A 56531-nucleotide genomic window follows, 5' to 3' on the forward strand; every position below is an offset into this window, starting at 1 on the left:
CCCTGGCGCAGGGGCAGCCGCAGCACCGAGGAGGAACCCGCGTGCACCGGCAGGCTCCCGGTCCCCCGGTTCAGCTCGAAGGGCGCCGGGCCGTCGGGAAACTGTCCGTGGTCGCCGAAGGAGTCGAACCAGGTCTTCAGGGCGCTGTCGGTGACGCCGTCGTCGAGGCGGAAGAAGATGGCCTCCGCCGGCTGTCCCGGCGACATGGCGTTGGTGAAGCGCAGCGGCCGCCCTTCGGTCGGCGTGCCGCGCAGGACGAAGCGGGGCCGGCCGTCGACCTGCCGGGCGGTGAGCGTCGCGGCGGGCTCCGGCTCCTCGCCCGCGGCGGGACCCTCGACGCGCAGGACATGCGGCGTCGCCGTCGGGTCGTCGAGCCGGGCGTAGTCGAAGAACCAGTAGGTGCCGGGCCCGAGTTGAGCGGTGAAGGAGGCGGCGAAGCCGGGATGCACCACCGTGCCGCCGAGCAGCTCCGCGGTGGCGTGCAGCTCGGCGGAGCCCGCGACGATGTCCGGGCCGTGAGTGCTGACCGTACGCCTCAGGGCCGACCGGACCGTCTCCCATGCGGCGTCCTGGCGCGGCCGGGCCAGTCCGATCCAGCCCCCGTCCGGGTCGGTGGTGGCGACGTCGAAGGTGACCCGGCCCGCCGCCGCCCAGGTCGGGGCGGTGAGTGCGCCGCCCGCGCCCGTGGTCACCCGCAGCGTGCGGCCGTCCTGGGCCGCGGGCGCGGCCGGGGACGAGGTGACCGGTGCGCGGTCGGCGGCGTGGACGGCGGGCGCCTGCACCGTGCAGACGAGCAGCACGGTGGCGGTGAGCGCCGACCACACGGCCGGCTGTCGCTTCCGGATCACGCGGGCGCCCCCGTCTCGTTCTCCCGGCCCTCGGGCACGAAGAAGCCCACCAAGGGCTGGGGGAAGATCCCGGCCGCCGCGGCCGAGCGGGTGAAGCCCTCGCAGAGCTCGGTCAGCCGGGCCACGCCCCGCGCGCCCAGGTGCTCGTACGGGGCCCGGTCCCGGCGGTCGGTCTCGTCCTCGATCGCGGCACGCAGCTCCTCGCCGCGGTCGGTGAGGGTGCCGTCCGCCGTCATCAGCCCGCGGCCACGCAGCCGGTCCTCGCTCGCGCTCCAGTCCTTCGGGGTCCAGCCGCGCTTGGTCATCACCATCTCGCGGGGCATGCCGGCGGCGCTCGCGCAGTGCGAGACGAGGGCTTCGAGACCGTCGAGTCCGGCGTCGGCCAGGGCGGCGATGTGGCTGTCGCCCCGGTGTTCGCGCAGCAGGGTGGCCGCGTACCAGAGCGCCAGGTGCGGCTCCTGCGGTACGGGCCGGTCGGCGAGGGCGGCGAACATCGGCCGTGCCTCGTGGCGCCCCGCGGCCGCGGCTGTCAGAGCGAGCCCGGCCGCCTCGCGCACCGGCTCCGCGGCGAAGGCACCGGCCCCCAGGGCCTGCCGCAGGGTGGCGTCGGCGGCGCCCAGGCGTTCCTCCCACGCCTGGGCGGGCGAGATCCGCTCCCAGGCCGCGGGGAGGTGCTGGGCGACCATGGCGTGCTTGAAGCTGTAGAACACCGCGGTGACCAGGCCTGGGCCGACGGCGCCGAGGGCCGCGGCCCGGCCCACCAGGTAGGCGCCCATGTCGTCGGTGATGCCGTACGGGGCGAGCGCCTTGGGGAGGTCAGGGGTGAAGTAGACAGTGGAGTGCAGGCTGTTGAGCGCCTCCTGACAGCGCCTCACGGCCTGCGCGGACGGCGGGTCGGGGGTCAGCATCGTGGGTCGGCTCCTTCGGGGTCGTACGGGTCGGGGTGGGGCTCAGGAGAGTTGGGCCGGCGACACCCCGTCGGTCCACACCACGTGGAAGGTCCAGCGCGAGAACCGCCATCCGTCCGGGGTGCGCACGGTCTCGCCCTCGTAGTAGCCGCCGATCTTGAACAGCGCCCCCGGGTCGACGGGGGCCCGCTCGCGGACCTCCCGCGGGTGGATGTGGACGGCGATCATCTGGAAGCGGACGGCGGCGCGGTCGCCGTCGAGCTCGATGAGGTGGTTCGAGCTGAGGTGATGGGTCGCCGTGAAGTTCTGCTTGGCCCGGTGGTGGAACTCCGCGAGGCCGGCGAGGCCTTGGTGTCCGCCGATGGGAAAGTCGAGCCGGCAGTCCGCGGTGAAGAACGAGCGCGGCCAGGTCTCGTCGAAGCCGTTCCTGTCCTGCTCGTCGAGGATCACGGTGTAGCGGTCGATGAGCTCCGAGATCGCCGCCCGATCGGCCCACCGGGACAGCTGCCGGGCCGTGGGGTCGATGGGGTCGGCCGGTGTCGACGTCATGGTTCGTTCCTGCTCTCCGCCCGGTGGTTCCGCGTACGCCTGGTGCCCTGTCGGCATGCTCCGAAGACAGGGCACCGGATGCTGCGACACAGCTTCTTCGGCGTAAGTCCGCAGTTCAACGGGCTTGTACTCGAATTGACATGGGGTGCACCCGGCTCTGACATACGAGACCGAAAGGCGCCGCCGCGGCAGCCGGAACGCCCTACGGCCGGTGCCAGGTGCGTGGGTCGGGGAACCCCGACCGGCGCTCGGGTCTGCTCCATCCCGCGGTGGTCGGTTCGGGTCCGGCCGGGCCCGTGTCCTCGCCCGGCGAGGCCATGCGGGTGAGCAACAGGGCGGTCAGCACGGCCAGTTCCTCGGGACTGGGGCTGCCCTTCACCACACGCAGCAGGGGGCCGGTCCTGGTCTCTGGCACGGTCTGGTTCTCGGGCATGTCCGCTCCTCCATTCCGACGGGCCGGCGCCGTGGTGGCGGGCCGGTTCACTGCGGCGGGTTGCCGTGCTTGCGGGTGGGCAGGTCGGCGTGTTTGGCGCGGAGCATGTCGAGCGAGCGGATCAGGACCGCGCGGGTGTCGCGCGGGTCGATGACGTCGTCGATCAGGCCGCGCTCAGCCGCGTAGTACGGGTGCATCAGCTCGTCCTTGTACTCGGCGATGCGCTCCCGGCGGACGGCCTCCGGGTCCTCGGCCGCGTTGATCTCGCGCCGGAACACCACGTTCGCCGCACCCTCCGCACCCATCACCGCGATCTCGTTGATGGGCCAGGCCAGGGCGAGGTCGGCGCCGATGGAGCGGGAGTCCATCACGATGTACGCGCCGCCGTACGCCTTGCGCAGCACGAGCGAGATCCGGGGCACGGTCGCGTTGCAGTACGCGTACAGCAGCTTGGCGCCGCGCCGGATGATGCCGTTGTGCTCCTGGTCGACGCCCGGCAGGAAGCCCGGCACGTCGACGAGAGTGACCAGCGGGATGTTGAAGGCGTCGCAGAACTGGACGAAGCGCGCCCCCTTCTCCGAGGCCTCGATGTCGAGCACTCCCGCCATCGAGGCCGGCTGATTGGCGACGATGCCGACGACATGGCCGTCCAGGCGGCTCAGGGCGCACACGATGTTGGTGGCCCAGGCCGGGTGGACCTCGAAGAACTCCCCGTCGTCGACGAGCTCCTCGATCACCTTGCGGATGTCGTACGCCTGCCCCGCACCGGCAGGAACGAGGTCGAGCAGGGAGTCGTTGAGCCGGTCGACCGGGTCGCCGGAGCGCTCCACGGGCGCGAGCTCACGGTTGTTGGCGGGCAGCAGGGAGAGCAGGTAGCGCACGTCCTCGATGCACGCCTCCTCGTCGTCGTAGGCGAAGTGCGCGACGCCGGACGTCGCGGAGTGCACATCGGCGCCGCCGAGGCCGTTCTGAGTGATCTCCTCACCGGTGACGGCCTTGACGACGTCCGGTCCCGTGATGAACATCTGCGAGGTCTCGCGCACCATGAACACGAAGTCGGTGAGCGCCGGTGAGTAGGCCGCGCCGCCGGCGCACGGGCCGAGCATGACCGAGATCTGCGGGATGACGCCCGAGGACCTGGTGTTGCGCTGGAAGATCCCGCCGTAGCCGGCGAGCGCGGTGACGCCTTCCTGGATCCGGGCGCCGGCGCCGTCGTTCAGGGAGACGAGCGGGGCGCCCGCCGCCTCGGCGAGGTCCTGGATCTTGTGGATCTTCTGGGCGTGCGCCTCGCCGAGCGCCCCGCCGAAGATGCGGAAGTCATGGGCGTAGACGAAGACCGTGCGGCCGTGGACGCTCCCCCAGCCGGTGACCACGCCGTCGCTGAACGGCTTCTTGTCCTCCAGGCCGAAGCCGGTCGCGCGGTGCCTGCGCAGCGGCTCCACCTCGTTGAAGGAGCCCTTGTCGAGGAGCAGGGAGATCCGCTCGTGCGCGGTCAACTTCCCTTTGGCGTGCTGGCGTTCGGTGGCCGCCGGGTCGGGGCCGAGCCGCGCCGCGGCCTTGATCTCGGTCAGCTCCGATATGCGGTCGAGGATCGTCTCGTCCGGTGCGGGCATGCGGGGCCCACCCTCTCTGTGATCGGTGGTGGTCGGTCGTCGGTGTGAGGTGTTCAACTGGCGAGCACCGGCGCGGCGCCCAGCCAGTGCTCGGGCAGGCTGCGCACGGTGGCGGTGACGGGTGCGGGGCCCTTGACCGCGGCGGCGGCGGAGTGGGTCGCGTCGCAGGGGATGTCGACCAGCGTCCAGCCCTGGGGGTGGCGCCGGGCGTCCGCGCCGAGGTAGTCCTCGGTCGAGGGGCGGCTGAGACCGGTGCCGATGCCCTTGAGGAAGGCTTCCTTGCGCGTCCAGATCCGGCCGAATCGGGCCGTGCGCTCCGCGCCCTGGACATCGGCCAGTTCGTCGCGTTCGCCGGGGTGCAGCGCCCGGCCGCAGACCTCGACCGTCTCCTGGCGGGGCAGCTTCTCCACGTCCACGCCGACCGGTACGGCGGCCACGCCCACCAGGGCGAGCCCGGCGCTGTGCGACAGCGAGAAGTGCAGCGAACGCGGGGCGACGGCCGGTCTGCCGTGGGCCCCGCCGCATCCGGGGCAGGGTTCGCGGACGAACCGTACGTCCTGCGGCGGGGTGTCGGTGTAGCGCCCGAGCAGCCGGCGCAGGGCGACATGGGCGGCGGCGTACAGCAGACCGTCGGCGGGGCGGATGAACGAGTCGGCCCGGTGGCGCTCCACGGGATCGAGCTCCGAGGTGTCGAGTCCGGCGGCGTCCGGCCCATCGGGGCGGCGGATCAGCCACAGGTCGAGCCGCCCCTCGGCCACGGTGAACTCCGCAGGTCTCACCGCACGGTGAGCTTCCGTCATGCCGGGACCGCCGATGCCTCGCGGTGCGGCGTACGGGCGCCGCCGAGCTGACCGGCGAGGCAGTCGATCAGTTCGGCGGCGCTGTTGGCGAGGAGCAGCATCTGCAGGTTCAGTTCGACGCGCAGGGCGTCCTCGAGCCGGTACTGGAGTTCGAGTCCGGCGATGGACCCGATGCCGAGGCTGTTCATCGGCCGGCCCGTGGTGTCGACGAGGTCCGGGGCGATGCCCAGGATCCGGCCGAGCTCCTGGCGTACGTAGGTGTCGAGCATCCCGGTGCGCTCGTCGGGTGTCGCGGCGGCCAGGGCCGCGAGGTCGGGAACGCTCACCACGGTGTCGGCCGGGCGGGGCCCGGCGTACGAGGTCGCTGTCATGGTCTTTCCCTGGGTGGTCGGTGTCGGTGTCGGCGGGACGGGGTGCCGCGTCCGGGGCCTGAGGGGCCCGTGGGGCTCATCGGGCTCGTCGGGCCCGTCGGGGCAGGAGGCCGTGGAGGGCGACGGCCAGGCCTGCCAGTGCGACGGCCGTGACCAGCGCGAGGGCCGGGCCTTGGCCCGCCGGGTACAGCGCGGCGCAGAGCACGGTCGTCAGGGCCGCGGCCAGTTGGACCGCGGTCTGGTAGAAGCTGCCGGCGACCGCCCGCAGCGGATCCGGCACCGAGCCGGTGGCCTGGACGTGGAAGGCGGTGAAGGCGAGCACGAACGCGATGCCGACGAGCAGCATCGTGGGCAGCACATCGGTGGCGTATCGGACGCCGGCGCCCTCGCGCGGGTAGAGCAGATAGCCGAGCGGTGCGGCGGCCGCGCCCGCCGCGATCAGCCGGGCGGGCCCGAGGCGGGCGACGAACCGCCCCGAGTACAGGGCGGTGAGGGCGAGCGGGGCAGCGGCCGGCAGGAAGGCGAGACCGGTCCGCCAGGGGCCGTAGCCGGCCTGCTGCTGCAGGTGCAGGGTGCTCACCAACAGCAGCCCCAGATACGAGCCGTTGAGGGCGCCGGCGCCGAGCGCGGAGCGCAGCAGAGCGGGCTGCCGGAGCAACTCCCCTGGGAGCAAAGGCTGTTCCGCTGAGCGTTCGACGTGTACGAAGACCAGGGCGAGCAGCGCCGCGAGCAGCAGGGCGCCGAGGGTGAGGGAGTGGGTCCAGCCGAAGGCGGGGCCTGCCGCGATCCCGGCCACCGCGAGCAGCGTCGCCGCCGTGAGGCTGAGGGCGCCCTTGGCGTCGTACCTCCGTGGGGCCTTCGGGTCCGGTGTGTCGCGGGGGATCAGTCGCCGCGCGAAGGCGAAGAGCAGCAGCGCGACCGGGGCCGGGAAGGCGAAGGTCCACCGCCAACTCGCCTCGGTGAGCGCCCCGGAGAGGAGCAGACCCACCGAGAATCCGCTGGCGCCGAAGAGCGAGTAGACCGACAGGGCCCGGCCGCGGGCGGGTCCCTCGGGGAAGACGGACACGATGATGGCGAGACCGGTGGGGGCGGTCAGCGCGGCGCAGAAGCCCTTCACGAACCGGGTGGCGACGAGCAGGGCGGCGTGGTCCGCGAGCGCGCCGACCAGTGAGGCGGCGGCGAAGACCAGCAGCGCCGCCAGGTAGACGGGGCGTCGGCCCAGGATCGCCACGAGCCGGCCGCCGAAAAGCAGCAGCGCCCCGAATCCGGCGGCGAACCCGGAGACCACCCACTGGAGTTGGTGCGGGGCGAGCCCCAGGTCCGCGCCGATGGCGGGAAGCGCCACCAGGGCGACGGACACCTCGAGGGCGTCGATGAGCATGTTGGCGGCGAGGACGAACAGCAGACCCCACAGGGCCGGGCTCCACCGTCCGTCGGCTCCATCGGGAGCGGCGGACGCCTCGGCCCGCGGGGGCGTCGGGCGTTTCATGGTGCGGTCTCCCCCTCGGAGTCGGTGACGGTGGCTGTTCCGGACGGCGGAACGGTGCCGGCCGCGAGCCCAGGGGACTCGCGGCCGGCCGCGCCGACGCACGGGGGACGTGGCGTCGGCGGTCTCGGGGCCCGGCGGATCAGCCGAGCAGGGTGCCGCCGGTGGCGTCGACGAAGGAGCCGGTGATCCAGCGGGCCTCGTCGGAGGCGAGGAAGGCCACCACGTCGGCGACGTCCTCCGGCTCGCCGACCCGGTTGAAGGCGGACAGCTGCGCCATCTGCTCCACCGCCTCGGGGATGCCGAAGACGGGGTTGTCGTTGCGGGTGATCCCGGGCGCCACGGAGTTGACGGTGATACGCCGCGGGCCGAGGTATTTCGCGAAGTGCAGGGCGAGTTGGTCGACGGCGCCCTTGGTCATGGCGTACGCGATCTCGTCCGGGTTCGCGAACCGGGTGAGGCCGGAGGTGATGTTGATGATGCGACCGCCGTCGGGCATGTTCTTCAGCGCGCGCTGGATGAGGAAGAACGGGGCCTTGGCGTTGACCGCGAAGAGCTCGTCGAACTTCTCCGGGGTGGTGTCCTCGGGCTTGAGGCCGCCCATGACACCGGCGTTGTTGACGAGGATGTCCAGGTCGGTGGCGCCGGTGCGCTCGCGCAGGCCGCTCTCCAGACCGAGGAAGAGCTCGTGCACGTCGCCCGGGACACCGAGTTCGGCGCGGACGGTGAAGGCCCGGCCGCCGTCCTTCTCGATCTCCGCGACGACCTCGTCGGCCGCGTCCTTGCGCGCGGTGTAGTGGACCGCGACGAGTGCGCCCTCCTGGGCGAGGCGGAGCGCGGTCGCCCGGCCCATGCCCCGGCTGGAGCCGGTGACCAGCGCGGTCTTGCCCGTGAGCCTGTTCATGTGTGTTCTCCACTTCTTCGCCGTCGCTGTGGCCGACGAGTTGTTGTTCGCCCTCGCTGCGGTGGCCGGCGCCGCGGTCGACGAGGCCCCGGTGGCCGGCGCCGCCGGGGCAGGGCGGGATGCCGGCGCCGGGAACCAGCGGCGCAGCGCCTGCTCCAGGTCCGTTCCGGGGGTGTCGGCCCAGACGACGTGTCCGTCCGGCCGCACCAGGAGCGCTCCGGCCTCCGGGGCCTCGCCCCCGGAGCACGAGCCGGCGGTCACGATCCGCACCCGGTCCGCCCAGGGGGCGGCGGCGGAGCGCAGCGCCGCGTGCCGGGCCTCGTCGCCGGGCAGCAGGAGCAGGACGCCCCGCCCGGGGCGCAGCGTCGCCGTGCTGGTGACCGCGCCCTCGTCCGTGGTGAGCCGCCAGTGCGGCAACCGGCGGCCGAGCAGGGGGTGTTCGCCCGGCCCGACCTCGTAGCGGATGTCGAGGCCCGAGATCGCCCCGGCCAGGTGGGCGCGGACGTTGTCGCTCTCCGTGGCCAGTTCGACGACGACCTGGCGGACCGGCTCGACCTCGGCGGAGCCGAGGAGCAGCAGCGCCTGGGTCCTGATGTTGCTGAGCACCTTCTCGCCGACGGCGTGCCGTTCGGCGTGATAGCTGTCGAGCAGTCCGTCCGGGCCGCGCCCGGTCAGGTGCGCGGCCAGTTTCCAGCCGAGGTTGACGGCGTCCTGCAGGCCGAGGTTGAGGGCCTGGCCGCCGATCGGCATCTGCTGGTGGGCCGCGTCCCCGGCGAGGAGGAACCGGCCGTCGCGGTAGCTCTCCGCCTGCCGGGAGGCGTCTCCGAAGGAGTTCACCCACAGCGGGGTGCCGCCGCCGATGTCCTCCCCCGTGACGCGCTTCCAGGTGTCGACGACGTCCTCGAACCGCGGCTGGGTGGAGCGTGGCCGCGCGCCGAACTCGTGGACCATCACCCGGGTCACTCCGTCGGGACGCCGGGCGGCGATCGCGAGCCCGCCGTCGAGCCGTTCGAAGCGGCGGCCCGGGATGTCGATGCCCGCCACGTCGGCGCGCAGCAGTTCGCGTTCCGCGTCGGCGCCGGGGAAGCCGAAGCCGCCCAGGCGGCGTACGACGCTGTGCTCGCCGTCGCAGCCGACGACGTACCCGGCGCGGAAGCGCGCCGTCGTCCCCTCCGCGGTGCGCGCCTCGGCCTCGACGTGGTCGCGGGTCGCGGTCAGGGCGGTGACCTCGTGGCCGCGTCGGATGTCCGCGCCGAGGTCCTTCGCCCACTGTCCGAGCAGCTCCTCCATGCGGGTCTGCTGGACCTTCCACTGGCCCGGGTAGGGGCTGGGAAGCGTGAGGTCGAGGGGGATGCCCCCGAAGTGGCCCATCGGCTCGTTCGGTATCTCGCCGAGCGGCGCGAGCAGGCCACGGCTGTCGAGGATCTCCATGGTGCGGGCGTGCAGGGTGGAGGCCCGCGACTCGGTGGTCGGCGCGGTGAGCTGTTCGAGGACCACCACGTCCGCGCCGGCGAGCCGGAGCTCGCCCGCGAGGAACAGTCCGACGGGGCCCGCGCCGACCACGACCACCTGAGTCTCGGTGTAGTCCCCGGTCATGGTCAGGCCCGGGCTTCCGCGTAGTCCTTGGCGTGGCCGAGGGTGGCCCGGCTGTTGGTGGAGAGCGCGCTGCGCACGTACTCCTTGGCGTCCTGGACGGTCGCGTCGGCGCCGAGGATCCGCGCGATGTTCGCGGTGTTGAGGGTGACGGTGTGCTGCGAGGAGGCGGCGACGCCCTCGTCGTCCTCGGTGAACGTCCAGTAGCCGGTGTGCAGGGTCATCAGCGCCGGCAGGGTCACCTGCTTGTAGGCGATCTTCTCGTGCGGGAAGGTCACCCGGTACGACTTGGTGGTGTGCACCGAGCCGTCCTTGGCGCGGGTCTCCATCTCCAGCTCCTGGAGGCCCGGAGAGGGCTCCTCGAAGCGGACGGCGGCGACGTGCGGCAGCCGCTCGGGCCAAGCCTGCGCCTCGTTGACGAAGTCGTAGACGTCCTTGGCGGAGCCGTCGACGCGGATCGTGTCCTCGAAGGAGAAGGTGAGGTCCTCGGCGGCGTGCGCGGCCTCCAGGTTCTCCTTCAGCGCGGCGAGCTCCGAGCGGGAGTTGCGGTCGACGGCCTCGTCGATCCACGCCAGGCTCTTCGGGTCGTCGTCGACGGCCCGGTAGTCGTGCAGGAGCCGGACCCGGGACTCGCCCTCGGAGAGCGGCTCGATGATCCACGTACCGCCCATGGCGGCGACCGGGGGTGCGGAGACTTCTTGCCGGAAGGTGATCCGCAGCCGCTCGGGGTCCAGGGTCCGGCGCGAGGTCCAGTTCTTGGCCTCGCCGTTGGCGGTGGCCCAGATGTGGATGCGCTCGGCGCCCTCGCCCTGCGCCTCGCGGGCGACGTGGATGGTCGGCGGGAAGATCCGCGGCCAGTTCTGCACCTCTGCGATCAGCCGGTACACGGCGGCGGCCGGGGCCGCGACCGCTATCTCGTGCTCCACCTCGCGCAGGCCGGGCTGCGACATGCTGTACTCCTCGGTTTCAGGGTCGGATTCGGGTGGTGGGCCGGGCGGAACACGCGTGTCCGGCCCGGCCGTTCGGCTCAGAAGTTGCCGAGCCCACCGCAGACGTTGAGGGCCTGCGAGGTGATGGAGGCGGCGGTGTCGGAGGCGAGATAGCCGACCAGGCCCGCGACCTCCTCGGGGGTCGAGTAGCGGCCCAGCGGGATCTTCGCCTGGAACTTCTCGAGGATCGCCTCCTCGGTGGCGTCGTACGCCGCCGCGTAGCCCTGGCGGACCCGCTGCGCCATCGGCGTCTCGACGTACCCCGGGCAGACCGCGTTGACGGTGATGCCGGTGGGGGCGAGTTCGTTGCCGAGGGCCTTGGTGAAGCCCACGACACCGTGCTTGGAGGCCGAGTAGGGGGCGCCGAGGACGACGCCCTGCTTGCCCGCGGTGGAGGCGATGTTGATGACGCGACCGCGGTCCTTGGCGCGCATGCCCCCGGTGGTGAGCACCTCGCGGGTCAGCCGGAAGACGCTGTTGAGGTTGGTGTCGATGACATCGGCCCACAGCTCGTCGGTGATGTCCGCGGTGACTCCGCCGCCGCTGCGGCCGGCGTTGTTGACCAGCACGTCGACGGTGCCGAAGCGGTCGACCGCGGCCTGTACGAAGGTGCGGGCGTCCTCCGTGGAGCGCACGTCGAGGGTGGTGCCGTCGACGTCGAGGCCCTCCTCCTGGAGCTCCTTCACGGTGGCGGCGACGTTCTCCGCGGTGCGGGCGCCGATGAACACCCGGTGGTTCTGGGCGGCCAGGAGCCGGACGACGGCGAGGCCGATTCCACTGGTGCCGCCCGTGACCAGGGCGACCCTCTTGTCCTGCTGCGACATGTCGTTGTTCTCCATCAACAAAGGGACGTGGTGGTGCACGGCCGCCGCGCCGGGGAGCGGCGCGGCGGCCGTGACGAAGGGGCGGTACGGGGCCCGGTGCGGGCCCTCGACCGTCCGTCAGGAGGCGACGGGCTCCTTGAGGTGGCTGTTGATCGCGTCCACCAGGGACCGCGGGGTGCGGTTGTCGGTGAAGACCTCGTCGTCGAGGGATATGCCGTACTCGCGCTCGATGCGGCCACCGGTCTCCAGGAGCGCCAGGGACTCGTAGCCCAGCTCCTCGAAGTCGGTGTCGAGGATGTCGCCGTCGAGGTCGACACCCTCCTCCGCGCCCGCGGCCTCCAGGAGGATGCGCTTGAGGTCCGCGATGGTGAATTCCTTGGTGGACATAAGGGTCCCTTTCTGGGATTCCGTACCCCCGTTGGGTGCGGAGCGGTGAGGTACCGCCGCCGGTGGGCCGGCGGGCCGGCAGGGGAGGTCAGTCGACCGCGCGGACGACGACGGCGGAGTTGAAGCCGCCGACACCGCGCGCGAGCACGAGGGCGGTGCACACCGACGCGGTGCGCGGCTGACCGGTGACCAGGTCGAGGTCGTACTCGGGCGACAGCTCGACGTTGGTGGTCGGCGGGATCAGGCCCTCGCGCATCGCCAGGACGGCGGAGACCACGTCGACCGGGGCGGCGCCGGAGTAGAGGCGGCCGATCATCGTCTTGGGCGCGGTGACCGGAACCCCGGAAGGACCGAAGACGGCGGTGATCGCGTCGGCCTCCTGGCGGTCCAGGTCCCGGCTGCCCGCGGCGTCGGCGAAGACCACGTCGATGTCACCGGCCGCGACACCGGCGTCGGCGAGGGCCACCTCGATGGCGTGCCGCAGCCCCGGCTCCCGGTCGCTGCCGGGCTTCGGGTCGAAGGTGGCGCCGTAGCCCGCGACCTCGCCGTAGATCTTCTCGGCGCCCCGCTCGCGGGCGGTCCGCTCGTCCTCGAGGATCAGCAGCGCACCGCCCTCGCCCGGCACGTAGCCGTTCGCGTCCGCGTCGAAGGGCAGGTACGCCCGCTCGGGCCGCTCGCTCCGGGAGATCCGGCCGCCGGCGAGCTGCGCGACCCAGCCCCAGGGGCAGATCGAGGCGTCGAAGCCGCCGGAGAAGATCAGTTTGCTGCCCTTGCGGATCTGCCGGCGCGCCTGGGCGATGGCGTCGAGGCCACCGGCGTGGTCGCTGACGACCACGCCGCTGGGGCCCTTCATGCCGTTGCGGATGGAGATCTGGCCGCTGTTGACGGCGTAGAACCAGGCGAAGGACTGGTACGCGCTGACGTACTGGCTGCCCTGGCTCCACAGCTTCTTCAGCTCGTTCTGGCCGAACTCGAAGCCGCCCGACGTGGAGGCGGTGACCACGCCCATGTCGTACTCGGGGATGTTGCCCGGCTCGACGCCCGCGTCCTCGAAGGCGCAGTCGGCCGCGACCAGGGCGAGCTGGGTCATCCGGTCGGTCTGCGGGATCAGCCGGCTCGGCAGATGGTTCGCGACCTCGAACCCGCGGATCTCACCGGCCAGTCGGGACGGGTACGACGACGGGTCGAAGCGGGTGATCGGCCCGATGGCGTTCTTGCCGACCCTGGTGGCGGCCCAGAACTCGTCCACGCCGAGCCCGTTGGGCGTGGCGACGCCGATTCCGGTGATGACCGTCCTGGTGCTCATGCCGCGCTCCTCTCGGGACGGGCCAGCACCATCGCGCTCTGGAACCCACCGAATCCGCTGCCCACGGTCAGCACCGCGTCGGTGCGGTGTTCGCGCGCGGTGAGCGGCACATAGTCGAGATCGCATTCGGGATCGGGTGTGTGCAGGTTCGCGGTGGGCGGCACGACGTGGTTCTCCATGGCGAGCACCGAGGCGGCGATCTCGATCGAGCCGATCGCGCCGAGCGAGTGGCCCACCATCGACTTGATGGAGCTGACCGGTGTGCGGTACGCGTGGTCGCCGAGGCTCAGCTTGAACGCGGCGGTCTCGTGCCGGTCGTTCTGCTTGGTGCCGGAGCCGTGCGCGTTGATGTAGTCGATCTGCTCGGGGTTCATCCGCGCCTCGGCGAGTGCGGTGTCGATGGCCTCGGACATCTCACGCCCGTCGGGGCGCAGTCCGGTCATGTGGAAGGCGTTGCAGCGAGAGGCGTAGCCGGCGATCTCGGCGTAGATGTGCGCGCCGCGCTTCCTGGCGTTCTCGTACTCCTCCAGGACGAAGACCGCGGACCCCTCACCGAGGACGAAGCCGTTGCGGGTGCCGTCGAAGGGCCGCGAGGCGTGCTCGGGGTCGTCGTTGCGCGGTGTGGTGGCCTTGATCGCGTCGAAGCACGCCATGGTGATCGGCGAGATCGGGGCGTCCGTCGCGCCGGCGATCATCACGTCCGCGGTGCCCTCGCGGATCAGCTCGACGGCGTGGCCGACCGAGTCGATGCCGGAGGTGCAGCCGGTGGAGACCACGGTGGCCGGGCCTTCGGCGCCGACCGCCCACGCCACCTCCGCGGAGAAGGAGCTGGGCACGAAGTGGTTGTACAGGTGCTGCGGCGCGTAGGTGTGGTCGACCAGGTCGAGCCTGCCGTTGTCGCTGACCACGCGGTACTCGTTGTCGAGCCCGGTGGTGGCGCCGACGGCGCTGCCGATGGTGACGCCGGTGCGGTACGGGTCGTAGCCGGCGAGGTCGAGCCCGCTGTCGGCGAGCGCCTCGCGGGCGGTGACCACGCCGAACTGGGCGGCGCGGTCCATGCGGCGGATCTCCTGCGGAGTCAGCCCGTGCAGTTCGGGGTCGAAGTCGGCCTCGGCCGCGACCCTGGAGCGGAACGAGGAGGGGTCGAAGAAGGTGATCCCCCGGGTCGCCGTGCGTCCCTCGCTCAGCAGACTCCAGAAGTTCTTGGCGCCGATACCACCCGGCGCGAGCACTCCCACTCCTGTGATGACTACCCGTCGGCCCACTGGTCGTGGCCTCCCATCGTGTCGGCGGAGGACGGCGTCATCGCGCGGCCGTCCAGTCGTAGAAGCGCGTGGCCATCGCGTCGGCCGGCGAACGCCAGGTCGCGGGGTCGTACGCCTCGATGAACGGCTTGAGGTCCTCGCTGATCCGCACGAACCGCGGGTCGGTCTTGGCCTCCTCGATCAGCTCGCCACCGTTCTCGCCGTCGAAGTCCTGCAGGTGGAAGTACAGGCCTCGGTACGAGAACAGCTGACGGCGCCGGGTGCCCATGCGGTGCGGCATCTCGGACCCGTCGAAGTCGGCGAACAGCTTGGCGACTTGGGCGCTGGACTCGACGTCCATCCGCGCCACGATCAGGGTGCTGTGCATCTCTTCTCTCTTTCTGGGGTGAGCGGGCCGGTCCGTGGTCCGGGGCTCAGCCGTTGAGGGGTGCGCCGAACCAGCGCTCCAGCGCCATCGGCAGGTCGTGGTGGCTGCCGGGTGCGGCCCAGGCGACGTGGCCGTCGGGGCGGATCAGGACGGCCGTGGTGCCCCGCAGCCCGCTGGTCGCGGTGACGGGGCCGGGCTCCGCGGTGACGACGTCGACCCGGTCGGACCAGGCCGCGGCGCGGGCCCGCAGGCGGGGGTTGTCGGCGAGGTCGAGCAGGACACCGCGGGCGGAGTGCAGGAGCGCGGTGCTCGTCGTCGGCCTGGTCGCGGTGGTGAGCTCCAGGTTCGGCATCCGCCTGCCGAGCAGGGGGTGGCTGCCGCCGCCGACGTCGTACGTGATCTCCAGACCGCTCACCATGGCCGCGAGGTGCTGGGCGACCTCGTCGTACCGGATGAGTTCGGTCAGCACGTCGCGCAGCGGCTGCACCTCGGGGCCGCTCAGGAAGAGCAGGCCCTGCGCCTGGGTGTTCATCAGCAGCCGTTTGCCGACCGCGTGCCGCTCGCTGTGGTATGTGTCCAGGAGCGCTTCGGGGGCGGTCCCGTTGACGACGGCGCCGAGCTTCCAGCCGAGGTTGACGGCGTCCTGGATGCTGGTGTTCATGCCCTGCCCGCCGGCCGGCAGGTGGATGTGGGCCGAGTCGCCGGCCAGGATCACCCGGCCGCGACGGTACTCGGTGACCTGGCGGGCCGCGTCGCCGAAGGCGCTGACCCAGACCGGTTCGGCGTGCGAGATGTCGTCGCCGGTGAGCCGCTTCCAGGCGTCGGCGACCTCGTGCCAGGTCGGCGGGGTCTCGCGGCGCTGCGGCGGGGTGCCGCGCTCGCAGACGATGATGCGGGTGATGCCGCCGGGCAGCGGGCCGACCATGACCATGCCGCCGGGCAGCGTCTCGCCGATCATGCGGGGCTGCAGTTCTATGCCCTTGATGTCGGCGAGGAACATCTCCATCGTCGCGGAGGTGCCGGGGAAGTCGAAGCCGGCGGCCTTGCGGACCATGCTGCGTCCGCCGTCGCAGCCCACCAGGTAGCGGGCGCGCAGGGTGTGTTCGCCGTCCGGGCCGCGCACCTCGACGGTCACCCCGGCGCCGTCGTCGGTCAGCGAGAGCACTTCGTGGCCGCGCCGGATGTCGGCGCCCAGGCTGGTCGCCCACTGCTCCAGGTGGGTCTCGGTCGCCGACTGGGGCACGCTCTTCGCGGCCTGCCAGGCGCCTTCGAGCACACCGAAGTCGATCGGCAGTCCGCCGAAGTGCCCCTGGTTGCTGGTCTCGACCTCGCCGAACCGGGACAGGATGTCCCGTTGGTCGAAGACCTCCATCGTGCGTGCGGTGAAGCCGAGGCCCCGGGACTCCCTCGTACGCTCCGGGAGACGCTCCAGGACGACGACATCGACGCCCGCGAGCCGCAGTTCGCCCGCCAGCATCATTCCGGCGGGGCCCGCGCCCACGACTATGACGGCAGCGTCCATGTACCTCTCCTTGGCGTTCGGTGGAAATTCCTTCGAGGTGCAGCTCAAGACAGAACTGCGGAAGCTAGTAAGAAGCTTCTTCGGCGGGGAAACGAAAGACAAGAGCCGTATGTTCACGTCTCCGTGAGGTTCCGTCAGGCAGGTGTGCGAATGGAAGGAGGAGTCCAGAGAACCTACAGAGGCATGCAAAGTCGGCCCTCTGCAGGGGGTTTCCGTCAGATTCTCAGCAGCATGCGCGGCCAGCTTCAAATGCATGTCAGAGCTTCAACAGAACATGCCCTGTCCGGTTGCCCTTCCAGGACGCACGCAATTACGTTTCCGGTCCTGGATTCCATGACGAGTTGGGGGCTTCGGTGAACCGGGAATCGATCCGTACGGGCATGGTGACCACGAGGTGCGCGGGCGTGGGATGCCGGCACCGGGAGGCCGCCGGACAGGCACGGCGCCTCGCGGTGTCGGGCACGATGCTGTGCCTGTCGTGCCGGGACCGGCTGGTGCGGGAGCTGCGGCGGTTGCCCGCGCTGTACGAGGAGTGCGCGCGGCGGCTCGACATCAGCGCGGACCGCGAGCGGGACCGGGTCTCCGGAGGTCCGCTGCCCGGCCTTCCGCTCAACACGGCGGCCATGGAGGCGCGTTCCGCGATCGTCTCGGTGCTGTCCTCCTGGTCCGCCGCGGTCTCCCAGGAACGGGGGGTCGCCGCGCCCCGACGCGTGGTCGAGCGGCTCGCCGAGTTCCTGCTGCGGCACTCCGGCTGGCTCGCCGCGCACGCGGCCGCGGGCGAGTTCTCCCAGGAGGTGGCCCGGTTGGCGCGCGGCGCCACGCGGGTGATCGATCTGGGGCCGAGCAGGCGCCTCGCTATCGGCGGCTGTGTGGAGGACGGATGCCCGGGCCGGCTCACGGCGTCGGTCCGTCCGGAGCAGCCCGGCGTCCCGGCCGAGATCACCTGCGACGCCGCGGCCGACCACCGCTGGTTCGGCCACGAGTGGCTGCAGTTGAGCCGCCTGATGAGCGCGCGGAAGGACCTGGCGGTGGCGGCGGACGGCGGAACGGCCGGGGTGTCGACGGACGCGCTCCCTGAAGCGGACTCGGTGGTCAGGACCCGCTGGTTCAGCGCGGCCGACGTCGCCCGGCTGTGGAACATTCCGTCGGGTACGGTCTACCGCCACGCGAGCCAGCAGCAGTGGCGCCGCCGCACCAAGCAGGGCCGTACGTACTACCACGACGCGGACGTCCACAAGACGCTGAGCGCTCTGCGCCGTACCGCCTGAATTCCTTCCGCACACCGCCCGGCCGTGGCCGTCCCAGGTGAAGACACCGGGACGGAAACGGCCGGGCACTCGTATTTTCCGGAGCCCTTCCCATCGGTTTCCGCAGGGTTACGGAATACAGTCGGCCGCCCCGGTTCCTTTCTCCGGGGCGGCCGAACAGGGGAATTGTCGGGCGTCAGTCCTTGATTTCGCAGATCGCGGCGCCGGACGTGAGGGAGGCGCCCACCTCGGCTCCGAGGTCCTTGATGATGCCGGCCTTGTGCGCATTCAGGGGCTGTTCCATCTTCATGGCTTCGAGAACGACGATCAGGTCGCCTTCCTTGACCTCCTGGCCTTCTTCTACGGCCACCTTGACGATGGTGCCCTGCATCGGGGAGGCGAGGGTGTCGCCGGAAGCTGTCGGGCCCGACTTCTTCGCGGCCCGTCGCTTCGGCCGGGCGCCCGGCGCCCCACCGGTGCGGACGGGCATGGCCAGCGATTCCGGCAGAGAGACCTCGACGCGCTTGCCGCCGACCTCGACGACCACCGTGCTGCGCCCGGTGCCGTCGTCCTCGGTGTCGGTGCCGGCGGGGGCGAAGGGCTTGATCTGGTTGTCGAACTCGGTCTCGATCCAGCGGGTGTGGACCGTGAACGGGTCGGCGGTGAAGGCGGGGTCGACCACGACGGCCTGGTGGAACGGGATCGCGGTGGCCATCCCCTCGACCTTGAACTCCGCAAGCGCGCGGGCCGCGCGCTGCAGGGCCTGCTCTCGGGTGGCGCCGGTGACGATCAGCTTGGCGAGCAGCGAGTCCCACGCCGGGCCGATGACCGAGCCGGACTCCACGCCCGCGTCCAGGCGGACACCCGGGCCCGACGGCGGCGCGAAGGTGGTGACGGTGCCGGGGGCGGGCAGGAAGTTGCGGCCCGGGTCCTCGCCGTTGATGCGGAACTCGAAGGAGTGGCCGCGCATCTGCGGGTCGTCGTAGCCGAGTTCCTCGCCGTCGGCGATCCGGAACATCTCCCGCACCAGGTCGATGCCGGTGACCTCTTCGGTGACCGGGTGCTCCACCTGCAGGCGGGTGTTGACCTCGAGGAAGGAGATCGTGCCGTCCATGCCGACGAGGAACTCGACCGTGCCGGCGCCGACGTAGCCGGCCTCCTTCAGGATCGCCTTCGACGCCGCGTACAGCTGCTCGTTCTGCGCCTCGGTCAGGAACGGCGCGGGGGCCTCCTCGACCAGCTTCTGGTGACGGCGCTGCAGCGAGCAGTCACGGGTGGAGACCACGACCACGTTGCCGTGGGAGTCGGCCAGGCACTGGGTCTCGACGTGACGGGGCTTGTCGAGGTAGCGCTCGACGAAGCACTCGCCCCGCCCGAACGCCGCGACGGCCTCGCGGACGGCGGAGTCGTAGAGCTCGGGGACCTCTTCGAGGGTGCGGGCGACCTTCAGGCCGCGACCGCCGCCACCGAAAGCGGCCTTGATCGCGATCGGCAGGCCGTGCTCCTCGGCGAACGCGACGACCTCGTCCGCGCCGGAGACCGGGTCGGGGGTGCCGGCGACCAGCGGGGCGCCGGCGCGCTGGGCGATGTGCCGGGCGGCGACCTTGTCACCGAGGTCCCGGATCGCCTGCGGCGGCGGGCCGATCCAGGTCAGACCGGCGTCCAGGACCGCCTGCGCGAAGTCGGCGTTCTCGGAGAGGAACCCGTAACCCGGGTGGATCGCGTCCGCCCCCGAGTCCTTCGCCGCCGCGAGCACCTTGGCCATGTCCAGATAGCTGGCGGCCGGGGTGTCACCGCCCAGGGCGAACGCCTCGTCGGCCGCGCGGACGTGCAATGCGTCCCGGTCCGGCTCGGCGTAGACGGCCACACTCGCGATCCCCGCGTCCCGGCACGCCCGGGCCACACGGACTGCGATTTCGCCACGGTTGGCGATGAGCACCTTGCGCACGACGTATCAACTCCCCCGTTGGTCCTACTACTTCACTTCAGCCTCGCTGCGGCTCGCCCCACAGGTCCAGGCGTGCCTGTACATGTCTTCGTCAACTCCGTTATCAAAGAAGCAAGTTGACCATCAAGCGCACTCCGCCGGCTCCGCGTACCACGCACGCATCCGCGGAAAGTGCGCGTCCTGCGCCGTACCCGGCGCCGACCGCCCCAGATCGGTCCAGATCGGTGTGCTGTCGAACCAGTGGTCGGTGGTCACCATCGCGAGGGCGCGCGACGCTTCCGGGTCCTCGCGCAGAAGGTCGCGGGCCTGCGCGGGAGAGAGCTCCGGCAGCGTCGGCGCGAGCCCCGCGACGCCGGCCACGGCGCGCAGCAGTTCCGACGCCTGGACCGGAGCGGGCAGCGCCGCGTGGTAGACGGGCGCCGACAGGCGCGCCGCCGGGGCGAGCCCGACGCCCACCATCAATGCGGCCAGTTCGGCCACGGAGATGACGGAGAGCCTGGCGTCCCAGCTCGACGTCCCGCCGGGCAGCGCCCGCAGCAGCCGGGCGAGCCCGGGTACGACCCAGTCGTCGCCGCGGCCGTACACGAGGTAAGGGCGCAGCACGATGCCTCCGGCGGCCAGGACGGCGTCCTCGGCCGCCGCCCGGCTCCGTGACGTCGGCGACCCCGGGCTGCGTTCGAGTTCCTCCGGACGTGCGCCGCGGAAGGTGCCGCGGCCGTACACGGACGCGGTGCTGAGGTGGACGAGGCGGGAGACTCCGGCGCGTTGCGCCTCGGCGACGAGCGCGGCGGTCCCCCGGGCGTTGACGGTGTGATTGTCCTCGGGTGTCCCCCCGATCAGGGAGGCGCAGTGCAGCAGGACGTCGACCCCGTCACACGCTCCGCGCAGCGAGTCCGGTTCGGCGAGGTCGGCCCGTACGAACCGCACCGGGCCCGCTCCCGGCCGGTCCGGCGTACGGCGGTGGCTCATCAGGACCAGGGCGGCGCCCTGCCGGGCGGCTTCGGCAGCGACATGGCGGCCTGCGAACCCCGCCGCGCCGGCGATCATCACGGTCTTCACCGGGCACCTCTCGGCTCTGCGGGCGGGGTCAACGGGCCGGCGTGCTCAGGGTGATGTCGGCGGTGAAGACGGTCGAACCGCCCTGCACGCCGCTCACACGCACGGGTGTCACACCCGCGAAGGGCTCGCCCGGGACCGCCTCCATGCGGCAGGGCGCGTCGAGCTCGGCGTACCGCGTGAAGGTGCTGTCGATTCCGGTGACGAGTTTGTCGGGGCAGCCGGTGGCCGCGTACGCGGCCTGCCTGGCCGCCTCCAGAAGCACCATGCCGGGTATGTGGTCGACGGGGTGGTCGAAGAAGATCGGATGCGAGCTGTCGATGCGCACGGCCCAGGAGCGACGGCCGTCGGCCGCGCCGCCCTGCCCGATGACCGGCCCGCTGTCGACGTCCTCGGTGAGCACCACGTTCTCGGGGCTGAACCGCCCGACCGTCGCCGGGTCGACCGGCGGCCCCGCGACCTGCGTCGTGCTGGTGGGCCGGCCCTTGCGCAGCCTGCGGTAGACGTCCGGGGTGATGCAGGCGAAGGACGCGGAGGCGGTGGCCAGGCTCTTGCCGCCGATCATCACGGTCACGTCGTAGCGCATGCCGGAGAGCTTCCCGCCCCGCCGGACCACATCGCGGCACCGCGTGTACAGCTCGACCTCGGTGGGCTTCGGGCTCGAGAGGAGCAGCTCCGGGCTCGTGGTGACAGCGATGTCGCGCATCATGAACTGGTGCCCCAGCGGCACCGCGAACTCGGCGTGCGCCAGCAGGGAACCGACCTGACGGACCGACTCGACCAGGAGCATCGGGTCCTGGTAGCCGCCGGACCGGGTGAAGAGGGAGTGGCCGCGCGGCCACTGCGCCCGGACCACGAAGGACTCGCCCGCCCCCTCCGGCTCCGCGACCGCCTGCCAGTCGGTCAGCAGGACCTCCGCGACCGCCGCACGGTGCACGAACTCGCGGGGCACGGTGGTGGTCAGGACGCTGTCCGTCATCGCCGGCAGATCGACGACAGCGGTGGTTCCGAACGCTCCCGACCTGTGCGTCCTGACGTTCCGCCGGGGCTCGTGCACTGAGAAGGCATGGGTCTGCGTCGACATGCGTGCCACTCCTGAGCTGCTGTGGGCAGGGGAAAACACCCCAGAAACCGGCGGCGCCCCCGTGCCGATGATCGGACCCCCCAAGTACAGACAGGTCTGTCCGATAAAGCAAGTAAAACTTGACCGCCGCTTTACCGTCACTTGCCACACCCTCCGCCAACCGGCCGTCCGACCCCCCAACCGGAGCCAGAGGCTCCCTTTTGACGCCTCGTCAAGTGTCTTAGGCATCACTTGTATCTCTCTTTACAATCAGACAAGTCTGTTTGGTACCTTGGGCATTGTCACCCTCCGACAGCCCGCGAGCCACGCCTGTCACCCAGGAGAGAACACCATGAACCCGCAGGTCATCGACACATTCGGGCCTCACCGCACAAAACGGGACCGCCCCACGGGCCCGCTGCCAGGGCGTACAACCACGCCTGCTCCTCTGCTCTCGCCCGCGTCCGCGGTCGAGCACAGAGTCCTGCGCATCCTGGTCGTGGAGAACGAGAAGGCCGCCGCCGACGCGTTGGTCCAGGGCCTGATGCGACAGGGCCACCACGCCGAGCACGTGGACACCGGCGGCGCGGCCCTGAACGCCCACCACGAAGCCGACCTGGTCCTGCTCGACCTCGATCTGCCCGACCTGGACGGCCTCGAGGTCTGCCGCGGCATCCGGACGGTCAGCGACACCCCCATCATCACCGTCACCGCGCGCGGCAACGAGCTCGACCGGGTGCTCGGCCTCCAGGCCGGCTCCGACGACTACCTGGTCAAGCCGTACGGCTTCCGCGAACTCCTGGCCCGCATCGAAGCGGTGATGCGGCGCTCCGCCCCCCGCACCCGGACGGCGCACGCCATCTCGCACGGACCGCTGCACATCGACGCGTCGACGCGCGAGGTCACCCTGGACGGCGACGCGGTGGAGCTGACCCGCAAGGAGTTCGACCTGCTGCATCTGCTCGCCATGCGCCCCGGAGCCGTCGTCTCGCGCCGCCAACTGATGGCGCAGATCTGGGACGACACCTGGTCCCGGCGGGGACGTACCATCGACACGCACGTCAGCAGCCTGCGCGGCAAGCTCGGTTCCAGCAGCTGGATCATCACGGTCCGAGGCGTCGGCTTCCGCCTCGGCCACCCCTGAGCCTCCCGCACCCCCACCCGCCCGACCGCCCCCGGACGGCCGCTCGCCCCTGACTTTGGGCACGGACGTCCCACTGGAGAGAGGTCGGGCCATATGATGCAGACAAGTCGGTCTGCCAGCGAGCACAGGGACGAGAGATGGCACTGCAGGAACGCGGGATCAAATCCCGGAATCTGCTTCTGAGGGCTGCCGCGGAGGTCATCGACGAACGCGGCTACGACTCGGCGAGCACCACCGAGATCCTCGAGCGGTCGGGGCTGACCCGCGGCGCCCTCTACCACCACTTCCCTTCCAAGGAAGCCATCGCCGTCGCCCTGCTCGCCCTGCACGGCGAGGCGGTCACCGTGGCCGCGCAGCCGGTGCGGCTCCAGGCCGTCATCGACCACACCTTCGACTTCGCCTTCGGGCTCCAGCGCGACCCCGTGCTGCGCGCGTGTGTGCGCCTCGCGGTGGAGCAGAGCACCTTCCGCAGCCACGCCTTCACGCCCTATCAGCAGTCCGGCGAGGCCATTCAGATCCTGCTGGGTCAGGCGCAGGAGCAGGGCGAGCTGCTCCCCGGCATCGACCTGGCCGAGGCCGCGGACATGATCACCGGGACGTTCACCGGGATACAGGTGATGTCGCAGGTCCAGACGGGCCGGCAGGACCTGCCCGAGCGCGTCGCCATGATGTGGCGGTTCCTGGTGCCGGGCCTCGTCAACCCGGGCATGATCGGCCACTTGCGCCTCACTCCGGCGCCGGCATCGGCTTCGGCTTCGGCCGAACTGTCCGGTGCCGTACGGGAGTAGTCCGAACGGCTCCGAGGCCCCACGCCAAACGGTGCGCGGCGCCCGTCCCACGTCCCCGACGTGGGACGGGCGCCGCGCACCGGCGTTTCCCTTCGCGCACACCGACGCACGCGGATTCGACGCGCGCACCTTCGCCTTCCGTATGCGTTCAGTCCCGCCGCCATACAGACCTGTCTGCTTGGCAGTTCACGACCGCCCGCGAACCGGCGAGAATCCCGACATCATTAAAGAGACACAGAGAAATCAAGCCCATTAACCGCACAAGGGTTGTCAGAAAAAACAGGCAGGGTTGTATGCTTTCGGGGTGGGGTAACCCCCTACCCCATCTTGCCCATGTGCGTCTCTTTGATTCAGCAGCCGTACAGGGGTCGTAGCGGGACTGAAGAGCAGGAAGCTGATGGAGAGACATCCCGAGCACACCCGTCAGGTACTCATCAGCGCCACGGCGGGTCTCATAGCCGACGGCCCGTTCACCGACGTCGGGCTCGTGAACATCTGCCGGGCGGCCGGGGTGAGCAGAGGCGCTCTCTATCACCACTTCGCCTCCATCGCGGAGTTGGTGGCGCGGGTCTACGACCAGGCGCGCGCACGCGTGGACGAACTGTTCGACGAGTCGTACAGGAAATCGAAATCCGCCTCGGAAGCGCCCGCGGAATTCAGTATCGCCCTGTGCGCGGCGCTCCTCGACGAGGACCTGGTGCGCGCGGGCGTCCGGATCGGACCCGACGGTACGAACGCCCCGCCCCGGTTGCGCGAGCAGGCGTTGGCGAAGGTGCGCGAGCAGATCGTCGCGAACTGCCCCGCGGACCACGAAGAGGCCGAGGACATCCACGGCGTGGCCGACCTGGCGATGGTGATCACCGCCGGGCTCGAGTCACTCGGCCACACCGACGCCTACTGGTGGCAGCCGGAGACGACCCGGCGGATCTGGGACATGGTCAGCAGACCGGACGCGGCCTGATCCGTACGAGGGTCTCTAGAGCGCCGGGGCCGGTGTCGGGGACGGCGGGCGGTGGGCGAACCACTTCTGGTCGGCCTCCAGTTGGGCCGCGAGGGAGATCAGGAGTGGCTCGCTGCCCGCAGGGCCGAGGAGTTGGGCGCCGATCGGGAGGCCTTCGGGGGTGAATCCGGCGGGGACGTTCACGCCCGGCCAGCCGAGGACGTTCCAGGGCCAGGCGTAGGGGCAGGCGGAGGCCATCGTCAGGTCCGTGCGCCAGGCCGGCATCGCGTCGAAGGTGCCGATCCGGGGCGGCGGCACGGCCGTCGTCGGGGCGAGCAGCACGTCGTACGTGTCGAAGAGCGTGCCGATCCTGCGGTGCTGCCGGGCCTCGCGGGCGCGGGCCGCGCGCAGGGCCCGCCCGGCGAGGCGGCGGCCGCTGTCGGCCGCGCTGCGGGTGCGCGGGTCGAGCAGCTCGGGCTGGGGGTGGCGGTCGGCGTACTCCGCGATTCCGGCGGTCGCGCGCGGCAGGAAGCTCAGCCCGATGAGGCCGTAGCGCGGGCGGGCCTCCTCGACGGTGTGGCCGAGCCCGGTGAGCGCGTCGGCGAGATCGGCGACGGCGCGGCGGATGGAGCGGTCGAGCGGGTTGTACGTGGCGGTGAACGGCGCCCGCCAGGCGAGCGCGATCCGCAGCCGGCCGGGCTCGCGGCGGGCCGCCGCGGAGGCGTCGACGACGGTCGGCTGGAAGCGGTCGCCGGGATGCGGCCCGGCGACCGCGTCGAGGAGCAGGGCGGCGTCGCCGACGGTCCGGGCGAGCGGTCCGTTGACGGTGAGGCCCTGGAAGCAGTCGTCGTACGGGTGGACGGAGACCCGGCCGCGCTGCGGTTTGATGCCGACGAGGTGGGTCCAGGCGGCGGGTATGCGGATGGAGCCCGCGCCGTCGGAGCCGAGCGCGGCGGGCACGATCCCGGCGGCGACGGCGGCCGCGGAGCCGCCGGAGGACCCGCCGGGGGTGTGCCCGGTGTGCCACGGGTTGCGGGTCGCGCCGAAGGCCGGGCCTTCGGTGAAGGGCCACTGGCCCAGCTCGCAGGAGTTGGTCTTGCCGACGATCACGGCTCCGGCGGCCTTGAGCCGTCGTACCGCCTCGCCGTCCTCGGCCGCGTCGGGGATGTCCCCGGCGCAGCCGAAGCGGGTGGGCAGTCCGGCGACGTCGGTGTCGTCCTTGACGGCCATCGGGACGCCGAGCAGGGGCAGCCGCTCCCCTGCGGCGAGCCTGCGGTCGGCCTCCGCCGCCTCGGCGAGGGCGGCCTCGGGCCGCGTGCAGCGGAAGGCGTTGAGGGTGGGTTGCGTGGCCGCGATGCGGTCGAGGGCCGCCTGCACGAGGGCGGTCGAGGTGACCGTACCCTCGGCCAACTGCCGTGCCTGCTCGGCCAGTCCGCTGTACTCGACCGTGCTCACGCCAGCCCCCTCGTCTCGACGGATGCCGTGACCCTACTGGAGAGTAGCCTCCTTGTCAGCAGGGTCACGGGCGCCCGCTGTCGGACCTCCGTCGTAGGCTGATCCCGCTGGTGGCGAGAGGAGGCCGAGGTGGCTGGGACAGGCGCGAACGGGACGACGGTCGCCGAGGTGATGGCCGAGCTGGCCGCGCTCGAGGACCCGAAGGCGCGCGCGGTCAACGAGAAGCACGGTGACGATCACGGGGTGAACCTCGGAAAGCTGCGGGCGGTCGCGAAGCGGCTGAAGACGCAGCAGGGGCTCTCGCGCGAGCTCTGGGAGACGGACGACACGGCGGCGCGACTGCTGGCGATCCTGATCAGCCGCCCGAAGGCGTTCGAACGGGACGAACTGGACACCATGCTGCGCGAGGCGCGCGCCCCCAAGGTGCACGACTGGCTCGTGAACTACGTGGTGAAGAAGAACCCGCACGCCGAGGAGCTGCGCGTCGCCTGGACCGCCGATCCGGACCCCGCGGTCGCGAGCGCCGGCTGGGCACTGACCTCCGAACGCGTGGTGAAGAAACCGGCGGGCCTCGACCTCGCGGGCCTGCTCGACGTCATCGAGACGGAGATGAAGGCCGCCCCGGACCGCCTCCAGTGGGCGATGAACACGTGCCTGGCCCAGATCGGCATCGAGCACCCCGAGTACCGCGGCCGAGCGATCGGCATCGGCGAGGAGCTGGAGGTGCTCAAGGACTACCCGACGTCTCCCGGCTGCACGTCTCCGTTCGCACCGGTGTGGATCAACGAAATGGTCCGCAGACAGGGCTAGGCCGCCCTCCGGCTCTCCGCCCCTCAGCGGCGCAGTGCGTCGGCCGCTCTGCGTACCGTGCGGGCATCGCCGCGGTGGCCGTGTTTTCTCAGGTACCAGGCGAGCCAGGTGAGGGATTCCGCGAGGCTTGCGACGTCGTTGCTCGGGTGGTGGGGGCCCCGGGTGTCGAAGAGGAGGTCGACGGCCTCCATGGTGGGTGCGAGGACCTCGTCCTCGCGCTCGGCGCGGGCCAGCCGGAGGGCAAGGTTGGAGAGGGCGTGGATCGGCCCGTACACGTACTTCTCGGGGTCGTCCGCGCGCAGCCTGCGGTAGATCCCCACGACCTCGCGCGAGGAGCGCAGGGCGTCGTCGTGGCGGCCGGTGTCGGTGAGGCGGATGCCGAGGTGGTTCATCGCCCGGGCGAGACCGGGCAGGTGGGTGGCGGGGTCGTCCTCGGCCAGCTGCCGGAAGAGGGCGACGGAGTCCTTGGCCGCGACGAGCGCGTCGGCGTGGCGGCCCAGGGCGGCGAGCCGGTTGCCGAGGCTGTCGAGGGCGTCGGCCAAGGCGGGCCGGATGCGACCCGGGTTGGTCTTCAGGTACCGCCGGTAGAGGTGGACGGCCTCGTCGGCGGAGGCGAGGGCCTCGGCGTGGCGGCCGAGCCAGCCGTTGGTCAGGCCCTGGTTCTGCAGGGAGCGGGCGAGGGCCAGGGCCACGTCCGTGGTCATGGTGGGCGAGGTACGGCACAGGACGACGGCGTCGCGCAGGGTCTCGGCGGCCAGGTCGAGGTTGCCGGCGGAGACGAGCCGTAGGGCCTGACCGTTCATGGCGTGCACGCGGTCGAGCCGGGAGGAGGTGGGGGTGGTGGTGGTCGAGTCCGACGACTGAGCGCGCCGGAATCGGCCTTCCGGCGTCACCGTGTACCCATACCTGCGTAACAGCGCCTCCATGAGCCGAAGCCGGGCGGGCTCGCTCGCGGCGATGGACCGGCGCAGGGCCACGAACTCGGCCACGTACGGAGCTGCTTCGGCCTCGCGGTCGAGTTGGTGCAGTTCGTGGATGAGGGCGAGGACCGTCGCGTAGTGCTCCCCCTGCGTCGCGTAGGGCGCGACGGCGCGGAAGAGGTCGACGGCCTCGCGGAGGGTGACGACCGCCTCGTCCTTGCGCCCCATCTCGCCGAGCTTGATGCCCAGCTCCCCGAGCGCGGAGGCGAGGCCGTCCCGGTCGCCCAACCGGCGCCGGATCGCGACGCCTTCGCGGATCGACTCCAGGGCGTCGTGATGGCGCCCCAACTCCGCGAGCTGGTTGCCGAGGTTGGTGAGCGACCAGGCGAGATCGGGCAGATGGGCGTCGGGCTCCCGCCGGGCGAGTTCACGCAGCAGACCGGTGGCCTCGCGGGCGAGGTCGTACGCCTCCGCCCGCCGACCGAGCAGCCCGAGAACGAGCGCGCGCCGACCGAGCGTGGCGGAAAGACCGGCGGTGTGCCCCTGGGGATCGAGCACGACGAGCTTCCGGAAGACCTCAACGGCTTCGCCAAGCACCTCGGCCGACTCCTCGAGCCGCTCGGGCAACTCGGCGAGCACCGAGGCGAGCCCGTGCAGACACACCGCGAGATGCGGCAGATACCGCACCGGCTCGACCCGCGCGAGCCTCCTCAACTCGTCGGCCTCGCGCCGCGCTTCACGCAACGTACCTTCGTCGGGCATCCCGGAACTCTCCCCCGCCGTTCCCCAACTCCCCTACGTTCTCCCCTACCTTCCCTGTCACGCCCGACTGCCACCTCCGGTTCCGCGCGGCTCCGGGCTACGCAGACATCCAGCCAGGTGCCAGGACGGGGTCGTTCATCGCAGGGTTGCGGGGGAAATCTGGAAGAGCTCGTACGTGGCGACCGTCTCGAACCCCAGGCGCTCGTACACCGGGAAGCCGGCCGGGCTGGATTGGAGAGTGCCGACCGTCAGGCCGCGTGCGCGGCCGGCTTCCAGGGCCGCGACCGTGAGTGCCGCGCCGATGCCCTGGCGGCGTTGGTCCTCGGTGGTCGTGACGACGTAGATGCCGGCCACGCCGTGTGCTTCGTAGAGGAGCGACGTGCCCACCGGACGTCCCGCGCGGCGGCCGACGAACCTGACGATGCGGGCGGCGTCGCGGCGGTCCAGTTCGTTGCGCAGCACGTCGTCGAGGAGTTCCGGCGGGACGCCGAAGGACGGGGTGTAGGTCTGCACCCACTCCTTCAGCGCGGGCAGCCCTCGCACTGTCTCGATCTCCAGGTCCGCAGGCCCTTCGGCGGGAACCACGTCCTTCGTGTCGATGGCCATGATGGGCATCGCGCCGAGCCTCACCCCACCGAGCCCGGGAAGCCTTTCCGCCGTACCCGGGGCGCTGTCGGGTCCCACCCAGCACATCCACGGAACTCCGGCCAGCCGTTCGGTGGCGTCCTTGAGCGACTGTTCGAGCCGGTCGATGTCGCCCAGTCGCAGAACTCCGTTGAGCTGGCCGTTCGCCAGCCCGCTTCGGTAGTACGCCAGTTGACCGTCGACGCGCTCGGCCGAGCCCCAGCCGAGCCAGTAGTCACGGCAGTTGGCGAGCAGCTGTTCCAGCATCAGAGAAGACCCGTCCTGACCGCACGCGCGACGGCCTGCGTCCTGTTCTTGCAGTTCAGCTGCTTCACCGTCTCGTGGATGATGCCCTTGATCGTCCGCTCCGAGTAGCTCATCTTCTCCGAGATCTCCAGGGTGTTCATGCCTTCGGCCAGCATGCGGAGCACCTCTATCTCCCGCGCAGCGAGGCCGCCCCTTCTCGACAACTGCGCGAGCGTCTGCTGCCGTTGCTGATGGCCCAGTTCGGCGATCAGATGTCCCACCAGTTCGTTCGGGAAGCGGCTGCGCCCGGAGCTCGCCGCGACGGTCGCGTCGAGCAGGTTCTCAAGGCTCGAGCGGCTCCGGTAGAGGAAGCTGGTGAGGCCGTACTCGACCGCCTGGGTGAGCTGCTGCTCGCTGACGCGATCCGCCATCACCACGACGGGGACCGGCGCGCCGGCGGCGCGGGCGGCATCCTGCCTCAGCACCCTCAACCAGTCGTCGTTCAGGGAGTGGAGCAGCATGACCGACACGTCCGCGTCGGGAAGTCCCTGCTGGGCGACGATGTTCACGCCGGAACGCGACTGCAGGTAGGCGCTGGTCGCATGTTCCAGGAAGGCGTCGCTCGCCCTCAGGACTACTCGGATCGGATCTGCCAGCGTCGCGGATCCCGTTCCACCCGTCTGAGTCACAGTCAGAGTCACTTCAGCAATCCCCAGATAGAACCGACATGCACGCTCGACGCTCCCACCCCGGTGCGAGTGGAGTTCGAGCCGTATCGGCACAGTACGGCGACCGCCGGTGACCCAGCTTCGGTCAAATGACCCAGTAGGATTTCAGGGTGGTTGAATTGGTTTGGGTGGTTTGCGTCAACCACCTGGTCCCCTCCCCGACCCTCATGACGTCAGCTTGCCTTCCCGTCGCGCTGCCCGCATCGGCCGAGTTCACCCGACGGTACGAACAGGAAGCGTCCGTGCCCTTTCGCACGCACGTGTCTCACGCGGGATTGCCGGGCCGCATGGCGTTCCTACAGTCCTCGACAAAGGCACCGAACCACCGCAGCCGCTCCTGCCGACTCCTCCATCCCCCGCGGCCCAGGGAGAAGCGACGCCATGCATCCGACCACGACGGCCGTTCCGTTCGAAACCGCGACCGAACCCTCTGTCCAGGCGCAGCCAACCCCGCGTGCCGCCGCCCGGATCGTCTCCGCCGGCGGGCGCGGAATCGCGCGGGACCGGCTCCGGCTGATGAGTCTGTACGGCGATCGGTTCCGCCGGGCCATGTCGGGCGTCGGAGCGGCACTCCCGAAGGAGTGGGCGGCCTTGGACAGCCGCCGCGCCCTCGACGTCAGCGCCCGCGCCGACCTGGCCGCCGTCCGTCTCTACCTGGACGAGGAGTGGGCCTGGGTGGATCCGATGATGCTCGCCGGGGAACCCGGTGTGCACATGCCGCTCGCGCGTTGCGTCGCGTCGGGGCTGCGCAGGCTGCCCGCCTACCGAGGGCCCGCCATCGTGCGCACCGGTGTGGCCGGCAGCCTGGTGGAGTGGTATCGGCAGAACCCCCTGGCCGTCGACCACGGCTTCTGGCAGGCGGCCTCGTCGCCGGCCGTGCTCGGTGCAGGTGGACCCGGGTATGTGGTGTGGTCGCTCACCGGGCGCCGTACGGACTCCGTCGACCCGTACGCCACCGGGAGGCTGGTGTTCACTCCCGGCACCCGGTTCAAGGTCCTCAAGGTGGTCGACGCGCTCGACGGCCGAGGGGCCCGCGTGATGCTGCGTGAGATGTTCCCGTGGGAGACCGCCGAGACCATCGAGAACGCCGAGACCGTTAAGACCACTAAAGCCGTCGAGTGGTGGGACGCGACTACGGTGGAGGAGCTGACCCGGGCGACGGCGCGGCCCACCGAACTCTCCCTCATCGAGGGCGCGTTCGCGCGGAAGCGTCCTCCGGGGCTGGTCACGACGGAGCAGGGGGCCGCCTGACGCGCGACCTCGGGTCTTGGCTCACGACACGACATCTGGCAGTGTGATGCGGCTCACGTCTCATCGAGCGAACTTCCGGGTGTTCCTTCCGTCATGCCCTTGATCCGGCCCGAGCAGATTGGAAGGTCCTCATGTCGTTCCCCACGTCACCAGCCTCGAACGGCCTCGTCGGGCGTTCGGTGGAGCAGGCGCTCGTCGACGATCTCTTCGATCCCGCCTCCCGGGGCACCGCGCTGATGCTGACGGGAGAGGCGGGCGTGGGGAAAAGCGCCCTGCTGGACATCGCCGCGGAGCGCGCGTCCGAGGCGGGGTTCACCGTCGTACGGATCGTGGGCTCGCAGTTCGGGCAGGACGTCGGCTTCTCGGGCCTCGCCCAACTGCTCCAGCCGCTGGCCGAGGAGATCCCGGCCCTGCCGGCCCGGCAGGCGGAGACCCTCCAGGCGGTGCGGGGCCTCTCCGACGAGCAGCCGGCCGAGCTGCTCAGCATCTCCAACGCCGTACAGGTCCTGTTGACCCGGACCGTGGCGACCCGTGGCCCCCTCACGCTGGTCATCGACGACCCGGCCTGGCTCGACCGCCCCAGCGCCATGGTGCTCGGGACCGTCGCCCGGCACGTCAGAACGGGTTCCCTGGTCCTGCTCGCGGCGTCCAGGACCGGCGACGAGTCCTTCCTGAGCGGCACCGGGATACCTACGCACGAGGTGCAGCCGCTGGACGAAGAGTCCGCTACCGCGCTGGTGGCGGAACGGTTCCCCGCCATGACGCCCCGGGTCCGGCAGCGCCTTGTCACGGAAGCCGCCGGCAACCCGCTGGCCCTGCTCGAACTGCCCGTCCCCCTCAACGAGGCCCAGCAGACGGAACGGGGGCCGCTGCCGGCCGTGCTGCCACTCTCCGAACGCCTCAAGAAGATATTCTCCGTACGGGTCGGTGCCCTGCCGCGCGCGACGCAGGAGCTGCTCCTGCTCGCCGTCCTGGAGGGCTCCGGTGATCTGCACGTACTCGAACGAGCCCTCGCCGGATCGGACGTCCTCACCAGGCTGGGCCCGGCCGAGCGGGCAGGCCTGGTGTGGGTGGACTCCCTGACGGGCCGCCTGGTCTTCCGGCACCCGCTCACCCGTTCCGCGGTCATCGAGCTGTCCACCCGAGCCGAGCGGCAGCGGATGCACCTGGACCTGGCCGAGGAGTTCCCGGAGGGTTCGGAGCGCCGGGTCCGCCATCTGGCCGCCGCGGCCGGCGGCCCGGACGACGAGGTGGCCGCCCTCCTGCACGACGTGGCCTATCGGACGCTGCGCCGCGGCGACGCCGTCGGCGCCCTCACCACCCTGCTCCGGGCCTCCGAGCTGAGCGGCTCGGGGACGACGAAGGGGCGCATGCTGGCCGAGGCGGCCGTCCTCGGCGCCAACATCACCGGTGACCTGCGCAACGTACGGTCCCTCCTCGACAACGCCAGGTCGGCCGATCCCGTGGGGGCGGACTCGCCGGCGGTGGCGGCGGCCGCGGCCAGTCAGCTCCTCAACGGCGAAGGCGACGCGGACACCGCGCACCGGCTGCTCGTCGGCGCGATCCGCAGTAACGCCCAACCCGGTCGGACGGACGACAACATCCTCCGGGAGGCCCTGCACACGCTGCTCATGGTGTGCTTCTTCAGCGGCCGGCCCGACCACTGGCCTGCCTTCGACAGCGCCGTGGCCGATGTGCTGCGGCACGCGCCCGATCCCCTGCTGAGCGTGCTCCGCGCCGCCTTCGGCGATCCCGCCCACAGCGCGGTGGCGGTCCTGGACGAGCTGGACGGCCTCATCCTCGGCCTCACCCGGGAGACCGATCCCCGGAGCATCGTGCGGACCGCGATCGCGGGTGTCTATGTCGACCGGCTGCCCGACTGCCGCAGCGCCCTGCGGCGGGTCGCGGAGGACGGCCGCAACGGAGGAGCCATCGCCACGGCCATCGAGGCCCACTTCCTTCTCGCCAACGACGCCTATGCCGGCGGACAGTGGGACGACGTCCCGGTCCTCACCGACGAAGGTCTGCGCTGGTGCGAGACGCACAACTACCGACTGCTCGGCTGCTCGGGGCAGTTCCTGCGAGGCGTCCTGGCCGCCGCGCGAGGCGACGACCGGACGGCCCTCGACATCGCCGACCGGCTCGATTCGTGGGGGAACCCCAGAGGACTGGGGATGCTGCACGTGTACGCCTCCCACATGCGGGCGCTGTCCGCGCTCGGCGGCGCGGACTTCGAGGGCGCGTACCGCTGTCTGAGATCGCTCGGCACACCGGGGCAGCTCCCCTCGCACACGCCCCATGCCCTCTCGCTCTTCTGGGACTTCGCCGAAGCCGCCGCCCGGACCGGTCACCACACCGAGGCGGTCGAGCACATCGCTGCGGTGAGGGCGTCCGGTGTCCCGGCCATCTCGCCGCGCCTGGCCATGCTGACCGACGCCGCCGAGGCCGTGGCCAAGCCGGACGTCGTCGATCACGAGCTGTTCGAGCGGGCCATCGCCACTCCGGGGGCCGAACGATGGCCCTTCGACTGGGCACGGATCTGCCTCGCCTACGGGGAGAGGCTGCGCAGGGCCAAGGCAGGAGGGGCCGCCGGGATCCACCTGGAGGCCGCGCTCAGCACGTTCCAGCGCCTGGGGGCCCAGCCGTGGAGCGCACGCGCCGCGAACGAACTACGGGCGAGCGGTGTGAACGTCCACGGCCACGTCCCGGCCGCGACTTCGGCCGAGGACGGCCGTTCGCCGCTGACTCCTCAGGAGCAGCAGATCGCGCAGCTGGCCGCCACCGGGCTGACCAACAAGCAGATCGCGGCCCAGCTCTTCCTGTCCCCCCGCACCGTGGCCGCCCATCTGCGCGGAGTCTTCCCGAAGTTGAACGTCACGTCGCGCGCCGGCCTTCGGGACGCGCTCACGCGGCGGCATGCCTGATCAACTCGGCGACGGCGTCGGGGCGGGAGATGTAGACGGCGTGGCTGGCGAGGACCTCGCTGGTGGTGGCTCCCGCCCGTTCCGCCATCGCGCGCTGCGCCGACGGCGGGATCATCCGGTCGGCGGTCGCCACGAGATACCAGCTCGGCTTGAACCGCCAAGCCGCCTCCGCCACCACGCCGTTGAGCGCGTCGACGCCCCAGGCCACCTGCGAGTCCGCCATGAACCGCGCGTACTCCAGCGACAGATCGCCCCCGAAGGAGTCCGGGAACTTGTCGCGGTCGAGCAGGAGGAAGCCGTCCTCGGGCGGCAGGATCGGCGGAACGGGCGCGCTCGGCGGCGGGTCGGCGATCAGCGCGCTGACCGACTCGCCCTTGTCGGGCACGAAGGCGGCGACATAGGCGAGCGCGGCGACCTTGGGATGCCGACCGGCCTCGGTGATCACGACGCCGCCGTAGGAGTGGCCCACGAGCACGGTCGGCCCGTCCTGGGCGTCGATTACCTTGCGTACGACCGCGACGTCGCCGTCGAGGGAGTGGGTCGGGTTCTGCACGACGCTGACGCGGAAGCCATCGCGGGTGAGAAGGCGGTGCACGGCCTGCCAGCCGGAACCGTCGACGAAGCCCCCATGGACGAGGACGACGTTCTTCAGGGGGCTCATGTCATGGCTCCTGTGATCTGTGAAGAACCTCCGTTGCAGGTGAAAGCTAGCCAGCGGCGCGCTCGGGGCGCTTCGGTCGAATGACCTAGTGGCGGCTGAGGGGGCGACGTAGCACCGGCCTCGCTCGGCCGATCTCCCTCAGCCGGTCTCCCTCAGCGATCTCCCTCAGCCGATCCACCTCAGCCCGCGGGCAGCAGGTCCAGGCGTTGTACGGGTCGGGGGTGGGCGAGCCGTAGCTGGCGTACGCGGCCGGCGGCGTCCAGGGTCATGAGCCAGGCGACCGCCGGTGGGCAGTGGTCGGGGTGGTTCGGTGGGTTGATGATGTCCATCTCCCAGACCGTGAGGGACCGGCCGGCAGCCGCGTGGACGAGGCGCTGGCGGACCCCGTCCTCAACGTCGGCGTCCATGGTGCGTACGAGAAGGTCCCAGCCGCCCAGGCGGTCGGCTCCCCGGAGGAGGGCGATGTCGGGGGACCAGCGTTCCGTCATCAGCCGGCCGAAGCGGCCGCTCTCGGCGGCGGCGAGCGTCTCCCGGGCCTCGGTACGGCTGGCCGACACCCGCTGCTCCGTGTCACCGTGCGCGGAGTCGGCCGTGGCGGCGAGAGCGGCGGCCAGTTTGGCCCGGCCCAGGCTGAGCCTGCTGCGCACCGTGCCCACCGGGACGCCGCACACGCGGGCGATCTGCTCGTACGAGGTGACGACGGTGGTGAAGTGCCGCAGCACCAACGGCAGGCGCAGCAGCGGCGAGAGCTGCTCGAGCGCCTCCCAGACCCAGTCCCGTACCGCGCTCCGTTCGAGCCACTGCTCGGGGCCGTCCTCCGGCGACGGCAGCGGGAGCTCGTCCACCGGCTGGGGCGCCGTGACCGCGCCCCGCAGCAGGGACCGGGCGGCGTTGCGCACGATCATCCGCAGCCAAGGGCCGACGGCCCCCGGGTCCCGTACGTCCCCGATCCGCCGCAGCGCCGTCAGGGCCGCGTCCTGCATCACGTCGTCGGCGTCCGCGCCAGGCCCCAGAATGCTCAACGCCACCGCACGCATGCCCGCCCTGTGGCGTTCAAGGAGCAAGCCCAGGGCGGCGATGTCACCGGCCTGCGCCGCGCGCGTGAGCATCGCATCCTCCACACGCGCCGCTTCGACTGCGTCCCGCATCCCACGATCCCTTCCGGCACTGGTCACTCGACCGTAGAGCGCCTGGATCAGGCCGCGCCATACAGGGGGCTGCGCAAGGTGCCGTACCGGTCCGCGCAGGTGAGTGCCTCGACGGAGGCGACGAGCGCGGCGGCCAGGGCGACCGGGAGGTACGGCCCCGTCGGCGGTCGCCGCGTCGGGGCGCGGAGCCACTCGTAGCGGTCGCCGAACACGGGCCGGGGCCCTGGCACGACGACCACCGAGCCACGGCTCAGATAGCGGTGTGCGGGAGGCGTTCCTTCACCGCGCCCGAGTTGGCGGGTGAAGGCCTGCCGACTCCTCGGGGCCAGCAGGAAGCCCATGCGTCGCGCCCGGTGGTCGAGCACGGTCGGGCCGATGGGCAGTCCTCTGTGCAGGAGTTGGCCGAGCGCCTCCAGGCCGAGCCGCTGGTCGACCGAGACCACGTCGAACGTGCGGCCCGTGGGCAGGGGGTACGGTGCTCGGGGGTCGCTCGCCCACGCGGTCAAGCATGCTGACGGATCATCAGCAGCTTCGCAGAGCCAGGAGATGTGCCTCCATGTCGTTCGCTTCACGTCACTCACCTCTTGAGGAGATGTCTCAGACGGCCCGCCGTCCGGGGCTGTCCTCGGGCAGCTGACCGAGACCGGTCAGCGCGTCGCGCAGCCCGCCGCGGGACGTGATGTCCAGCTTGCGGAACGCGCCTCGCAGATGGGCCGCCACGGTGCGGTGGGACAGGAAGAGCTGGGCGGCGATCTGCTTGTTCGTCAGTCCTGTGGCGGCGAGTTGGGCGGTCTGCCACTCCTGCGGGGTCAGCGGCGGCTCGGCACCCGCCACGGGCAGGACGGGGGCGGCCGGGGCCTGGCCGCTCGCGCGCAGCTCGCCCAGCGCGCGGGCGCTCCACGGGGCGGCTCCGAGGCGCTCGAACGTGTCCAGGGCAGCCTCCAGGTGAGGCCGCGCCGCGACGCTCGCCTGGGCTCGGCGGAGTCGTTCGCCGTAGCCGAGGCGGATCCGGGCCAGATCGAAGGGCCACTGCTCCGCGCCGGGTGTCGCGATGGCCTTCTCGAAGAGGTGGCGATCGAGGCGGTTCGGGTCGGCCAGCGCGGTCGCCGCGTCGGTGATCATGGCGAGGCGTGGTGAGAGGGCGGGGACGCCGGCGTCCCGGACGGCAGCCAGGAACGCGGCCGCCTCCTCGTGGTGACCGGTACGGGTCGCCGCCTCGGTGAAGTCCCAGACGAGCCTGAGGGCGTGCGGGACATGCGCCGCGGGCCGGTTCGCGGGGCTGAGAGGCGTCAGGTGCCGGTACGCGCTCTCGAAGTCGGCGCGCCCGAGCGCGGACAGGGCGTTGATGTGGGCCGCGTGGACGCGGGGCCCAACCAGGCCGCGCGGGTTGCCCCAGGAGGCGAGGCCGTCCGCGAGGCTCCGGGCGGTGTCGTCGTCACCGCGTGCGGCGGCCAGCAGGCCCTGCGGCAGGCGGCCCCGCCAGGCGTGGAGCCGGTAGTCGTGGGAGGCGCACCACCGCAGCGCCTCGTCGGTCAGTTCGGCGACCTCGTCCCACCGTCCGCCCGCGTAGGCGTCGTCGGCCAGGAGGAGGAGGGCCGGGATGGCCGAGGCCACGGCTCCTCCGTTGCGGCCGTTGTCGACCACGCGGAGCAGGGCGCTGCGGCAGCCCGGAAGGCGGTCGACGTAGGTCGCGGCGACGGCCGTGCGGACGATGGCCGTGGGGTCGGTCTGCCGGTGGAGCCCGGCGACCAGCTCGTCGAGGCGGGGCAGGACCGGCAGCGCCGCGTGCGCCGGGTCGCCGAGGGCGCCGCGCAGGACCGGCAGCAGGGGGTCGGAGGCGTCCATGCCGTGGCGCGCCAGGATCGCGTCGAAGGACTGCCACAGGTCGGGCCGCCCGCCGGACGCGCACACCAGGAGCAGGGTGTGGAGCGCCTCGCGCAGCATGACGGCGTCGGCCGGGCCCCCGGGGGTGTGGCCGGCGATCGCTCCGACGAGCAGCCGGTGAGCACCGTCCGCGTCACCGTCCCAGTGCAGGAGCTCCCCCGCTGCCGCCGCGGCGGCGGCCGGGGACGAGGCGCTCGACGGGTCGACGGCCGCGGCGTCGTCGAGCAGGGCGCGTACGGCGCGCAGGTCGCCGGTGACGTGGGCGCTCAGGCAGGCGGCCTCGGCGAGCCTGCGCCCCTTGGCCGTACGAGAGCCACTGAGCTCCGAGGCGCGTACGAGAGCGGAGACGGCGCCGACGGAGTCGCCGCGGCGCAGGGTGCTGTAGGCGGCCTCGTGCACCAGAGCGGCCACCTGGTCGTCCGGGCCCACGGTCGCGCCGGCCAGGTGCAGCGCTCGGCGCTCGGACCCTTCCGGGAGCGCGGAGGCGAGCGCCCGGTGCGCCCAGCGGCGCTCGGCGCCGGTCGACAGCTCCATGACGGCCGAGCGGGTCAGCGGGTGCCGGAAGGCCAGGCGCCCGGCGGCGGAGTCGACCCGTACGAGTCCGGCATGCTCGGCGGGGGCGAGTTCGGCCGGCGTCCCCGCCGCCTCGCCCCTCCCCCGCAGCACCTCCAGGTCGCCCGTGTCGTCCAGAACGGCCAGCAGGAGCAGCTTCCGGGTGGCGTCCGGCAGGGCCGCGACCCGCTCCGAGAAGATCGTCCGCAGGCGCTCGGTCAGCGGGAGGACGGCCGGCAGGGACCGTACGCGCGTCTGCTGGACGAGGCTGAGCGAGACGGGCAGTTCCAGCAGCGCGAGGGGGTTGCCCCCGGCCTCCGCGAGGAGCCGTCGGCGTACCGCGGAGGTCATGTCCGGGAACCGCTCGGCCACCAGTTTCGTCGCCGACTTCGCGTCGAGGGGCGGCACTTTGTGGGTCCGGGTCCCCGTACCGGGGATGAATGCCTCGCCCCGCCGGGAGGCGGCCAGCAGCGCGACGCGCCCGATGCCCGCGTGGCGGGCGACTGTCGCGAGGACCACCGCGCTGGGCCGGTCCAGCCATCCGTAGTCGTCGACGATCAGGGCCAGCGGGCTGCGTGCCGTACCGGTGCGGAAGAGCAGCTCCCGTACCGCGTACGCGACGGTCGACAGCTCCTCCGGTTCACCCGCCGCGAGGCCGAGGATCACTTCGAGAGTGCGCGCCTGCCGGGCCGGCAGGGAGGCCAGCTCGCCCGCCAGCGGCAGCAGGATCTGGTTCAGCCCTGCGAAGCCGACGTGCTGGTCGAAGCGGGCGCCGGCGGCCCGCACCACGCGGAATCCGTCCCGCTCCGCCCGCAGCGCGGCTTCGTCGAGCAGCGCGCTCTTGCCCACGCCGGCCGCTCCGGTCAGGAACAGCGAGGCACTCCGGTGCGCCGCCTCGGCCAGGAGCCTGTCGACCAGCGCGAGTTCCGCCGACCGCCCGACAAGGGCGCTCGTGCCGCCCTGGGCCTGTACCTGAGCGGGGGCGTGCTCGGCCAGCGGGACGACGTTGGACGGGGCGGCGGTCGCGGAACCGGCGGTGGCGGAACCGGCGGTGGCGGAACCGGCGGTGGCGTGTGGCGGCGTGAGAAGAGTGGTCATGATTTCCCCTGCGAGCGGCGGTGGAAGACGCGAGAGGCGCGGCTCCTGCGGTCAGGCGGTGGCGGCCTCGCGAACGAGGCCGGCGACCGCGCCGGGCTGCGAGATGTGGACGGCGTGGCTGCCGATGGCCTCGACGACGGTCGCGCCCGTGCGCCGGCCCATGGCCCGCTGGGCAGCGGCCGGGAGCATGCGGTCCTCGGTGGCGACCAGGTACCAGCTGGGTTTGTGCTTCCAGGCCGGTTCGGTGACCGCCCCGCCGAGGGCGGCCACGCCCCAGGGGACCTGGGCGTCGGCCATGAACGAGGTCCGCCGTACGGGCAGATCGGCGGCGAAGGCGTCGTGGAACCTGTCGCGGTCCAGGTGGAGGAGGCCGTCGCCCTGCGACAGGAGCGGCGGCACCGGCGCCCCGGGCGCCGGGTCGGCGAGGAACGTGCCGGCCGACTCCCCCGTGTCCGGGGCGAAGGCGGCGATGTACGTGAGGGCCGCGACGTTGGGGTGCGTACCCGCCTCGGTGACGACGACCCCGCCGTAGGAGTGGCCGACCAGGACGGCCGGCCCGTCGAGGGTGTCGAGGACCTGGCGGGTCGCGGCGACGTCACCCTCGAGCGACAGCGTCGGGTTCTGCACGATCCGGATGCGGAAGCCGTCCCTGGCGAGCTCGTCGTAGACGCCCCGCCAACCGGACCCGTCCACGAAGCCACCGTGCACGAGCACGATGTTCTCGATGGTCGCCATGGGCGCTCCCGGAGTGGGTGGACGGGCCCCCACAGGCCCGTCCGACTCCCTCCAGTCAACGCTCACGGCGGCCGTCTGCCCATGCAGAACAGCACGCAGAACAGCACGCGGAGTTCTGCGTGCCGTCACCCGTTGGACATCTCAGGGACCGGTGGACACCAGGTCACGGCAACGACGGCCGGCCTCGTCGTCGCCGACCTCCTCGAACATCTCGGCCGCCTGCGCGTAGGCCCGGATGCTCTCGTCCCGCCGGCCCTCGTCGCCGAGCAGGGATCCGAGTGTCTCCAGGGAATGGGCCTGTGGGACGGACAACTTGGCCTGCTCCATGAGGCCGATCGCCTCGACGAGCTTGGTGATGGCTTCGGGCCGACGGCCGAGCGATCCGAGGCATTCGCCGGCGCGAGCCAGTGCGATCGGCCGGATGAACGCCGCCACCGTCGGCCTCACCCCCGACTCCGGGTCCTGCAGCAATTCCCCCAGGTCGAGGTACCGCCGCAGCGCCTCGGCGTGGTGCCCTGCGTCCCGCAGACAGGTACCGAGGGCGCCGAGGCACTGGCAGTACGAGTCCATGTCACCGACGGACTTGAAGAGCTCCGCCGCCCGGGTCTCCGACGCGGTGGCCTCGTCGAGCCGTCCGAGTCTGCGCAGCGCTCCGCCCTCGTTGTGGAGGGCGGAGGCGACGTGTTCCGTGGCTCCCGTGCGCTCGGCGAGCTCCATCGCCTCGGTGGTGTACCGCAGCGCGGTCTCCGGGTCGTCGCGCGGCAGCAGATGGACCCAGGCCAGCGAGTTGAGCTGGTGGGCCTGACGGGTCCGATCCCCCAGTGCGGCGGCGGCGTCGACCCCGAGTGTGAACACCTCGTGCCAGTGCGGCGCGTGCATCCAGCGGTCGGAGAACCAGTGCAACGACTCGGCGCAGTCGAGCACTTCGGGGTGCCGGGCGTCGCTCGCCGCCGCCCGCAGCGCCCCCAGCCAGTTGTCCACGTTCACGCGCAGCCACTGGTCGGCCGCCTCCTCCGAGGACAGGTCGGCGAAGTCGGCGGGCCGGCCGGCGCGGCCTTGATCCCGTTCGAACCATCCCCCCGCGACGGAGGCCTTCCGCACCAGCCAGGACGCCGTCGTCCGCTCGACCGCCTCCCGCTCGTCCGCCGGGTCCTCGGCCTTGAGCCGTTCGCGCGCGAACAGCCCGACCAGGTCGTGGAAGCGGTAGCGGCCGGCCCCGCTGTCCTGGAGGAGGCCGAGGTCGATCAGTTCGTCGAGCACGTTCCAGGCGTCCTCGACGGAGATCTCGCCCACCACGGCGGCGAGGGCGGCGTCGAAGTCGTGGCCGGTCACCAGGGCGAGCCGGCGGAAGAGCTTGCGGGCGTCCGGGGCCAGTTGCTCGTACGACATCCCGAAGGCGTTGGCGATCTTCAGGTCGCCCGCCTTGAGCTGGTCGAGACGGCGCTCCTCGTCGGCGAGCCGGGCGATGAGTTCGGCGGCGCTCCATCCGGGGCGGCTGACGAGTCGGTTGCCGATGATCCGTACCGCGAGGGGCAGGCCGCCGCACAGCTGCGCGAGCTCGGTGAGGACCGCTTCGCCGTCCGAGGCGCCTCGGTCCCGGGTGATCCCGCTCAGCAGGTGAGTGGTGTCGAGAAGGGGCAGGGGGCCGAGGTTCAGGCGGCGTACGCCCTCCAGGCCGGCGAGCAGCCGGCGGCTGGTCACCAGGGCCCGGCCGTGGCCTCCACCCGGCAGCAGGGGACGGATCTGCTCTTCCGACGAGGTGTTGTCGAGCACGACCAGCGCCCGTCTCTCTCTCAGCAACGACCGGTACAGCGACGCGCCTTCGGCGAGGTCGGCGGGGATCTGCTGGTCCGGTACGCCCAGGGCGCGGAGCAGCTGTGCCAGGGCCTGGTCGACGGGCAGTGGGCGCGCGGACATGCCGAACAGGTCGAGGAAGTACACCCCGTCGGGGAAGTCCGGGCGCAGGGTGTGGCCTGCGTGGATGGCGAACGCGGTCTTGCCGAGACCGGCGGCGCCGGTGATGAGTCCCACCTGGGCGACGGCCTCGGTGTCCTCGTCGCGGACGAGGCTCCGCGTCCAGGCCAGCTCCGCCGTACGGCCCGTGAAGTCGTCGATGCTACGCGGGAGTTCGCACAGTCCGGTCGGGCGCTTCCAGTGGTCTCGCAGGCGCCCGTCGCGCGCCAGCTCGATGAGCTCCTTGCGGTCGGGCCCTTCCAGGGCCAGCGCGTCCGCGAGGGCGGTGACGGTCCGGTGCTGAGGCCCCTTGCTGCGGCCCCGCTCCATGTCGGACAGGGTGCGGCCGCTGACTCCGGAGAGTGCGGCGAGTTGCTCGAGTGTCAGGCGTGCGGCGTGCCGGTGCCGCCGCAGCAGTTCCGCGAAGCGAGGTAGGGCGTTGATGAGGAGGCCTCCTTCTGCGGGGAATCCCCTCTGGATTCGTCGGACCCAATATCGGGCCAACCTACTTAACAAGCAAGCAGGATTCAGGAGTTACGCGAAGAATGCGCTTTCGCGCGGGGCGCCGGTGCGACGCGTCTACACGCGGATGACCTGAGGCCCGAGCAACGAGTACCGATGTGCCTCGGCCGAGGACAGCGCGGTGTCGGTCACGATCGTCTCGAACTCCCGGACCTCGGCGAACCGGCAGAAGCTGACGGCCCCGAACTTGGTGTGGACCCCGGAGAGGACCCGCCGCCTGGCCGAGCGCAACGCCTGTGCCTTCACCTCGCCCACCGCGGGGTCGGGGGTAGTCAGCCCGTACTCACGAGAGATCCCGTTGGCCCCCACGTACGCGAGGTCGATGACGAAGCCGGCCAGCATCTCCGTGGCCCAGTGGTCCACCGTGGCGAGCGTGCCGCCCCGCACCCGCCCGCCGAGCAGCAGCACCTGGACCCGGTCCCGCGCCGCCATCACGGAGGCGGTCGCGAGCGACGCGGTGATGACGGTGAGCGGACGGTCCTGGGGCAGGGCCTCCGCGATCAGCTGGGGCGTGAAGCCCTCGTCGACGAAGACGGTCTCCGCCTCGCCGAGCAGTTCGGCGGCCGCCCGGGCGATCCGCGCCTTCTCCGCCACGTGCCGCACCGTGCGGGCTTCGAGGGTGGTCTCGTACCCGGCGCTCTCCACCGGGTACGCCCCGCCGTGCGTACGGCGGACGAGCCCGTGGTCCTCCAGAACCCGCAGGTCGCGGCGGACGGTCTCCAGGGAGACCGCCAGCTTCTCCGCCAGGGAGACCACGTGGACCGCCCCCTCACGGCGGGCGGCCCTGAGAATCGCACGGCGACGGTCCTCGGCAGTCACACCCCTCACCACCTCGACGCTAGGAAGGCCCCCGGTCGCGGCCCGACCGCGCACCATCATGTGGCACGGGGAGCCCCGGAGACATCGGCAGGATGACCGAGAACGTACGGCATGCCGGCGAGCCCACCCGGGCCATTCGGGCACGGAATGGGCCCCGCTCACCCCGCCAACGGACAGGGGCGCGGCCCGCTCCCACCGCCGCCGGCCGCCTGATCTGCGGAAACGGTGGCGGGCAATCGGGCATGAACGGGCAGCATCCACACGGCGAACAGCCTGGTCACCTCAGTCGAAGCCCTTGTAAAAACGGACCACGGGCCCGAACGGGCAGCGACAGGCAGGACAGAACCCCGGCGGGAAGGTGTGGCGTGGACACGGACGAGCGCCGGCGCAGGATCCTGAGCATCACGCGCGGCTCGGGATCCGTGGAAGTGTCGGATCTGGCCACGCGGTTCACCGTCGCCAGGGAGACGATCCGCCGCGACCTGGCCGCCCTGGAACGGAAGGGGCTGATCCGCCGCAACCACGGCGGTGCGCGGCCCGTGGAGAGCGCCGGATTCGAGACGACCCTCGTGGAGCGCACCACCCAGCACGTTCCGCAGAAGACCCGGATCGCCGCCGCGGCCGCCCAGCTGCTCGGCGAGGCGGAGACGGTCTTCGTCGACGAGGGCTTCACCCCGCAGCTGATCGCCGCCGCACTCCCCCGCGACCGTCCGCTGACCGTGGTCACCGCCTCCCTCGCGGTGGCCCACACCCTCACCGACGCGGAGCAGACCACGGTCCTGCTGCTCGGCGGCCGGGTGCGACCGGGGACCCTGGCCACGGTCGACCACTGGGCCTCCCGGATGCTCGCCGGCCTCGTCATCGACCTGTGCTTCATCGGTGCCAACGGCATCTCACGCGAGTACGGGCTCACCACGCCCGATCCGGCCGTCGGCGAGGTCAAGAAGCAGGCGGTCCGCGCCTCCCGGCGCCGGGTGCTCGTGGGCGCGCACACCAAGTTCGGTGTCGTCAGCTTCTGCCGTTTCGCCGAGATCCGGGACGTCGAGGCGATCGTCACCGACACCGGCCTGCCGTCGGCCGAGGCCCAGCGCTACTCCTTGCTCGGCCCCCAGGTCATCCGGGTGTGAACACACCAGCCGTGTGAACACCCCCGCCCCTCACTTCACCCCACCACATCACATCACCTCACCACCTCGAAGCTTCACCTCAACCCGCAGCAGTCACCCGCAGGAGGCAGCCATGTCTGTCCAGAACCGTTCCCTTGCCGTCCCCCTGAACCGCCGACGCCGTGCCCTCGGGGCGCGTGTCGTGGCGGCCGGTGCCGCCGGCGCGCTCCTCGCCGCCTGCGCCGGCGCGGGCGGCTCCGCCTCCTCCGGCGGCGAAACCCTCAACGTCCTGATGGTGAACAACCCGCAGATGGTGGAGTTGCAGAAGCTCACCGCGGCGCACTTCACCAAGGAGACCGGGATCCAGGTCAACTTCACGGTGCTCCCGGAGAACGACGTCCGCGACAAGATCAGTCAGGACTTCTCCAATCAGGCGGGCCAGTACGACGTGGCGACCATCAGCAACTTCGAGGTCCCCATCTACGCCAAGAACAACTGGCTGCACGCCCTGGACGACTACGTGGCCAAGGACACCGCCTTCGACCAGAAGGACGTCCTCGCACCCCTCACGAAGTCCCTCACCGCCGCCGACGGCAAGCTGTACGCCGAACCCTTCTACGGCGAGTCGTCCTTCCTGATGTACCGCAAGGACGTCTTCGCGGAGAAGGGGCTGACCATGCCGGAGCGGCCCACCTGGCAGCAGGTCGCCGACCTCGCGGCCAAGGCCGACGGCGCGAAGCCGGGGATGAAGGGCATCTGTCTGCGCGGGCTGCCCGGCTGGGGTGAGGTGATGGCCCCGCTGACGACGGTCGTGAACACCATGGGCGGCACCTGGTTCACCAAGGACTGGAAGCCGCAGCTGACCTCGCCCGAGTTCAAGAAGGCCACGTCGTTCTACGTGAACCTGGTGCGCGAGCACGGCGAGGCGGGCGCCCCGCAGGCGGGCTACGCGGAGTGCCTCAACAACCTCACCCAGAGCAAGACCGCCATGTGGTACGACGCGACCGCGGCGGCAGGGTCCCTGGAGGCCAAGGACTCCCCCGTCAAGGGCAAGATCGGGTACGTCCAGGCCCCGGTGGACAGGACCGAGAGCTCCGGCTGGCTCTACACGTGGGCCTGGGGCATCCAGAAGGCCTCCAAGAACTCCGACAACGCCTGGAAGTTCATCTCCTGGGCGTCGAGCCAGAAGTACGAGGAGCTGGTGGGCGAGCAGATCGGCTGGGCCAACGTCCCGGCCGGCAAGCGGGCTTCGACGTACCAGAACCCCGCGTACAGGAAGGAGGCCGCGGCCTTCTCCGACGTGACCCTCAAGGCCATCGAGTCCGCGCGCCCCGAGGCCCCCGGTGTGCAGGAGCGTCCCGCGCCCGGCATCCAGTTCGTCGGCATCCCCGAGTTCACCGATCTGGGCACCAAGGTGTCGCAGGAGATCAGTGCCGCGATCGCGGGCCGTCAGTCCGTCGACGAGGCCCTGACGAAGAGCCAGGCGTTCGCCGAGAAGGTCGCGGAGGAGTACCGGTGACCACCTCGGTCAGCACCTCCCCACCGGCGACCGCGGGGGCACCCCGGCGCACCGGCGGCACGGCGAAGCGCTCCGGGAAGAAGGGCGGGCCGTCCGCGTGGGCGACCCGCGCGCCCCTGCTGCCCGCCCTGGTCTTCCTCATCGCGGTCACCCAACTGCCCTTCGTGGCTACCCTGGTGATCTCCTTCTTCGACTGGAACTCCCTCGACCCGGACGCCCGTGAGCTCAGCTGGTTCGGGAACTACGCGACGCTGGCGACCGATCCCGCCCTGCGCGAGTCGGTCCTCACCACCGTGGTCCTGACCGCCTCCGTGGTCGTGGCGTCCGTGGTCCTCGGGCTGCTGCTCGCCCTGCTCATGGACCGTACGTTCGTGGGCCGGGGCTTCGTCCGCACCCTGCTCATCACCCCGTTCCTCCTTGTCCCGGTCTCCGCGGCGCTGCTGTGGAAGCACGCCCTCTACAACCCCGAGTACGGCCTCTTCAACGGGGCCTGGACATGGGTCGCCGGCCTGTTCGGCGACGACACGCCCACGCAGCCGGACTGGATCTCGGACTCGCCGCTGCTCGCCGTCGTGGGCGCCCTGGTGTGGCAGTGGACGCCCTTCATGATGCTGATCCTGCTGGCGGGGCTGCAGAGCCGGCCGGCCGAGGTGATGGAGGCGGCCCGTCTCGACGGGGCCTCCGACTGGCAGATGTTCCGATACGTCACGCTGCCGCATCTGCGCCGCTACCTCGAACTGGGTGTGCTGCTCGGCTCGATCTACATCGTGCAGAACTTCGACGCGGTGTTCACCATCACCTCGGGCGGTCTCGGCACCGCCAACCTGCCGTACACGATCTACCAGACCTTCTACCAGGCCCACGAGTACGGTCTCGCCTCGGCGGCCGGGGTGCTCGTCGTGATCGGCACGATCGTGATCGCGACCTTCGCGCTGCGGGTGGTCTCGTCCCTGTTCAACGAAGAGGTGAACCGCCGATGACCACGCTCGCCCCGGCACGTCCTTCCGTACGCGAGGCTTCGCTCCCGCCCGCCGCCCGCAAGGCACGGCGCCGCTCGGCCGGGCTCGGTGTGGTCGCCTGGTGCGCCGGCATCCTCTTCTGCCTGCCGGTCGCCTGGATGGTGCTGACCTCGCTGCACTCCGAGCCGGACGCGGCGACCAACCCGCCCTCGCTCGGCGCGGCGCTCACCCTGGACGGCTACAAGAAGTTCTTCGGCGCCGGCGGAGGCGCCGACCCGTGGCCCTCACTCATCAACTCGACGACGGCGAGCGTGGTTTCGACCGTTCTTGTCCTGGTCCTCGCTCTTCCGGCGGCGTACGCGCTGTCCATCCGGCCGGTCCGCAAGTGGACGGACGTGATGTTCTTCTTCCTCTCCACGAAGATGCTGCCGGTGGTGGCGGGCCTGCTGCCGATCTACCTGTTCGCGAAGAACGTCGGGATGCTGGACAACATCTGGCTGCTCGTCATCCTCTACACCTCGATGAATCTGCCGATCGCGGTCTGGATGCTGCAGTCGTTCCTCGCCGATGTACCGGTGTCCATCATCGAGGCCGCCCAGGTGGACGGCGCCAGGCTGCCCACGATCCTGGCCCGGATCGTCGCGCCCATCGCCGCTCCGGGCATCGCGGCGACCGCGCTGATCTGCTTCATCTTCAGCTGGAACGAGATGCTGTTCGCCCGCGTCCTGACCGGGGTCACCGCGCAGACGGCGCCCGTCTTCCTCACCGGATTCGTCACCAGCCAGGGCCTGTTCCTCGCCCAGCTCTGTGCCGCTTCGGTCGTCGTGTCCCTGCCGGTGCTCGCCGCCGGCTTCGCCGCCCAGGACAAGCTCGTCCAGGGCCTCTCCCTTGGAGCCGTCAAATGAGGGCAGCAATCGTCGAGGCGCCCGGCAAGGTCTCGGTCACCACGCTCCCCGACCCCACACCGGGGCCCCGTGACGTGGTCGTCGAGGTCGCCGCGTGCGGACTGTGCGGCACCGATCTGCACATCCTGCAGGGCGAGTTCGCGCCGACGCTGCCCATCGTGCCCGGCCACGAGTTCGCGGGCGAGGTGGTCGCCATCGGCTCCGAGGTGACCGAGGTGTCGATCGGCGACCAGGTCGCCGTCGACCCCTCACTGCCCTGCCACGAGTGCCGCTTCTGCCGCGCGGGACGCGGAAACCTCTGCGACCGATGGGCGGCCATCGGGGTCACCGTTCCGGGCGGCGCGGCCGAGTACGCCGTCGCGCCCGTCGCCAACTGCGTACGGCTGCCCGAGCACATCGACGCGCGGGACGCCGCCCTCATCGAGCCGCTGTCCTGCGCGGTGCGCGGCTACGACGTGCTCAGCGGCACGCTCGGGGCGCAGGTGCTGATCTACGGCTCCGGCACCATGGGCCTGATGATGCTGGAACTGGCCAAGCGCACCGGCGCCGCCGCGGTCGACGTCGTCGACATCAACCCCGAACGCCTCGCCACGGCACAGCTGTTGGGCGTCTCGGGTGCGGCGGCCGCGGCGGCCGAGCTGGAGCGGCCAGGCGGCTGGGACGTGGTCGTGGACGCGACGGGCAACGCGGCGGCCATCCAGGACGGCCTCGGCCGCGTCGCCAAGGGGGGTACGTTCCTGCAGTTCGGCGTCGCCGACTACGCGACGCGGGCGGTCATCGAGCCGTACCGGATCTACAACCAGGAGATCACCATCACCGGCTCCATGGCCGTCCTGCACAGCTTCGAGCGGGCCGCGGCGCTCTTCGCCACCGGTGTCCTCGACCCCACCGTCTTTATCAGCGACCGGCTGCCCCTGGAGCAGTACCCGGAGGCGATCGACCGCTTCAAGGCGGGCCAGGGACGCAAGATCGTGGTGCAGCCGTGAGCGGTCTCGACCGGGGGCGGGAGGACGCGGTCCTCGTCATGGGCGAGGCCCTGACCGATCTCGTACCGGAGGAGGGCGGGACCCTGCGTCCGCAGCCCGGGGGCGCGCCCGCCAACGTGGCCGCGCAGCTGGCCCGTCTGGGGGTCCGCACGGCCTTCGCCGGCACACTGGGCGAGGACGACTTCGGGCGCCGGAACGAGGAGCGGCTGCGCGGCTTCGGCGTGGAGCTCGACCTCTGCGGACGCTCCAGCCTGCCCACGGCCCTCGCGGTGGCGGACCCGAGCGAGGAAGGGACGCGCTACCACTTCCACCTGCGGGACACGGCGACGTTCGAACTGCCGGACGTGGTGGGGAGGGTGGGGGAGTTCGCCGCCGTATACGTGGGCGGGCTCGCCGCTGTCGTGCCGCCGGCGGCGGACGTGGTGCTGGCCACTGCGCGGGCGGCGGCGCGTCACTCGGTGCTCGCGGTGGACCCCAACGTCCGCACGGACCGCACGCTCGATCCGGAGAGCGGTCTGCGCCGGCTGCGCGAGCTGTGCGCGCTTGCCCATGTCGTCAAGGTCAGCGACGAGGACGCCCGCCTGCTCTGGCCGGGCGATGCCCCCGAGGCTCCGTGCCGCAAGTTGGCGGCCGAGGGGCGCCTGGTGCTTCTGACCCGGGGGGCGCGGGGCAGCTCGGCCTTCCTGCCGGGCGACGTCCACGTCTCCGTGCCTGCCGTGCCGGTGACCGTGACCAGCACGATCGGGGCGGGCGACGCCTTCATGGCGGCGGTCCTGGCGGTGCTCGTCCGCGGCGGGGCCCTGCGCGGCGGCGGCCCCGCCGCCATGACCGCCGCGCAGGCCCGGGAGGCGCTGGAGTACGCGGCGTCGGTGGCGGCGGAGGTGCTGGGCCGGGCCTGAGGCGGGGGTCCTCAGGCCCGGCCCGAGGCCGGGCCGCCAGGGGCACCCCACCCCGGGCGGCCCGACCGGTCAGTTGAAGGTGAGGTAGGGGTTGGCGGTCGTGCCGCTGGCGTGGAACCACGTCGAACCCGGGTTCTGGGGGTGCCCGGTGCCGACGTAGAAGGTGCCGGGGTTGGTGTTCCAGTAGCCCCAGATCTTGACGTAGCTGGTGCCCGGATACAGCGCCACGGTCGAGCACGCTCCTCGGGCGACGTAGCCGGAGTTGCCCTGCTGGGGGACCTCGAAGCGGATGTTGTAGTTGCCGGACGCGCAGATGGTGGTCGTACCGCTGGCGGCGGACGCCGGCGCCGCCACCCCCATCACCACTCCTGCGGCCGCGATCGCCGTGGCTCCGGCGGCGGCTGCGGCACGCTTCATGGATGAGGTCAGGTTCATGAGTCTGTCCCTTCCTGGTGATTCGTCGTGGGATTCATGATTGCCTCGCTCGTAGGCCGCGCGCCCAAAAGCCGTTCGGGGCCTGCCCGTTCACCGGACTCCTCTGCCCGGACGGGAGGACTTCCCCGCGGCCCGTGGGCGAGGATGGAGGCATGTACGAGTTGACGGCGGTCGGCCCCGTTCCGTCGGTGAGCGAGTGGAACGACGCGTTCACCGGTCTGCACGGCGCGAGCCGCGTCTCGGTGCCGGATCGCACCGCCCCGTGGACCGGGCGGCTCGACTGCCAGCGTTCGCCGAGCTACGCCATCGCCCTGTGCACCGGCGGGCGGCAGACGGTCACCCGGACGGCCCGGCACATCGGGCGCGACCCCCGGGGCACGTACGAACTCCTCGTCCCGCTGGCCGGGACCGCCTGGGTGGAACAGGGGCCGGAGTCCGGCGAGATCGCGCCCGGTGTCATGGCCCTGTGCTCCATCGACCGGCCGATGGCCTTCGCGCACAACGCCGGGTTCCGCTCGATCTCCCTGATCGTGCCGGCCCGGGAGATCCTCGCCCGCAGCCCGGCGGTCTCGCGCGAGCCGCGGCTGTTCGGCGGAGCCGGCGGTCTGGGCCGGCTGGTCAGAACCATGGTGACCGCACTGCAGGAGGAGCGGGAGGAGCTCTCGGAGGCGACGTTCGACCTCGCCTGCGAGCGGCTGCTCGACCTGGTGTGCCTGGCCGCCGAGGGCGCCGTCGACTCGGCCCCCGCCGGGCAGCGGGCGACGGTCGAGGCCGATGTCCGCCGGTACGTCCGCCGCCACGCAGGCGACGAAGGCCTGGACGTCGTGGGCATCGCACGCGCCCTGGGCTGGTCAACCCGCTACATCCAGCAGGTGCTGCGGGACGCGGGAACGACGTCGCGCGACCTCATCCGACGCGAACGGCTGCTCCTCGCCCGGACCCGACTGTCGAGTCCGGGCTGGGCGGGGCAGTCGATCGCGGGGATCGCGCACGCCTGCGGTTTCGGCAGCCACGCGTCGTTCAGCACGGCGTTCCGGCAGGAGTTCGGCATGACACCGCGTGAGGCGCGGCACGGCGCGCTCCTGCCGCCGCCCGCGGCGACGGGTCAGGAGCCGGGCGGGGTGAAGTAGCGGCGCGGATTGTCGACCAGCATGGTGGTGAGCTCCGCCTCGGTGACGCCGGCCCGGCGCAGCGCGGGGAGCACCTGGTCGTGCAGGTGGGTGTGGTGCCAGTCCGGGGCGACCGCCTCGCGCACGCCCGGCGGGAACCAGTCGATGTGGCACGAGGCGTCGTGCGACAGGACCATCCGGTCGGCCAGACCCTCGCGGGCGAGCGCCGCGACGGTCGCCACCCGCTGGTCGGCGGGGAGCAGGATGTCGAGACCGAAGCGGTCCATTCCGACGTACGAGCCGTTGTCGATCAACCGGTGCAGGTAGTCCAGGTCGGCGGTGTCGCCGCTGTGCCCGATGACGACGGCCCCGAGGTCAACGCCCTCACTGCGCAGGACCTCCTGGGCAGTGAGGCCGGTGCGGGCGGCCGCGTTGGTGTGCACGGTGATCGGCGCTCCGGTACGGAGGTGGGCCTGGGCCACCGCCCGCATCACCCGCTCGACGCCCGGGGTGAGGTCGGCCTCGATGGCGCACTTGAGGAACGCGGCCCGGATGCCGGTGTCGGCGATGCCCTGCTCGATCTCGCGGACGAACAGGTCGGTCATGCCCTCGGGGCCCCCGAGCATCGTGCCCGGCCCGTGGTAGCGGAAGAAGTCCGGTACGTCGGCCAGGGTGTAGATGCCGGTGGCGGCGACGATGTGCAGGTCCACCTGCTCGTTGACCAGGGCGACGCGACGGACGTCCCGCCCGAGGCCGATCACAGTGGGGTCGACGATCGTGGTGACGCCGGTGGCGGCCAGGGCCTTCAGCCGGGTCACGGCGTCCGCGACGCGCTCCTCCTCGTCCCAGGTCTCCGGCATGCTCCGCCGGAACTCCTCGCTCAGGACGAAGACGTGCTCGTGCATGAGGACAGGGCCCAGATCAGTGATCGGCACGGGCCCGCGGACGGTGTGGACGGAGGGGGTCAAGGTCATGGGGGTGGGTCCTTCGGGCTCGCGCCGGAGCCCGAAGGACTGCGGCCTGATCTGGGTGGGACGGTGTCGCCCGTCCCACTCTCGGCCGCCGCGCGCGGGATCTCTTTCGCCCCGGCGCACGCGATTTTCCCGTGAGCGCGGGGTTCCTACCCCACGGCCGCCTTGACCGCCTCGTTCGCGGCGGCCGCGAGCCGGTCGTCCTCCGGTTCGCTGCTCACCCAGGCCACGTGACCGTCGGGGCGGACGAGCGCGGCGCGCACGCCGTTCCAGGCGGCCGGGAGGCCGTCAGGGGTCGAGGCGTGAACGGCGGGCTCGGCCTCCGTCGAGCGGGCGGCGAGCGCGCCGCCGGCTGTGAGGTCGAGCAGGAGGTGCGCGTCCGGGCGCAGGAGGCTCAGCAGTCCCCGGTCCGTACCGGTGCAGGCCAGGTCGGGAGCGCGGGTGCCGGTGAGCGGATGGGCCGCAGGGTCGGCGGGCGGGTAGCCGACGGAGAGGCCGGTGAGCCGTTCGGCCAGTTCGCGGCTGAACTCCGGCCGGGTGACGATCAGTTCGCTGAGCAGGGAGCGCAGGGCGAGCCCTTCGGGGGTGAAGGTGGTCACCAGGGCGGTCTGGGCGCGGCTGTGCTCCATCAACTGGGCCCCCACCGGGTGGCGTTCGGAGTGGTACCTGTCCAAAAGCCCTTCTGGCGCCTGACCATTGAGGGTCGCGGCCAGCTTCCAGCCGAGGTTGTGCGCGTCCTGGATGCCGACGTTCATGCCGACTCCCCCGGTCGGGTAGTGCTGGTGGGCGGCGTCGCCCGCCAGCAGGACGCGGCCGCGTCGGTACGCGGTGGCGAGCCGGGTCGCGTTGCCGAAGCGGGAGAGCCAGGACGGGTCGCGCATGCCGAAGTCCTCGCCGACGACGGCGACGACCTTCTTCCGCAGCTCGTCCAGCGTGAGGTCGCCGGGCCACTCGGTGGTGAGGCTGTCGGGGCTGGTCCCGACGACGCGGAACCGTCCGCCGGGCAGCGGCGCGACCATCAGTCCGCCCTGGAGGGTGAAGGCGCTGAACCCGGGCGGCGGCGGGCTGTCGAGGGCGACGTCGCCGAGCCAGCCGAGGACCGTGGACGGGGTGCCGGGGAAGTCGATGCCGGCGGCGGCGCGCACGGTGCTGCGGACGCCGTCGCACCCGACGAGGTACGCCGCCCGTACCTCGTACGCCCCCCGCGGTCCGTCCACCTGGACGGTCACCGATGCGGAGTCCTCGGTGAACCCGGTGACGCGCTGCCCGCGCAGGACCGTGGCGCCCAGCGCGAGGGCGCGCTCCTGGAGCAGCTCCTCGGTGCGGGCCTGGGGCAGGAAGAGGGTGTACGGATACGGGGTGTCCAGGTCCCGTAAGTCGAGCCGGTTCGCCAGCATCGCGAAGTGGCCGTTCGGGATCGGCATGCCCTCGGCGAGGAAGGGCTCCAGGGCCCCGCGCGAGGCCAGGACCTCCAGGGTGCGCGGGTGGATGGTGAGCGCCTTGGAGCGCTGGTCGATCTCGGTGCGCGGCTCGACGACGGTCACGGGGATTCCGCCGAGCCGCAGTTCGGCCGCGAGCCAGAGCCCGACGGGCCCGGCTCCGGCGATGACGACGTGGCGCTGCTGCTGTGGTTCCATGACGAATCCAGCCCTTCTTGGTCAGTGACCAATAGCTTCTCCTCGCAGTAAACTAGGTCAATGACCAATGGGCAAGCGGCGGGCGGCAGACTCGCACCCGGCACCGTGATCCGGGCCGCGCTGGAACTCCTTGACGAGAAGGGCCTGGAGGCGCTCTCCACCCGCGCGGTGGCCGAGCGGCTCGGCGTACGGATGAACACCGTGCTGTGGCACGTGAAGACCAAGGCCCGGATGCTGGAGCTGATGGCGGACGCGGTGATCGGCGAGGTCCCGCTGGACGGCCTGCCCGAGGAACCGGACCTGCGTGCGGGCGAGTTGGTCCGCCGCTACCGCCGCGCCCTGCTCGCCCACCGCGACGGGGCGGCCCTGGTCGTCGGTACGTACGCCGCCGAGCCGCACACCCTGGGCCTGGCCGAGGCGATCGTCGGCGCGCTCCTGGACGGCGGCCGGAGCGAGCGGGAGGCAGCCTGGACCACCTGGGCGGCCATCTACTTCACCCTGGGCCTCACCCAGGAGGAACAGGCGGCGGAGCGGCAGCAGTTGGGCGACCGGCTGGCCGAGGCCGTCTCGGAGACGAGCCACCCCGCGCTCCACCGCACCCTCGACCAACTGGCCGGCGACTCCTTCGACGACCGCTTCGAGTTCGGCCTGGGGACGCTTCTCAGGCGCTGAATTCGGTCAGCTCGCGCGGGAGGGAGAAGTGCTGGCCCTCCCGTGCCACCTCCACCGTCCGCACGTCCTCGTACCCACGAGAGGCGAGCGCCGCGAGCAGCGCCCCGATCGACTCCGCGGGCGCCGAGGCCCCCGCCGTGACCCCGACGACGGCAACGCCGTCCAGCCACGCGTCCTCGATCGCGGCCGGGCCCTCGACGAGGTGGGCCGGGGTGCCGCAGGCCCTCGCCACCTCCACGAGGCGGCAGGAGTTGTGGGAGTTCGCGGAGCCCACGACCAGGACGAGGTCGCTCGCCCCGGCCAGGTGCTTCGCGCCCGCCTGCCGGTTCTGGGCGGCGTAGCAGATGTCGTCGCTCGGCGGGTCCTGGATCCCCGGGAACCGCTTCCGCAGCTCCACCACGACCCGCTCGGTCTCCTCCACGGTGAGCGTGGTCTGCGCGAGCCACACCAGCCGCCCGGGGTCCGCCACTTCGACGGCCCGTGCGCCCTCGACACCGTCCACGACGTGTGTACGCCCCGGGGCCACGCCGGCGGTCCCGACGACCTCGTCGTGGCCGGGGTCCCCGATCAGCAGGATCTCGTAGCCGAGCTCGGCGAACCGCCGAGCCTCACGGTGCACCTTGGTCACCAGCGGGCAGGTGGCGTCGATGGACCGCAGTCCCCGCTCCCCCGCCGCCTTCCGCACCCCCGGCGCCACTCCGTGGGCGGAGAGGACGAGGACCGCCCCCGCCGGCACCTCGTCGACCTCGGCGACGAACACGGCACCCGCCCGCCGCAGCCGCTCCACGACCTGCCGGTTGTGCACGATCTGGCGACGCACGTAGACGGGCGCCCCGTAACGGGCGAGGGCGAGTTCGACGGTCTCGACGGCCCGCGAGACCCCCGCGCAGAACCCGCTGGGCGCGGCGAGCAGAACCGATCCGGCGCCGGGCGAACTCGCAGACTCGTACCCCATGTGGTCCTCCAGAACTCGTCGGTTCGAGGAGGAGGGAAGCACGGCGGGCCGGCGCCGGACGCAGGCTCGGCCAGAACCCCGCACCAACAGGTACCGGCACCGCCCGAAGGGGCACGGGCGCTTGCACGCGGAGCGCCTGGAACCGCCGGCGGCCGGGCGCGACACCGCGGTCCCGGGGTGTCGGCATCATGCCGCGCATTTCACGGTCTACGTCGCCGCCGCATCGCCGCGGAACCCTCGGATCATCGCTGCGGCACGTGCCGCGGCCTGCCATTGAGCATCAAGATCCATCTCGTCGCCGAGGCCGAGAGGAAGTACCTCAGCCATGGCGCGGTTGTACTCCGCGGCGGTGGCTCGGGCTTCTCCGCCCCTGGTCAGGGTCGCATTCACTGAATCGAAGAGGCTCGTCGCAGTCACCGGCTCGCCAAGACCATCGATACTGAAATTGCGGAATCCCCTGATGATTGCGGCGGCCCGTTCCACGGCCGGCCCGCGAGCGACAGGATCGCCCCCCTCACCGAGAGGGATGTCCCGCATGGCCCGAACGAACTCCCAGACAGTGACAGGCGCACCCAGGGATGCGTTGACCTCCTCGTAGACGTGCAGCACTTCCTGCGCCACTCCTCGGTCGTGGAGGTGGGACACCATGTGCGCATATTCGGCGAGTTTCTCGATGAACGAATCGTCTACCGGGGCACCTCCTGAAGGATCTCCTATTCCCCCCTCGATGCCCACATTGCGGACCTCCTCCCTCATTGAATCCCTGACCCTCATGAAATTGGGATAAACAGAGGCGAGGGCCCGCCTGGCACCTGCGGCGATGTACCGCCCCGCCGTGCTCACGAGGCTGTCCGGGTACTCCTCGCGCACACTGTTCCCGAAGCTGTCGACCAGAATCGCATCCAGCAGGTCGTCAACGTTGCTCGCGAGCTGTC

General features: G+C 71.7%; 50 protein-coding genes (2 of these 50 only partly in view). 15 read left to right on the forward strand and 35 right to left on the reverse strand.

The features are described from left to right. From ACWCO8_RS01280 to ACWCO8_RS01355, 16 genes are all read right to left on the reverse strand, one after another. A protein-coding gene (locus tag ACWCO8_RS01280; protein WP_451030350.1) for a hypothetical protein crosses the window boundary here: on the reverse strand, window positions 1-848 show its 5' portion. 148 nt of this gene lie to the left of the window's left edge; the window shows 848 of its 996 coding nt (coding positions 1-848); its start codon is at window positions 846-848; its stop codon lies off the left edge, out of view. After that, window positions 845-1756 (reverse strand): SCO6745 family protein, encoded by a 912-nt coding sequence (locus ACWCO8_RS01285; RefSeq protein ID WP_451030351.1) that lies wholly within the window; start codon window positions 1754-1756, stop codon window positions 845-847. Before ACWCO8_RS01285 ends, ACWCO8_RS01280 begins: the two co-directional genes overlap by 4 nt. Before the next feature lie 42 nt (window positions 1757-1798). Further along, window positions 1799-2305: a nuclear transport factor 2 family protein gene (locus tag ACWCO8_RS01290; RefSeq protein WP_362017369.1), complete on the reverse strand. Its 507-nt coding sequence runs from the start codon at window positions 2303-2305 to the stop codon at window positions 1799-1801. A 202-nt stretch (window positions 2306-2507) separates the two neighbouring features. Then, complete coding sequence (locus ACWCO8_RS01295; protein ID WP_451030352.1) at window positions 2508-2738, reverse strand: acyl-CoA carboxylase epsilon subunit; 231 nt, start codon at window positions 2736-2738, stop codon at window positions 2508-2510. Window positions 2739-2785: 47 nt separating this feature from the next. After that, window positions 2786-4351, reverse strand: coding sequence for an acyl-CoA carboxylase subunit beta (locus ACWCO8_RS01300; protein ID WP_451030353.1), 1566 nt, complete (start codon window positions 4349-4351; stop codon window positions 2786-2788). A gap of 53 nt (window positions 4352-4404) precedes the next feature. Beyond that, window positions 4405-5151, reverse strand: coding sequence for a 4'-phosphopantetheinyl transferase family protein (locus ACWCO8_RS01305; protein ID WP_451030354.1), 747 nt, complete (start codon window positions 5149-5151; stop codon window positions 4405-4407). Next, window positions 5148-5522 (reverse strand): acyl carrier protein, encoded by a 375-nt coding sequence (locus ACWCO8_RS01310; protein ID WP_451030355.1) that lies wholly within the window; start codon window positions 5520-5522, stop codon window positions 5148-5150. Before ACWCO8_RS01310 ends, ACWCO8_RS01305 begins: the two co-directional genes overlap by 4 nt. A 76-nt stretch (window positions 5523-5598) precedes the next feature. Then, window positions 5599-7011: an MFS transporter gene (locus tag ACWCO8_RS01315; protein ID WP_451030356.1), complete on the reverse strand. Its 1413-nt coding sequence runs from the start codon at window positions 7009-7011 to the stop codon at window positions 5599-5601. A 139-nt stretch (window positions 7012-7150) separates the two neighbouring features. Beyond that, window positions 7151-9508 (reverse strand): SDR family oxidoreductase, encoded by a 2358-nt coding sequence (locus tag ACWCO8_RS01320; RefSeq protein ID WP_451030357.1) that lies wholly within the window; start codon window positions 9506-9508, stop codon window positions 7151-7153. A gap of 2 nt (window positions 9509-9510) precedes the next feature. Beyond that, window positions 9511-10455 carry an aromatase/cyclase gene (locus ACWCO8_RS01325; RefSeq protein ID WP_451030358.1) on the reverse strand — a complete coding sequence of 315 codons (945 nt, stop codon included), beginning with the start codon at window positions 10453-10455 and terminating at the stop codon, window positions 9511-9513. A 77-nt stretch (window positions 10456-10532) separates the two neighbouring features. Continuing rightward, a complete protein-coding gene (gene fabG / locus ACWCO8_RS01330; RefSeq protein WP_451030359.1) occupies window positions 10533-11318 on the reverse strand; it encodes a 3-oxoacyl-ACP reductase FabG in 786 nt (261 codons plus the stop codon). Window positions 11319-11435: 117 nt separating this feature from the next. Beyond that, window positions 11436-11705 carry an acyl carrier protein gene (locus tag ACWCO8_RS01335; RefSeq protein WP_362017384.1) on the reverse strand — a complete coding sequence of 90 codons (270 nt, stop codon included), beginning with the start codon at window positions 11703-11705 and terminating at the stop codon, window positions 11436-11438. A gap of 88 nt (window positions 11706-11793) precedes the next feature. Further along, on the reverse strand, window positions 11794-13011 hold the full coding sequence (locus ACWCO8_RS01340; RefSeq protein ID WP_451030360.1) for a ketosynthase chain-length factor: 1218 nt from the start codon (window positions 13009-13011) through the stop codon (window positions 11794-11796). After that, the gene (locus ACWCO8_RS01345; protein WP_451030361.1) at window positions 13008-14276 is read right to left on the reverse strand and encodes a beta-ketoacyl-[acyl-carrier-protein] synthase family protein; all 1269 of its coding nucleotides are present in this window, start codon (window positions 14274-14276) and stop codon (window positions 13008-13010) included. Before ACWCO8_RS01345 ends, ACWCO8_RS01340 begins: the two co-directional genes overlap by 4 nt. A gap of 37 nt (window positions 14277-14313) precedes the next feature. After that, on the reverse strand, window positions 14314-14643 hold the full coding sequence (locus tag ACWCO8_RS01350) for a TcmI family type II polyketide cyclase (RefSeq protein WP_362017390.1): 330 nt from the start codon (window positions 14641-14643) through the stop codon (window positions 14314-14316). 46 nt (window positions 14644-14689) lie between these two features. After that, window positions 14690-16165, reverse strand: coding sequence for an FAD-dependent monooxygenase (locus tag ACWCO8_RS01355; protein ID WP_451030362.1), 1476 nt, complete (start codon window positions 16163-16165; stop codon window positions 14690-14692). Window positions 16166-16545: 380 nt separating this feature from the next. Between ACWCO8_RS01355 and ACWCO8_RS01360 the strand changes: the two genes are divergently transcribed. Beyond that, on the forward strand, window positions 16546-17433 hold the full coding sequence (locus ACWCO8_RS01360) for a hypothetical protein (protein WP_451030363.1): 888 nt from the start codon (window positions 16546-16548) through the stop codon (window positions 17431-17433). Window positions 17434-17608: 175 nt separating this feature from the next. On the opposite strand, the gene ACWCO8_RS01365 is transcribed toward ACWCO8_RS01360, so the two are convergent. The 3 genes from ACWCO8_RS01365 to ACWCO8_RS01375 form a co-directional block, all read right to left on the reverse strand. Continuing rightward, complete coding sequence (locus ACWCO8_RS01365) at window positions 17609-19360, reverse strand: acetyl/propionyl/methylcrotonyl-CoA carboxylase subunit alpha (protein ID WP_451030364.1); 1752 nt, start codon at window positions 19358-19360, stop codon at window positions 17609-17611. Between the two features lie 123 nt (window positions 19361-19483). After that, the gene (locus ACWCO8_RS01370; RefSeq protein ID WP_451030365.1) at window positions 19484-20419 is read right to left on the reverse strand and encodes an NAD-dependent epimerase/dehydratase family protein; all 936 of its coding nucleotides are present in this window, start codon (window positions 20417-20419) and stop codon (window positions 19484-19486) included. Between the two features lie 28 nt (window positions 20420-20447). After that, the gene (locus tag ACWCO8_RS01375) at window positions 20448-21500 is read right to left on the reverse strand and encodes a ScbA/BarX family gamma-butyrolactone biosynthesis protein (RefSeq protein ID WP_451030366.1); all 1053 of its coding nucleotides are present in this window, start codon (window positions 21498-21500) and stop codon (window positions 20448-20450) included. A 331-nt stretch (window positions 21501-21831) separates the two neighbouring features. On the opposite strand from ACWCO8_RS01375, the gene ACWCO8_RS01380 reads away from it, so the two are divergent. The 3 genes from ACWCO8_RS01380 to ACWCO8_RS01390 all read left to right on the forward strand — a co-directional run bounded on the left by ACWCO8_RS01380 (window position 21832) and on the right by ACWCO8_RS01390 (window position 24372). Further along, window positions 21832-22623, forward strand: a complete 792-nt coding sequence (locus tag ACWCO8_RS01380; protein ID WP_451030367.1) for a winged helix-turn-helix domain-containing protein — start codon at window positions 21832-21834, stop codon at window positions 22621-22623. A gap of 137 nt (window positions 22624-22760) precedes the next feature. After that, a complete protein-coding gene (locus tag ACWCO8_RS01385) occupies window positions 22761-23411 on the forward strand; it encodes a ScbR family autoregulator-binding transcription factor (RefSeq protein ID WP_451030368.1) in 651 nt (216 codons plus the stop codon). A gap of 397 nt (window positions 23412-23808) precedes the next feature. Continuing rightward, on the forward strand, window positions 23809-24372 hold the full coding sequence (locus tag ACWCO8_RS01390; RefSeq protein ID WP_451030369.1) for a TetR family transcriptional regulator: 564 nt from the start codon (window positions 23809-23811) through the stop codon (window positions 24370-24372). A gap of 15 nt (window positions 24373-24387) precedes the next feature. Here the strand turns inward: ACWCO8_RS01390 and ACWCO8_RS01395 are convergent, their stop codons facing one another. Next, on the reverse strand, window positions 24388-25806 hold the full coding sequence (locus ACWCO8_RS01395; protein ID WP_451030370.1) for an amidase: 1419 nt from the start codon (window positions 25804-25806) through the stop codon (window positions 24388-24390). A gap of 171 nt (window positions 25807-25977) precedes the next feature. On the opposite strand from ACWCO8_RS01395, the gene ACWCO8_RS01400 reads away from it, so the two are divergent. Beyond that, window positions 25978-26616 carry a DNA alkylation repair protein gene (locus ACWCO8_RS01400; protein WP_451030876.1) on the forward strand — a complete coding sequence of 213 codons (639 nt, stop codon included), beginning with the start codon at window positions 25978-25980 and terminating at the stop codon, window positions 26614-26616. 23 nt (window positions 26617-26639) lie between these two features. Here ACWCO8_RS01400 and ACWCO8_RS01405 read toward each other — a convergent pair whose 3' ends face one another. From ACWCO8_RS01405 to ACWCO8_RS01415, 3 genes are all read right to left on the reverse strand, one after another. Then, a complete protein-coding gene (locus ACWCO8_RS01405; protein ID WP_451030371.1) occupies window positions 26640-28298 on the reverse strand; it encodes a tetratricopeptide repeat protein in 1659 nt (552 codons plus the stop codon). Between the two features lie 135 nt (window positions 28299-28433). Next, window positions 28434-29189: a GNAT family N-acetyltransferase gene (locus ACWCO8_RS01410; RefSeq protein ID WP_451030372.1), complete on the reverse strand. Its 756-nt coding sequence runs from the start codon at window positions 29187-29189 to the stop codon at window positions 28434-28436. After that, window positions 29189-29737, reverse strand: coding sequence for a helix-turn-helix transcriptional regulator (locus tag ACWCO8_RS01415; RefSeq protein WP_451030373.1), 549 nt, complete (start codon window positions 29735-29737; stop codon window positions 29189-29191). Before ACWCO8_RS01415 ends, ACWCO8_RS01410 begins: the two co-directional genes overlap by 1 nt. Before the next feature lie 540 nt (window positions 29738-30277). Here ACWCO8_RS01415 and ACWCO8_RS01420 point away from each other — a divergent pair. Together ACWCO8_RS01420 and ACWCO8_RS01425 are read left to right on the forward strand one after the other, a co-directional pair. Continuing rightward, window positions 30278-31147, forward strand: a complete 870-nt coding sequence (locus tag ACWCO8_RS01420; protein ID WP_451030374.1) for a hypothetical protein — start codon at window positions 30278-30280, stop codon at window positions 31145-31147. A gap of 131 nt (window positions 31148-31278) precedes the next feature. Then, window positions 31279-34071, forward strand: a complete 2793-nt coding sequence (locus ACWCO8_RS01425) for an ATP-binding protein (protein WP_451030375.1) — start codon at window positions 31279-31281, stop codon at window positions 34069-34071. On the opposite strand, the gene ACWCO8_RS01430 is transcribed toward ACWCO8_RS01425, so the two are convergent. The 7 genes from ACWCO8_RS01430 to ACWCO8_RS01460 all read right to left on the reverse strand — a co-directional run bounded on the left by ACWCO8_RS01430 (window position 34052) and on the right by ACWCO8_RS01460 (window position 43443). Then, entirely contained in the window at window positions 34052-34732 is a 681-nt protein-coding gene (locus ACWCO8_RS01430) for an alpha/beta fold hydrolase (RefSeq protein ID WP_451030376.1), read from the reverse strand. The two genes, ACWCO8_RS01425 and ACWCO8_RS01430, sit on opposite strands and share 20 nt — an antisense overlap. 179 nt (window positions 34733-34911) lie before the next feature. Further along, entirely contained in the window at window positions 34912-35841 is a 930-nt protein-coding gene (locus tag ACWCO8_RS01435; protein WP_451030377.1) for an RNA polymerase sigma factor, read from the reverse strand. Between the two features lie 86 nt (window positions 35842-35927). Next, window positions 35928-36461, reverse strand: coding sequence for a bifunctional DNA primase/polymerase (locus tag ACWCO8_RS01440; protein ID WP_451030378.1), 534 nt, complete (start codon window positions 36459-36461; stop codon window positions 35928-35930). A gap of 16 nt (window positions 36462-36477) precedes the next feature. Beyond that, complete coding sequence (locus ACWCO8_RS01445; protein ID WP_451030379.1) at window positions 36478-39414, reverse strand: ATP-binding protein; 2937 nt, start codon at window positions 39412-39414, stop codon at window positions 36478-36480. A 51-nt stretch (window positions 39415-39465) separates the two neighbouring features. Further along, window positions 39466-40149 carry an alpha/beta fold hydrolase gene (locus tag ACWCO8_RS01450; RefSeq protein WP_451030380.1) on the reverse strand — a complete coding sequence of 228 codons (684 nt, stop codon included), beginning with the start codon at window positions 40147-40149 and terminating at the stop codon, window positions 39466-39468. A gap of 141 nt (window positions 40150-40290) precedes the next feature. Continuing rightward, entirely contained in the window at window positions 40291-42618 is a 2328-nt protein-coding gene (locus ACWCO8_RS01455; protein ID WP_451030381.1) for a tetratricopeptide repeat protein, read from the reverse strand. A 63-nt stretch (window positions 42619-42681) separates the two neighbouring features. Beyond that, window positions 42682-43443: a DeoR/GlpR family DNA-binding transcription regulator gene (locus ACWCO8_RS01460; RefSeq protein WP_451030877.1), complete on the reverse strand. Its 762-nt coding sequence runs from the start codon at window positions 43441-43443 to the stop codon at window positions 42682-42684. Window positions 43444-43808: 365 nt separating this feature from the next. Between ACWCO8_RS01460 and ACWCO8_RS01465 the strand changes: the two genes are divergently transcribed. From ACWCO8_RS01465 to ACWCO8_RS01490, 6 genes are all read left to right on the forward strand, one after another. Continuing rightward, window positions 43809-44570, forward strand: a complete 762-nt coding sequence (locus tag ACWCO8_RS01465; protein WP_451030382.1) for a DeoR/GlpR family DNA-binding transcription regulator — start codon at window positions 43809-43811, stop codon at window positions 44568-44570. 112 nt (window positions 44571-44682) lie between these two features. After that, window positions 44683-46068, forward strand: a complete 1386-nt coding sequence (locus ACWCO8_RS01470) for an ABC transporter substrate-binding protein (RefSeq protein ID WP_451030383.1) — start codon at window positions 44683-44685, stop codon at window positions 46066-46068. Next, window positions 46065-47048, forward strand: a complete 984-nt coding sequence (locus tag ACWCO8_RS01475; RefSeq protein ID WP_451030384.1) for a carbohydrate ABC transporter permease — start codon at window positions 46065-46067, stop codon at window positions 47046-47048. The genes ACWCO8_RS01470 and ACWCO8_RS01475 overlap by 4 nt, the downstream gene beginning before the upstream one ends. Then, on the forward strand, window positions 47045-47932 hold the full coding sequence (locus ACWCO8_RS01480; protein ID WP_451030385.1) for a carbohydrate ABC transporter permease: 888 nt from the start codon (window positions 47045-47047) through the stop codon (window positions 47930-47932). The genes ACWCO8_RS01475 and ACWCO8_RS01480 overlap by 4 nt, the downstream gene beginning before the upstream one ends. Then, a complete protein-coding gene (locus tag ACWCO8_RS01485; protein WP_451030386.1) occupies window positions 47929-48918 on the forward strand; it encodes a zinc-dependent alcohol dehydrogenase family protein in 990 nt (329 codons plus the stop codon). Before ACWCO8_RS01480 ends, ACWCO8_RS01485 begins: the two co-directional genes overlap by 4 nt. Then, the gene (locus ACWCO8_RS01490; protein ID WP_451030387.1) at window positions 48915-49817 is read left to right on the forward strand and encodes a carbohydrate kinase family protein; all 903 of its coding nucleotides are present in this window, start codon (window positions 48915-48917) and stop codon (window positions 49815-49817) included. The genes ACWCO8_RS01485 and ACWCO8_RS01490 overlap by 4 nt, the downstream gene beginning before the upstream one ends. Before the next feature lie 69 nt (window positions 49818-49886). Here the strand turns inward: ACWCO8_RS01490 and ACWCO8_RS01495 are convergent, their stop codons facing one another. Then, window positions 49887-50252 (reverse strand): hypothetical protein, encoded by a 366-nt coding sequence (locus ACWCO8_RS01495; protein WP_451030388.1) that lies wholly within the window; start codon window positions 50250-50252, stop codon window positions 49887-49889. Window positions 50253-50404: 152 nt separating this feature from the next. Here ACWCO8_RS01495 and ACWCO8_RS01500 point away from each other — a divergent pair, with 152 nt between their 5' ends. After that, entirely contained in the window at window positions 50405-51382 is a 978-nt protein-coding gene (locus ACWCO8_RS01500) for a helix-turn-helix domain-containing protein (protein ID WP_451030389.1), read from the forward strand. Here ACWCO8_RS01500 and ACWCO8_RS01505 read toward each other — a convergent pair. After that, window positions 51358-52335: a phosphotriesterase family protein gene (locus ACWCO8_RS01505; RefSeq protein ID WP_451030390.1), complete on the reverse strand. Its 978-nt coding sequence runs from the start codon at window positions 52333-52335 to the stop codon at window positions 51358-51360. The two genes, ACWCO8_RS01500 and ACWCO8_RS01505, sit on opposite strands and share 25 nt — an antisense overlap. 146 nt (window positions 52336-52481) lie before the next feature. Beyond that, window positions 52482-53969 carry an FAD-dependent monooxygenase gene (locus tag ACWCO8_RS01510; RefSeq protein ID WP_451030391.1) on the reverse strand — a complete coding sequence of 496 codons (1488 nt, stop codon included), beginning with the start codon at window positions 53967-53969 and terminating at the stop codon, window positions 52482-52484. Window positions 53970-54029: 60 nt separating this feature from the next. On the opposite strand from ACWCO8_RS01510, the gene ACWCO8_RS01515 reads away from it, so the two are divergent. Then, a complete protein-coding gene (locus ACWCO8_RS01515) occupies window positions 54030-54641 on the forward strand; it encodes a TetR/AcrR family transcriptional regulator C-terminal domain-containing protein (RefSeq protein WP_451030392.1) in 612 nt (203 codons plus the stop codon). Here the strand turns inward: ACWCO8_RS01515 and ispH are convergent. Beyond that, the gene (ispH, locus tag ACWCO8_RS01520) at window positions 54631-55596 is read right to left on the reverse strand and encodes a 4-hydroxy-3-methylbut-2-enyl diphosphate reductase (protein ID WP_451030393.1); all 966 of its coding nucleotides are present in this window, start codon (window positions 55594-55596) and stop codon (window positions 54631-54633) included. The two genes, ACWCO8_RS01515 and ispH, sit on opposite strands and share 11 nt — an antisense overlap. Before the next feature lie 207 nt (window positions 55597-55803). Beyond that, window positions 55804-56531, reverse strand: the final stretch of a protein-coding gene (locus ACWCO8_RS01525) for a hypothetical protein (protein ID WP_451030394.1). The gene runs 52852 nt beyond the window's last position; the window shows 728 of its 53580 coding nt (coding positions 52853-53580); its start codon lies off the right edge, out of view; the stop codon is at window positions 55804-55806.

The organism is Streptomyces sp. NPDC001927 (genome assembly GCF_053594455.1).

Excerpts from the sequence above, each read along its gene's own strand:
- ACWCO8_RS01310 (WP_451030355.1), bottom strand. The coding sequence starts at position 5,522 with ATGACAGCGACCTCGTACGCCGGGCCCCGCCCGGCCGACACCGTGGTG.
- ACWCO8_RS01320 (WP_451030357.1), bottom strand. The coding sequence starts at position 9,508 with ATGACCGGGGACTACACCGAGACTCAGGTGGTCGTGGTCGGCGCGGGC.
- ACWCO8_RS01335 (WP_362017384.1), bottom strand. The coding sequence starts at position 11,705 with ATGTCCACCAAGGAATTCACCATCGCGGACCTCAAGCGCATCCTCCTG.
- ACWCO8_RS01385 (WP_451030368.1), top strand. The coding sequence starts at position 22,761 with ATGGCACTGCAGGAACGCGGGATCAAATCCCGGAATCTGCTTCTGAGG.
- ACWCO8_RS01295 (WP_451030352.1), bottom strand. The coding sequence starts at position 2,738 with ATGCCCGAGAACCAGACCGTGCCAGAGACCAGGACCGGCCCCCTGCTG.
- ACWCO8_RS01445 (WP_451030379.1), bottom strand. The coding sequence starts at position 39,414 with ATGACCACTCTTCTCACGCCGCCACACGCCACCGCCGGTTCCGCCACC.
- ACWCO8_RS01350 (WP_362017390.1), bottom strand. The coding sequence starts at position 14,643 with ATGCACAGCACCCTGATCGTGGCGCGGATGGACGTCGAGTCCAGCGCC.
- ACWCO8_RS01390 (WP_451030369.1), top strand. The coding sequence starts at position 23,809 with ATGGAGAGACATCCCGAGCACACCCGTCAGGTACTCATCAGCGCCACG.
- ACWCO8_RS01285 (WP_451030351.1), bottom strand. The coding sequence starts at position 1,756 with ATGCTGACCCCCGACCCGCCGTCCGCGCAGGCCGTGAGGCGCTGTCAG.
- ACWCO8_RS01305 (WP_451030354.1), bottom strand. The coding sequence starts at position 5,151 with ATGACGGAAGCTCACCGTGCGGTGAGACCTGCGGAGTTCACCGTGGCC.
- ACWCO8_RS01435 (WP_451030377.1), bottom strand. The coding sequence starts at position 35,841 with ATGCTCACGCGCGCGGCGCAGGCCGGTGACATCGCCGCCCTGGGCTTG.
- ACWCO8_RS01485 (WP_451030386.1), top strand. The coding sequence starts at position 47,929 with ATGAGGGCAGCAATCGTCGAGGCGCCCGGCAAGGTCTCGGTCACCACG.
- ACWCO8_RS01505 (WP_451030390.1), bottom strand. The coding sequence starts at position 52,335 with ATGACCTTGACCCCCTCCGTCCACACCGTCCGCGGGCCCGTGCCGATC.
- ACWCO8_RS01290 (WP_362017369.1), bottom strand. The coding sequence starts at position 2,305 with ATGACGTCGACACCGGCCGACCCCATCGACCCCACGGCCCGGCAGCTG.
- ACWCO8_RS01400 (WP_451030876.1), top strand. The coding sequence starts at position 25,978 with ATGGCCGAGCTGGCCGCGCTCGAGGACCCGAAGGCGCGCGCGGTCAAC.
- ACWCO8_RS01495 (WP_451030388.1), bottom strand. The coding sequence starts at position 50,252 with ATGAACCTGACCTCATCCATGAAGCGTGCCGCAGCCGCCGCCGGAGCC.
- ACWCO8_RS01315 (WP_451030356.1), bottom strand. The coding sequence starts at position 7,011 with ATGAAACGCCCGACGCCCCCGCGGGCCGAGGCGTCCGCCGCTCCCGAT.
- ACWCO8_RS01500 (WP_451030389.1), top strand. The coding sequence starts at position 50,405 with ATGTACGAGTTGACGGCGGTCGGCCCCGTTCCGTCGGTGAGCGAGTGG.
- ACWCO8_RS01480 (WP_451030385.1), top strand. The coding sequence starts at position 47,045 with ATGACCACGCTCGCCCCGGCACGTCCTTCCGTACGCGAGGCTTCGCTC.
- ACWCO8_RS01300 (WP_451030353.1), bottom strand. The coding sequence starts at position 4,351 with ATGCCCGCACCGGACGAGACGATCCTCGACCGCATATCGGAGCTGACC.
- fabG (WP_451030359.1), bottom strand. The coding sequence starts at position 11,318 with ATGTCGCAGCAGGACAAGAGGGTCGCCCTGGTCACGGGCGGCACCAGT.
- ACWCO8_RS01410 (WP_451030372.1), bottom strand. The coding sequence starts at position 29,189 with ATGCTGGAACAGCTGCTCGCCAACTGCCGTGACTACTGGCTCGGCTGG.
- ACWCO8_RS01450 (WP_451030380.1), bottom strand. The coding sequence starts at position 40,149 with ATGGCGACCATCGAGAACATCGTGCTCGTGCACGGTGGCTTCGTGGAC.
- ACWCO8_RS01420 (WP_451030374.1), top strand. The coding sequence starts at position 30,278 with ATGCATCCGACCACGACGGCCGTTCCGTTCGAAACCGCGACCGAACCC.
- ACWCO8_RS01425 (WP_451030375.1), top strand. The coding sequence starts at position 31,279 with ATGTCGTTCCCCACGTCACCAGCCTCGAACGGCCTCGTCGGGCGTTCG.
- ACWCO8_RS01510 (WP_451030391.1), bottom strand. The coding sequence starts at position 53,969 with ATGGAACCACAGCAGCAGCGCCACGTCGTCATCGCCGGAGCCGGGCCC.
- ACWCO8_RS01405 (WP_451030371.1), bottom strand. The coding sequence starts at position 28,298 with ATGCCCGACGAAGGTACGTTGCGTGAAGCGCGGCGCGAGGCCGACGAG.
- ACWCO8_RS01470 (WP_451030383.1), top strand. The coding sequence starts at position 44,683 with ATGTCTGTCCAGAACCGTTCCCTTGCCGTCCCCCTGAACCGCCGACGC.
- ACWCO8_RS01340 (WP_451030360.1), bottom strand. The coding sequence starts at position 13,011 with ATGAGCACCAGGACGGTCATCACCGGAATCGGCGTCGCCACGCCCAAC.
- ACWCO8_RS01325 (WP_451030358.1), bottom strand. The coding sequence starts at position 10,455 with ATGTCGCAGCCCGGCCTGCGCGAGGTGGAGCACGAGATAGCGGTCGCG.
- ACWCO8_RS01515 (WP_451030392.1), top strand. The coding sequence starts at position 54,030 with ATGACCAATGGGCAAGCGGCGGGCGGCAGACTCGCACCCGGCACCGTG.
- ACWCO8_RS01430 (WP_451030376.1), bottom strand. The coding sequence starts at position 34,732 with ATGAGCCCCCTGAAGAACGTCGTCCTCGTCCATGGGGGCTTCGTCGAC.
- ACWCO8_RS01375 (WP_451030366.1), bottom strand. The coding sequence starts at position 21,500 with ATGTCGACGCAGACCCATGCCTTCTCAGTGCACGAGCCCCGGCGGAAC.
- ACWCO8_RS01360 (WP_451030363.1), top strand. The coding sequence starts at position 16,546 with ATGGTGACCACGAGGTGCGCGGGCGTGGGATGCCGGCACCGGGAGGCC.
- ispH (WP_451030393.1), bottom strand. The coding sequence starts at position 55,596 with ATGGGGTACGAGTCTGCGAGTTCGCCCGGCGCCGGATCGGTTCTGCTC.
- ACWCO8_RS01355 (WP_451030362.1), bottom strand. The coding sequence starts at position 16,165 with ATGGACGCTGCCGTCATAGTCGTGGGCGCGGGCCCCGCCGGAATGATG.
- ACWCO8_RS01380 (WP_451030367.1), top strand. The coding sequence starts at position 21,832 with ATGAACCCGCAGGTCATCGACACATTCGGGCCTCACCGCACAAAACGG.